Below are 57,671 nucleotides of genomic sequence, written 5' to 3'. Positions count from 1 at the left end.
TATCGTCCTGCACCAGCAAGGAATAGCATAATGGCACCAAAGCCCATTTGCGAAGGATAATCCCAACCGAAGAAATTACCATTAATATGTAGCATAGTCGCCACTGCTAACGGTCCGATTAAAAGGAGAGATCCAATACGCGTAAATAGACCAAGAATGATTAAAATACCACCAATCATTTCAGAATATGCTGCCAATGTACCAAGTAACTCATAGCCACCTGTAACACCTAAAGGCTCAAGCATGGCTCCTACTTTATAAAGCCCTTCTGAACCACCTAAGTATTTTAAATACCCGTGGTAAAACATAGATGCTCCTAAAGCAATACGATAGAACAATAAGCCAAAGTTAATATAATTAGGTTTACTTTTAATAAAAAAATTCAACATAATATACACCTCTTACATCAATCGACAAAGAAAATATATCGATTTTTATCAATACGATTATTATATATACGAAGTTCTATTATGTCAAACAAAGACTCATCTATAATTCTATAGAATTATATCATGGAAAGAAATAAAAAATCAATTTTCTTACGAATACTATACTATAACGAAGAATTTTTCCCATAATAGTTATTTCCATACGCTATGCAATTACAAGCCCGTTTAACGGCAAAAAAATAGATAGTGTTACTGAGCAGTAACACTATCTATAATTATATGAGCTATTGTTGTGCTAAATGATTACATCATGCCGCCCATACCACCCATTGGAGGCATGGCAGGCATTGCAGCAGCATTTTCATCAACTTTATCGGCCACAATTGTTTCAGTAGTCAATACAAGTGCAGCAATAGATGCAGCATTTTGTAGGGCAGAACGAGTTACTTTAGCCGGATCTACGATACCAGCTTTCACCATATCTACATATTCTTCCGTTAATGCATTGAAACCTACACCAGCGTCTGTATTTTTTACTTTTTCTACAACAACAGAACCTTCAAGACCTGCATTATAAGCGATTTGACGAACTGGTTCTTCTACAGCACGTTTTACAAGGTTAATGCCTGTTTGTACGTCCCCAGTAGCTTCTAATGTATCAAGAGCAGGAATGATATCGATGAAAGTAGTACCACCACCAGCTACGATACCTTCTTCTACAGCAGCACGAGTCGCATTTAATGCATCTTCAATGCGAAGTTTTTTATCTTTCATTTCTACTTCTGTAGCAGCACCAACTTCGATAACTGCAACACCACCAGATAATTTAGCTAAACGTTCTTGTAATTTTTCACGGTCAAATTCAGATGTAGTTTCTTCTACTTGAGCGCGAATTTGATTTACACGTTGCGCAATAATATCTTTGTTGCCAGCCCCATCAATGATAGTAGTTTCGTCTTTTGTAATACGAACTTGACGAGCTGTGCCAAGGTCTTCTAACTCTACAGAGTCAAGTTTACGCCCCATATCTTCAGTAATAACAGTACCGCCAGTTAAAATAGCAATATCTTCGAGCATTGCTTTACGGCGATCACCAAAGCCAGGTGCTTTAACAGCTACAGCTTTGAATGTGCCACGCAAACGATTTACTACTAATGTAGCCAATGCTTCCCCTTCTACATCTTCAGCAATGATGAGAAGTTCTTTACCTACTTTAACTACTTTTTCAAGAGTTGGAAGCATATCAGCGATAGCACTGATTTTACGGTCTGTAATCAAAATGTAAGGATTGTCCATTACTGCTTCCATACGATCAGGGTCAGTTACCATGTATGGAGAAATGTATCCGCGGTCAAATTGCATACCTTCTACTACATTCAACGCTGTTTGTAAGCCTTTGGATTCTTCAACAGTAATAACACCATCATTGCCTACTTTTTCCATAGCTTCTGCAATTAAGCCGCCGATTTCTTCATCAGCTGCAGATACGCTAGCAACTTGAGCAATTTCAGCTTTACCAGATACTTTAATAGCGCGTTTTTTAACTTCTTCTACTAATGTATTAACAGCTGTTTCAATGCCTTTTTTCAAAATCATCGGATTTGCACCAGCTGCTACATTGCGCATACCTTCTTGAATCATAGCTTGCGCTAATACAGTAGCAGTTGTAGTACCGTCACCAGCTACATCATTTGTTTTTGTAGCAACTTCTTTAACAAGTTGAGCCCCCATATTTTCAAATGGATCTGAAAGCTCAATATCACGAGCAATCGTTACACCATCGTTAGTAATTGTTGGAGCACCAAATTTTTTATCTAATACAACATTACGACCTTTAGGGCCTAATGTAACTTTTACAGCATTTGCCAATTGATCGACACCGCGACCAAGAGCACGGCGAGCTTCTTCATTAAACAAAATTTCTTTTGCCATAATAATACCTCTCTTATATTGAATCTTCTATGTGTTACTTATATGTATTGCATCCTTTTATATTTAGTTATTCCTATGAAATCGGCTATTAAGGTATGGCCGATACTTTTAATAACTATCTATGGATTTATAGATTAAAGAACTGCTAAAATATCCCGTTCACTAAGAATTAAATGAGTTACGCCATCTACTTCAACTTCAGTACCAGCATATTTTGCAAACATAACGCGATCACCAATATTAACTTCTGGTGCTACACGTTGACCATTTTCATATACTTTACCAGCACCAACAGCTACAACTTCGCCTTCTTGAGGCTTTTCTTTGGCTGTGTCTGGAAGAAAAATACCACTTTTAGTTTTTTCTTCTTTTTCAACTAAACGAATTACAACGCGATCAGCTAATGGTTTTAACATACGATGTCACTCCTTATTTATAGTTCATTATTTATTAGCACTCAACTCCTTTGAGTGCTAATCACATATATTATTATAACTCATGATTAAATAATTGCAAGTATTATTTTTGATTTTTTGACTAATTTGATTTTTATTAACTTTTTGCCTGTTGTTCTACAATTAATGTAGCTATTTTTCCAATCCTATCTCGCCGCTTCATCGCTAAGGAACGGATTCGATAAAATGCTTCCTCTTCACTGATTGTATAAGTTTCCATCAAAATGCCTACTGCTTTTTGAATCACTTTGCGTTCTTCTAGGCTCAATTCTAAATCTTTTAACTCTTGACGACGTTTAGAGTCATCCCGAAAACGACCAATAGCCATTTCTAAAGTAGGTACTAACTGTTCTTCTCGAACTGGTTTAATTAAATACCCATACACACCAGAGTCTTTCGCTTTTTCAATTAAATTTTGTTGACTAAAACTAGTGAGTAAAACTACGGGAGCTATATGATGGTAAGCAATTTGTCGAGCCGCTTCAATGCCATCTAACTCCGGCATTTTCACATCCATAAGGATTACATCGGGTACCAGTGCTTTGCAAAGGTTGATCGCTTCTACACCATTTTTACCTTCCCCTACAACTTCATGGCCTTCTGAAGTCAATATATCGGTTAAATCCATTCGTATTAACGATTCATCATCAACAATTAAAATCCGCATCATTTACTCCTTACACAAAGCTATTACACTTCTTTTTTTATAGAAATCGTAACAGCTGCGCCTATATCCGTATTATTACATCTTACGTGCCCCCCTAGTTCGTGGATCACTAAGTTATTAATGATTTGCATGCCCAATCGCTTACTTTTTATAATATCAAAATTTTCTGGGAAGCCTCGACCTGTATCACTAACAATGAGGTCAATATATTCATCACGATTTTGTACATCCAACCAAATCGTTCCATCCAATCCAGCCAATCCATGCTCTAAACAATTAGTAATAAGTTCATTAATAATTAAAGAAATATAACTAGCTTGATGGGATGAAACAATATATTCAATACCAGTGTACCGAAATTCTACGGCCTGATCGTTTTGAATTAAACTCTGTCTAAGTAGACGGCAAAGCTCATCATAAATAGACCGAACCGCAATATAATCTTCATCGTAATGAGATACTAAATCATGTACTAAAGCCATACTCTCAATGCGAGAAATGCCTTCTTGAAGTGCCGATTTTACCTCTGGCAAATCAGAACGCCGCGCTTCCATCCGCAAAAGCCCCGCCACAGTTTGCAAATTATTTTTTACACGATGGTGAATTTCCTTAATAATAGAGTTCTTCACTAACAGCTCCTGCTGTTGTTTACTTTCACGAGTCCAATCGTGAAGGATTAAAATACATCGCGTCTCGTTGCGCCCCATAGGGATGGGAATCATTTGTTGTCGCAGAACCATATCGTAATACACTTCTTCGGATTGATAAGGAGTTCGAGACTCTAATACATGCTGAATGGCTGATATTTTCAAAGAACTACCAAAAATAGAATTTCCTTCTAATCGGCGGTCTACACCAATCGTATTAGCTAAGTGAAAAGCACCTTCATTACCATATAAAATGGTCCCTGTTTGATCAAAAATAATAAGACCATCTAAATAGGACATAGGCTCATAGCCTTTTACTTGCTCTTCTGTAGCGGTCAACATGAGGCGCTGTACTGTATCCACCAAGATATAGTCTCGTTCTTCATCAAAAGTGTTCTGCTTCATAATGGAAGAAAAAGAAATGACACCGATAATTTTCCCCCCATTATCAACGATAGGAAAGGCATATTCATAGGTTTCCCCATGCAATACTTGAATCGCCTCACCTTCACGAGCGACCTTCGCAAAGGAAGAGCTATTTTTTTCTATCAAAGAAAGTCCTTCTCGATTATGTGTCATACATAATAGCTTATTTACGGGTGAAGATTCATTAGTCGTCACAGGAGTTAGAATTTCTATATCATAGCCTGTTATAGACGATCCAAAATTGAGAAATGTAGCAATATGTATTAACAAAGAAGCTTGCGAGCCATCTAATTCTGTATAGCTCAATATGTCCTCATATATACGATTAGTCATGTAGTACACCCCTCTCTTTATCACTCAGTCTATATCTCTATTATTCAGCTTCTACCCACGATACGGCCCCAATAGGTACATTTGGTTTCGCATTTAAATGTAAATCGCTAAATTTACCAGCTTGTGCCATATAGTAAGCACGACAACCAATCATAGCTGCATTATCAGTAGACAAAATGCCACTTGGTTTGTAATAAGTAAATCCTTCTTCTTTACACATCGTCTCTAGGGCTACTTGTAATCCTTTATTGGCAGAGACACCTCCTGCAACAGTGATCTTTGTTTCCCCTAAAGCTTTTGCAGCATGACGAGTTTTTTCTACTAATACGTCTACAATAGCTTTTTGAAAAGATGCTGCTACATCAGCTTTATTAATATCTTCCCCTTTTAGATTTTTACTATTTAAATAATTAAGTACTGACGACTTTAATCCACTAAAACTAAATTCGTAATTACCTTCTTCACTTAATGCTTTTGGAAATTCAATAGCCTCCGGATTGCCTTCTTTAGCGAGAGCATCAATATGAGGTCCACCTGGATAGGGGAATCCCATCACTCGTGCAATTTTATCAAAAGCTTCCCCCGCTGCATCATCCCTCGTTTGTCCTAAGATATGAAATTCTTCATATCCTTTTACATGAACAATCATAGTATGTCCACCGGAAACAACTAAACTCAAAAATGGTGGTTCCAGTTCAGGATTAGCTAAAAAATTGGCAAAAATATGGCCTTCCATATGGTGCACTGGTACGAGGGGAATGCCCGTAGCAAAAGATAAGCCTTTTGCTGCTGCCACACCTACTAATAAGGCACCTACTAAACCAGGCCCATACGTAACGCCAATATGATCAATATCATTTAACGTGATACCTGCATCTATTAACGCTTTATCAATAACAGGGATCACTTGTTCAATGTGATGACGGGAGGCCACTTCGGGAACTACGCCGCCAAATTTTTGATGAATCGGTACTTGGCTAGAAATAACATTACTTAGTACTAACCGCCCATCTTTCAGCACTGCCGCTGATGTTTCGTCACAACTACTTTCCAGTGCTAATGTATATACACTCATTGTTCTTCCTCTTTAATTAAAGACATAATATAAGCATCTTCTTTCGGTTCCGAATAATAGTCTTTTCGTATGCCTTTAACAGTAAATCCTAATTGTCTATATAATGCTAGGGCTGGATAATTAGATACTCTCACTTCTAAAAAAATTTCATTCATGCCCCTTTGAAAGCATAGCTCCATTAAATATTGGGTCAGCAATTTTCCATACCCTTTACGACGATATAAGGGATGGACTGCAATATTCGTAATTTGTCCTTCGTCATAAACGAGCCATGCACCGGCATAAGCTTCTACGCCTTCTTCTGTTTCAACTACCACATAGAGCTTGCGCTCCCTATCTTCTAGTTCCGATGTAATTGATTCTAAGCTCCAAGGCACAGAAAAGGAGGCTTCTTCAATTTGATAAATAGCTTCACTATCTTCAACAGTAGCCAATCTTATATTCATAGACTTCCTTTCTGCTTCTATTGTTTATAGTTTATATACTGTGTCAACAACAGTAACTGTAGGTTCTACTAAATTATCTAATTCATCTTTGTGTTTTTCTTCCCATAATACTTCTGCTTCACTGCGACGAATGTACTGAGGAACCATATCCATAGGACTTTCAATATTACCCGCTGCTATCTCACTGCGAGCTGCTACTAATAAAGAGCCCGCCTTTGGAATTTGATAAATTGGATTTGCCATATATAACAATGGATGAGCTTTAACTAAAGGAGCAATTCGTTTAATACCATCCCCCACGAAGATTATCTCTTTTCCCTGTGCTTCTAAGCGTTCTACCAAATGACTTGCTTCTATAACAAAAGGCGCCTCTATAGATACAAGAGTGCTTCTATCATAGGTATATAAAGCAGCGTATACATGTTTCTTTTGCGCATCAACAACGGTACAAATTTGATGTGTTGTATAAGGAATATTATGGGCTAATCCATCAAGCGTACTCACGCCATATAAAGGAATTTGCAACGCATAGGCCATGGCCTTTGCTGTCCCCATACCTATACGAAGTCCAGTAAAAGAACCAGGACCTTTTGTGACAACGATACCTTTTAAGTCTCGTTTATTTACTTGAGCCATCGTCAACAATGCATCTATATGAGGTACTAATTGTTCCGAATGCGTTAACCCTGCTTGCATAGTGATCTCCCCAAGCAAGTGTTCTTCTTTCATAACTGCAACACTAGAAACGAGAGAACTCGTTTCAATGGCTAACCACATAGATACCTCCTATTTCTTTTAATACATTTTCATCAAATATATCACTCTTCAATTGAATAGAACGACTCGTCTCGTTCATAGCAGTAATATAAATCCAAAGTGTTTCTTCTGGCAATTCATGAGTAAATTTATCAGCCCACTCGACAATACTCACTTCTTGTTCCGTATATTCATAAAAACCTATATTTTCCAATTCGTATACATCATCTAATCGGTATAAATCAAAATGATAGACATGTCCTATGGAAGCAGTGTAGGTATTCATCAATGCAAAGGTTGGACTCGTAATCTCTTCTGTAATACCTAGTCCTGCTGCAATACCTTGAGACATATGAGTCTTTCCTGTTCCTAAATCGCCCACTAAAGCAATACAAATTGGGGCCTCTCTATGCTCAACCCAAGCACCTAAACGGCGTCCAAATTCTTGGGTCTCTTCTACTGTATGTGTTTCTAAATTAATAACATGACTCATGGAAATGATTATACCCTTTCTTCTCTAATCGGTAGGCCTTTTGATCTGCTCCCATCATCGTCACTTCTGGAGGACCTGCTGTAACGAATCCAATTATAGTTACACCAGATAACTGCAACAAGTCTTTTTCTAAGGATTTAGGTGCTGTAAAAAGGAGTTTAAAATCTTCTCCTCCATGCAAAGCATAATGTAATGGTGACAGTCCTACTTGTTTTGCCAATCGACGCGTCTCTTCATGTAAAGGAATAGCTTCGCTATCGATATTGAGAGATACATTAGAAGCTTCTGCAATTTCATAAAGCTCACTACTTAGACCATCGCTAATATCATTCATACTGTGAACCCCTAGCTGTCTAAGAGTCCAACCAAGTTCAATTTGTGGGATTGGTCTTCGATGAACAGTTACACTTATAGGGTAATCTTCATAACCACGCCGAAGAGCTTCTAAACCAGTAGCGGCTAATCCCAACGAATCTGTTACACCTATTATATCACCAGGCTGCGCACACGATCGCAAAATAGCTCTACCTCTCGGTACTTCACCGACAATTGTAACAGTCCACACCATAGGTCCCTCTGTACGAACGGTATCGCCACCAATTAAATTGATCTTATACTCTTTACACTGATCTTTTATCCCCCTATATATACTAGTCAATGTAGCAAGGGACATATCTTCATGAGCGGCTACAGATAGAACGACTTGCCTTGGTATACCACCCATGGCAGCTATATCACTAATATTGGCAGTCATCAAACGATAGCCTACATCATAGGGCTCCATATAGCGAAAGCTAAAATGAACACCTTCCACCATCGTATCAGTACTGATTAATTGATCGTAACCATCAGTACTTTTATAGACTGCACAATCGTCCCCTATACCTTTATATATAGTATGTCCATCATAAATCGTATCACTTTCGATATGGTGAATAAATTGGAATTCCCCTACATCTTTTAATTGCATAGTGTCACCTTTTCCTTTTAGCACTATATGTATTGTAACATATATAGGAATACGAAAACATCGACTTCCTCCAAAGAAGAAGCCGATGTATAAGATATATGTATTTTATTGTTTAATGTAACTTTCCATTCGCTTTAATGGCTCTTCTGTATCAAAAGAACCTACAAGGTTCACTTTTTTACCATTTTCTACGAATAGAACACCTTTAATCGTATCAAAAGATGTTAAGGTATTTACAATAGCAGCCATTTGTAATTTAACTGCTAAGTCACCACCACGGCCTTCTACGAAAGCCTTATTAACTTCTACTGATGCAATACCATCTTTTACTGTTACAGAAATCACATCTACATCTTTAGGGAATGTAGGATATTCTTGCGCTCTATCAGCTTTTAACATGGCTTGCAACGCAGCTTTTGGTGTTATAGAGTCACTCGTTTCTTTCGTAACTCGTTTTACCCCAGAGCCATCTTCTGCAGGAATATAGTAAACTAATTTGCTCATTTCATTAGTTGCTTTTCCCGTCTCTTTTTGAGTTGTTACTTGGGTAGATTCATGAGTCGATTTTGACTCTGTTCCCGGTAATTGATTAGAACTGCAACCTGCTGCAAAGACTAGGACGCCTACACAAGCAATCGTTGCAAGTTGATTACGAATGTTCATCCTTAGCCTCCAAAGTAGTTAGCAATACCATTAGCAATACGATTTGCAAAATCTTGCTCTGTTTGAGCATTTTTCAACGCTCGCTCTTCTTGTGGGTTAGAAATAAATCCTAATTCAACAAGAACAGCTGGCATTTTAGAATGTCTCAATACATATAAATTACCTTCTTGAATACCTCGATCTCCTTTAAATCCAGGAGTATCTGCAATTTCATTTTGAATTTTTTGTGCTAATCGAGCATCATTAGAAGTTTTGCTGTAGTAGTATGTAGCAATACCGCCTACGCTTGGATTTGTGAAAGAGTTAATGTGAACACTAATGAACGCATCAGAGTTATTAGCGTTTGCTACTCTTACACGAGCCCCTAATTCATCAGCACCGCTTGCATGTGGCCCGTACACGTCCACATCAGTAGTACGAGTCATAAACACCTTTGCACCACGTGCTTCTAAAGCGGTTTTTAAATAATTGGAAATAGGTAATGTTGCTTGCTTTTCTTGGTATCCAGTTGGACCAATCGCACCTGGGTCACTGCCGCCATGACCAGGGTCAATAGTAATGACTTTACCTTTTAAGCCACCAGATGTACTATAATTGCCAGATCCTGCATTTTTACTACTTGCTGGCAATGTAGCTGGAGATGGTTTCTTGCCATAGTTAACTTGTTTAGGAGCAACACCTTTCTTTTGCAAGTCTACAACAATACGATAAGGCTTTTTATTTACCGTATCTTTTTTCAAAGAAAATACTTTTAAATCCTCTGTTTCCAATGCAGATGGCGTTTTTATGGTTACTTTTACATCTTTGCCAGCTTGTACAAACTGTGCGGAGCTAGCAATGGAAGAATCCATAGAAATATTTCGTTTGCTAGTCTTTAACTTTGTGTTTTTCAAAGTTACCGTTGTAGTTTTTCCATCTTTACTAATAGATGCAGCAGCTTTTACAGGTGCAGAGAGATCCATAACCATCCGTACATAAGGGATAGGTGCATCGGTTCTCGTTACCCAGCGAGTATCCTGTAGATCAGCGGCCTTTGCTTGGCTTAACAACAATGGCAATGCCATGAAGAAAGCAAAGCACATCAAAAATAGTTTACGCAATACATTCACTCCAATCTAATGACATAGGTTCGTTCAAACTATCATTATATATGAACTACACAATTGTCCAATTAAGTATTATCCTATTAATCTAGTATAAACCAATAACAAATTATAAATCCATTATTTCATACAAAAATGAAGATAGGTATACGGATTAGACATATACATTATCTCTCTGTTGAAATTTGCCATTCATTACCATCTGTACTAATATGAATTCGGCCCATCGTATCAGTACGATATATACCAACATTATGGTCTCGCAAACGACGCAATGTTACGTCATGCGGGTGGCCATAGTCATTATAGAGGCCTGACGAGATCAATGCACTTTCTGGCTTTACAGACTTAATAAAATCTTCAGTACTACTCGTCCTTGATCCATGGTGACCTACTTTGAGTACGCGAGAGAAAAGCTTACTATTTTGCTCTTTTGTGAGTCGCTCTTCCGCTTCTCGTTCTGCATCACCGGTGAACAACATGGAAAATTTACCGAAAATAAATTTACCTACAATGGAGTTATTATTTAAATCAGGTTCTCCTTTTTCATCTGTAAGTACCTTATCCCAAGGAGCATATACAACCCAAACTGCCCCATGCCCAAAATCTATAACATCACCTTTTTTCAACACTTTTCGATTGATTTTATTTTTCTCAATCCACCGTTCATAGGTTTTATACATATTATTATCTACATTAATACCATTATCATAAATATGCTCAATAGGCATGGCCTTGGTAATAGCTAAGAAACCACCCATATGATCACCATGGGGATGGGTGATAATTAAGTGCTTTAATTTCTTAACCCCCATATTTTTTAATTGACTCACAATTGTATCACGATGTTCAATATCACCAGTATCAATCATACTATATTCATCGCCTACTTTAATAACCGTTGCATCACCTTGACCAATATCGAGCATATAGATATCTACTCTGCCTTCTGGTGTCGTTTGTTTTGTTTCAATAGAATAAGCCCCTCCAACTTGCGTCGTTGGAAGATTTGTAATGCCACAACCAACTAAGACTAGGAGTGGAATACATAAAGCTAGCAAAAATAGAATAATTCGCCGCATATCCTTCATAATTTACCCTTCTAATAATTCTTTGATAACAACACCTACATGAGCAGCTACTTCACTTGGGGTGTAGCCCCACTCTTTTTCTTCTCTTAATATGTCTGCACTTCTACTATGCAAATAAACACCTAACAAAGCACTGTCTTGTAGAGAGTATCCTTGTCCAATCAATGCGCCAATAATACCTGTTAAAGCATCGCCCATGCCACCAGCCCCCATACCAGCATTACCTAATGTATTGATATATACATAACCAGTTGGCATAGCTACCAATGTAGGAATACCTTTCAGTACAAGAATTACATCATGTGCCACACTAAATTGAATTGCTAAGTCTAAATAATGACGTGCCACAAAGGATGTAGATTTTCCTATAAGACGTCCAAATTCACCTACATGAGGAGTCATAATAGAATGCTCAAACTGTCTAGTGCCATCGTAGCGAATTGATCCATCTTCTAATGTATGAACTTCTCCAATAGTTCCTAAAGCAAATAAAGCATCTGCATCAATAACTTTAGGACCTCTAAACTGAGTTAATAGAGTATCAACTAAAATATTAACTTCAGTGGTCCGGCCTAACCCAGGTCCAATAGCAAGTACATCAAAGCAATTATAATCAATAGAATTATAACTTATATCATCGTTCGTAAAAGCATTGACCATGACTTCTGGTAAAATCTTGCTTTGTACGATAGTCTGTATCGACTGAGGTACGGCCAGAGATACTTTGCCAGCACCACTTCGAACAGCAGCATTGCCACTAATAATCGGTGCTCCTACCATAGAGGTAGAGCCTCCAACAACGAGTATACTTCCATTAATCCCTTTATGAGCTACGGCAGATCGATAATGAATGATAGGCTCTACCAATTCTTTATCTAATGTAATATATGTCGTTCTACCGATAGAATTGTCATGATCCGCGGTAAATAGTTCGTACCACGGTATACCAAGGGGCGCTACCACCACTGTGCCAGCCCGTTCTTTTCCAGGATAGAGTAGTAATCCTGTTTTAATGGCTCCAAAAGTAACGGTTCCATCATAGGATAATGTATAGTCTGATATGTATCCATTTGTTGCATCTGTACCAGCGGGTACATCAATAGCCCAGAGAGGAAAACCATATTGTGTCCGTTCTATATCAATTTTGTGCAATATTAGTCCCAACTCTTTACGCATAGTTCCTACAAAACCAGTGCCTACTAAAGCCTCCACCAGGACAGCAACTTGCGACCAATCAAAGAAAGAATCTAGGCTTTCCGTATCAATCCCTAAGGCCTTAATAATATCTAATTGCTCTCGAAATAAAGGAGTCCCATTTATTTCATGGCCAACGATAAGAATTTTAACGGGAATACCTTGTTCTTTTAGGTGCCTTGCAGCCACTAACCCATCTGCACCATTATTGCCAACCCCACAAAGAAAGAGGACAAACTTTTCCAATGGACCTTCGCATATAGCGGCTTGCTCAAATTGATAAATTGTTTCAGCTACACCCCGTCCTGCATTTTCCATGAGTAATGATAAGGGCATTTTAAAATAGCGAGGTACGTATTCATCTATATAGCGAGCTAATTCTCGAGTTAATGCATACATAGTATTACTCCTTTATAATAGCCGTACTCATAGCATATTCTTTACAATGACTAATAGAAATAATAACATCTCTTAAGTTCATGCTTCGTATTTTATCTGCAAATACACCGCTCAATGTAACGATAGGCACACCTAGTTCATCGTGACTAATCTCTAGATCTTGCCACGACCCCTCTCTTAATCCCGTTCCTAAGGCCTTTAATATGGCTTCTTTAGCGGCATAAATGCCAGCGTAAGAATGAAAGCGATTAATCCCTTTGTTCTCACAATATTGAATTTCTCGTTCCGTATATACTCGTTTAAGAAAACGCTCTGATTTTTGGATAGCCTTTTCAATGCGGCATATTTCAATAATATCTATACCTAATTTCATACCATGCCTCACATATATAACTTATCTTATTATTATACAAAATTATGTCCAAAATTGCATTGTTCCCTATCTATCATAAACCTACTTTTATACAAAAAGAAAAGGTGATAAGATTGAAATCTTATCACCTTTAGTTGGTGCCGGAGGTGGGACTTGAACCCACACGGTGTTACCCGCTTGATTTTGAGTCAAGTGCGTCTGCCATTCCGCCACTCCGGCATCTCGGAACATTCTTGATTATATAGGAATGCTCCATCTATGTCAACCTTAAAAACTAACTTTCTTTCAAAATATTTTCTAAGGTTTCCATATCTTCATCATTTTGTTGTTTCCATGTCAATGTTACGCCTGTAATATAACCTTTTCTAGCATATTCTACATCTGTAGGAAAGGCTTCTTTGCCATGATCCAAATTACCGGCTAACCAATAATAATCTTGCCCTCTGGAATTAACTCGAGCATCGATAATATTGCTATAGGTCTGTAACCCTTGGCGCACAATTTTAAAGTGCTCCCAGTCACACAAACCATCTTTTGGGAAATTGACATTGAGCAGTCCTGAAAATTGATGTTTTTCAAATATAGTATGAATCAAATCACCAATAAAAGGATGCATTTCATTCCCTCTTGTATCACTATATCGTTCTACCGATAACGCTAACCCCGGAATACCAAAGAAACAGCTTTCCATAGCAGCCGATACTGTACCGGAATACAATACATCAGAACCTAAATTAAATCCATGGTTAATACCGGATACAACCATATCGGGCATATCATCTACTAAGAGATAACTGAGAGCAAATTTCATACAATCTGCTGGTGTTCCCGTTAACGCATAGAGCCGTGGATTACTAGTATCTTCGCTGAAAGCATCTAATTTCAAAGGATTTTCAGTAGTCAACGCATGAGACTTGGCACTCTGTTCTGTAGCTGGCGCCACAACTGTAATACGATGAAACTGACTCAAATAATCCGCCAATCGACGCAATCCAGGAGCTAAAATACCATCATCATTACACATCAAAATATGCATATATTCTCCTATTTTTTAGATTTATTCATATTACCCATACGCGTTAATTTTACATCATTAAGCCCCACTGCCCGTGTATGCTGCGTATGAGACCACACTTTATTATGGCGTCTAAAGAAGCCCAATACATTGACAGGTACCCATGTATATACAAAAAGTGGATATAAAAAATAATAGAACCACACTTTAGGAGGCACTTTTATTTTAAGCAATACTATAAGAGGGAATAAATATTGACCTACACCAATGACAGTCCATACCGACATAGGTAGAATTTGATATAAAATATTCGTATAAATCGGTATAAACGCATTAATATAGGAAAATACTAAATAAATGGTAGTAAGCAATAAAAAATATGGCTGTGTCACTTGGAAAATACCGTCCAAGATCATAAGATTCCCTTCTTTAATGCCTATAGCGAATAATTTAGGAATATATCGACCAGCACAATCAAATTGACCTTGTGCCCAGCGTAATCGCTGTTTACAAGAAGCCATTAAAGTCGTTACTTTCTCATCATATACGATGGCATCATGGGCCCAACAAGTACGAATACCGTGGGTTAAGAGCTTCATGGAAAATTCTAAATCTTCTGTAAGACTAGTACAACTCCAACCATAAGTTTTAATAATGTCTGTACGAATACACATACCCGTACCACCTAACGCAGTAGACAAACCAATGCGATATTTTGCTAAATGCCACATATGGTTGACCATCCAAAAGGCAATCGAGAAAGTACCTGCTACCCAAGAGTCTGTAGGATTCTTTGAATTCAAATAACCTTGAATAACAACTTCTCCTTTTTCCAGATGGTCGTTCATTTCCAACATAAATTGAGGATGTACTAAATTGTCGGCATCAAATACAAGGTAGGCATCATAGTTTCGATCCATCTGTTCGATGCGGTTGAACATCCATCCCATAGCGTAGCCTTTTCCTACTTCTTCTTTATTAAATCGCACATGCACATTAGCACCTGCTGCTTCAGCAACAGCTGCTGTATTATCAGTGCAATTATCAGCCACTACAAATATATCGTATAACTCATTTGGATAGTCTAAGTCTTTTAAATTTTTTACGAGTTCTCCCACTACTAACTCTTCATTATGAGCGCAGATAACGATAGCAAAAGAGTTTTTTGGGATATAGTTTTTATGAACTCTAGAACGCCACATGCCGGCAACGGCGAGGATAAAATAATAAATCGTATAAATTACGATTATTACCTGCATCGGAATCAGTAGTAGATCCAGTAGGTAATCCATAAAGTATGCCTCCAAAACACTTATTTGCGAAATATATTCATAGCGGAATTAATCGCGCCAAATAATACATAAGCAATAAAAATAGCCAGTGCCCATGTATGATAATCATAAATAACGATAGCCAATGCTCCCAATACGGCTAAAGCGATAGCTAAATAATTCACATAAATAGCCCCTTTACCTTTGAAATCAGGATATTTAGCTTGACTTACCATAAGAACAGCAATCACAATCATTGCCAAAAAGACAACCAATTGCGGAGCCTGCACAGCACTCAACACATAAGTAGCCAACAAGCAACCAGCCGCTGGAATAGGAAGCCCTTCAAAATAGCCATGTACTTCTTCTGTTTTAATATTGAAGCGCGCCAATCTAAAAGCACCTAACACAGCAAACAGAATTAATGGTATATAACCTAACCAACCGAGGCCTTGTAAATCACTCATATATATCATATACGCAGGAGCTACACCAAAACCAACAACATCAGATAGAGAGTCTAATTCTCTCCCCATCGGTCCTGCCACACCCAATGCTCTTGCTACCCGTCCATCTAACGCATCAGCTACAAGAGATAAAAGAACACAAATAGCTGCTGCCCATGTATTCCCCATAGCCGACAAGGTAATACCAATAACACCAAATGCCAAATTTGCAGTAGTAAATAAATTTGGAAGTATGGATTTATTCATGACTTAGCCTCCCAATAATTGTATCTCCAGCAGTCACATGTTGGCCTTTTTCAATACATATTTCGACATCTTTATCCATGTAAATTTCCGTACATGAACCAAATTTAATCATACCATATAATTGACCTCTCTCCAATTGACTATCAAGATCTGTCCAAGAAACAATACGCCGCGCTAATAAACCAGCAATTTGTGTAACTAGCACTTCTGTTTTTTCATTTTCAATACATATGGTATGACGTTCATTTTCAAATCCTACTTCTTCTTTGAAAGCAGGCAAAAAGCGTCCCATTGTATATTGACGATATGTAATTTTACCATCAATAGGAGCTCTATTAGCATGCACATCGAAAACAGATAAAAAGATAGTTACTTTTTTACATTCCCGATGCAAATATAGATTTTCATAGACATTAGCAATTTCCATTACCTTTCCATCTGCTGGCGATAAGATAGCATCTGCATCAGTAGGAATCACTCGTTTTGGATTTCTAAAAAAGTTTGCAAAAAATAAAGCCAAAATAAAGAAAATAATTGCAATACTATAATATCCAAAATAAGCCATTCCCACTGCCAGTAGCAACATAGCTCCGATAAGGGGAAAACCTTCTTTAATAATTGGACCTGTAGGCACGTTCTTTCTCCTATTTCTTTCTAATGACTGTCCACATAAACTTAGGAATAGCAAGCATCCGCCCTATCCGTTGAGGTTCAAGATATAAGCGATATAACCATTCTAAGCGATTTCGTTGCATCCATTTTGGGGCTCTTGGAATATTTCCAGCCAATACATCAAAGGATCCTCCCACGCCCATAGCGACAACGCCGTCTAGAGAAGCTAAATGTTCTGAAATCCATTCTTCTTGTTTCGGCACACCCAATGCAACAAATACTAATTTAGCCTTAGATTCTTTAATTTCATTGATAATATTCAATTCTTCTTCTTTATCAAAGAATCCATCATGAACACCGGCAATGGGAACAGGCCCCACTAAGGCTTGTAAATTATCTACTGCTTGTTGCGCCACTCCAGGAGCCGCACCTAGACAATAAATAGGGAGCTTTTCTTTACCTGCCACGCGGAAGAGCTCTTTAGTAATATCTACTCCTGCCACTCGCTCAGGCACAGTTTCACCTTGTTTTTCTGCAGCCCACAAAATACCAGCTCCATCAGGAATGACTAAACTAGCAGAATTCAAAATCCCATGCAATATGGGATTTTGATTAGCTAACATAACCATTTCAGCATTTGCCGTAGCTACAATATGTAGGCCCGGTTCTTTTGTAAAGTTTATAATTCTATCAATTGCTTCTTGCATCGTTACACAATCGATAGGAATCGATAATACTGAAATACGTTTATTCAAAATATAACTCCATTATTAACCACTGTAATTTGGTGCTTCTACGGTAATACTTACATCATGCGGATGACTTTCTTTTAAACCTGCTGCCGTGATTTGAATAAATTGAGTATTTTCAATCATTTCTTGAATCGTATGGCATCCGCAATATCCCATACTTGCACGTAAACCACCAACCATCTGGAAAATCGTATCCGCTAAGACACCTTTATATGGTACGCGGCCTTCAATACCCTCAGGAACTAATTTTTTAGCTTCTGCTTGGAAGTAACGATCTTTACTCCCCAATTTCATAGCTCCTAGGCTCCCCATACCACGGTATACTTTATAAGATCGACCTTGATAAATAACAGTTTCACCTGGACTTTCATCAGTACCAGCTAAAATATTCCCCATCATAACTACGTTAGCACCAGCAGCAATCGCTTTGGCAATGTCACCAGAATATTTGATACCACCGTCTGCAATAATAGGAATACCATAACGTCTAGCAACTTGAGCGGATTCATATACGGCTGTAATTTGAGGAACCCCAATACCCGCAATAACGCGAGTTGTACAAATAGACCCAGGTCCGATACCTACTTTTACAGCATCAGCACCAGCTTCGATTAATGCTTCTGTACCTGCTGCCGTAGCTACATTACCAGCAATAACTGGAAGATTTGGATAAGCAGCTTTTAGATCTTTAATGGTCCGCAATACACCTGCCGAGTGCCCATGTGCAGTATCTACAATAATAACATCTGCCTTAGCAGCTACAAGAGCATCTAAGCGATCTTGCATATCACCAGACACACCGATAGCAGCACCTACTAATAGACGACCACTACCATCTTTGGCAGCATTAGGGTATTTAGTTGCTTTTTCAATATCTTTAATAGTGATAAGACCTTTTAAATTTCCATCATTATCAACTAAAGGCAGTTTTTCAATTCTATGTTGACTCAAAATAGCCTTAGCTGCTTCTAAGGATGTTCCTTCAGGAGCAGTTACTAAACCTTCTTTTGTCATGCATTCGCCAATCGATTTAGATAAATCAGTTTCAAAACGCATATCGCGATTTGTAATGATCCCTACTAGTTTACCATGTTCTGTAATAGGTACACCAGATATTTTATATTTAGCCATCAATTCTTCAGCATCAGACAACAAGTTTTGAGGACTTAAAAATATAGGATCTACAATAACGCCATGTTCAGAGCGTTTTACTTTATCAACTTCATGAGCTTGTTCCTCGATGGACATATTTTTATGAATGACCCCTAAGCCCCCTTCTCGAGCCATAGCAATAGCCATGCGAGATTCTGTAACGGTATCCATACCGGAACTAATCATAGGGATATTCAAAGTAATGTCTTTCGTAAGTTGTGTCGTTAAATCTACTTGGTGTGGTAATACATCAGACGCTGCTGGTACCAATAATACATCATCAAACGTCAAACCCCGGATACCAAATTTATCTTCTCTCATTGTTCTTTCCTTCCTCGTATAATAAAAATAAAACTACGACCCTCCTAGCCCAAAAGAGGGCTAGGCAGGACAATCGTAGCTCAAATTAGCGCTCAGACCGCAAAACGCCGCCTTCCATATAATCATCTTTTTTCATATCTACAAAAATGATTTTAACTGCCTCTGCAGGAACATTAACGATGTCCACAGTTGCTTTAGTAATAGCTTCGCCTAATTGTTTCTTTTGTTCTTTAGTACGACCTTCAACAAGTTCAACGTGAATAAGTGGCATAAGAGCACCTCCATAGATTTGAAATAAATGTTTTTTCTATTATACGAGAATCGACCATTATATACAAGTGAAAAGCTAGATAAAATCTAGCATTATCTGCACTTATATATTTATTAGCCTTACCACTTAATTATACAATATTCTTAAGAATTTTTCACCAAATCTTTTTTCCAGTTCTGGCTTCATATGTTTTTCTAGATTTTCAATGCCCCTCTCACCTATATATTGCAATACATCCTCTCTAGCGTTGACGAGAATTTCAATATCTTTAATAATATTAGCTACGCGTAAATCAGGTAAACCCGATTGGGCCAATCCAAAGAGTTGTCCAGAGCCTCTTAGTAAAAGCTCTTGCTCTGCTAGCTCAAATCCATCGTGAGTAGCCTCCATTAATTTCAATCGTTCTTGACTTATATCATTTTTCGAATCACTAATGAGGACACAATACGCTTGAGCGTCGCCACGACCAACGCGCCCTCGCAATTGGTGCAATTGAGATAACCCAAATCGCTCGGCCCCTTCTACGCACATAATCGTTGCATTCGGCACATTAACACCAACTTCAATAACAGTAGTAGATACTAATAAATGAATATCACCATTGTTAAAACGCTCCATAACCTCTTCTTTTTCTTGACTATTCATTCGCCCATGAACTAATCCTACTTCAAAGGTTTTGTAAAAATACTCTTTTAGTTCTATATAAACTTCTTCCGCCGCTTGCAAATCAAGTTTTTCTGATTCTTCCACTAAAGGGCATACCACATAAATTTGATGACCTGCCTCCATTTCCTTTTGAAAGAAAGCTCGCAATCGCTCTTTATAAGAGCTATCTACTACATATGTTTTAACAGGTTTTCTACCTGGTGGCATTTCTTTAATTAAAGACACTGCTAAATCACCATAAACAGATAAAGTCATCGTCCTTGGAATAGGTGTAGCAGTCATAATGAGAACATGAGGATACTTGCCTTTTCTTTGTAAAGCCGCTCTCTGTTCAACGCCAAAACGATGTTGTTCATCAATAACGACAAGTCCCAAATTATGAAAATCCACTTTATCTTGAATGAGAGAGTGTGTACCAATGATCATATGGATGTCACCACTAGCAAGTTCTTCATAGATACGTTCTTTTTCTTTCTTTGTCGTAGCGCCTGTGAGCAGTTCTATATGAATAGGCAAATGTTTACACATCTCTTTAATGCCTTCATAATGTTGAGACGCTAAAATCTCAGTAGGTGCCATAATGGCAGATTGATAGCCATTTTCTATGGCTTTCACCAAGCTCAATGCAGCTACCACAGTTTTACCTGCACCTACATCGCCTTGCAATAGTCGTTGCATAGGCCGTTCGTCTTGCATATCTCGAGATATTTCTTCTAATGCACGTCTTTGGTCTCCAGTTAGTGCAAATGGCAATGCTTCCTCTAAGGACTTCATCAACTTCCCGTCAGGTTCCATTTTAGGTCCTGCATGCACTTGTTCCTTATTGCGTAATAGAGCTAATCCTGCTTGCATAATAAACAGCTCTTCATAAGCCAATTGATAGCGCGCTTCCTCATAACGATTACTACTATCTGGGAAATGCATCGCTTTAAAAGCATCATATCGACTCATCCAACCGTCTTGATTAATAAGTTCTGGTGGCAATACTTCGGGAAGGACTCCATTAGTAGCAAACCAATTTCGTACTGAGGATCGTACTACAAACTGACTGACTCCATCCACTAAAGAGTAAATAGGTACAATGCCTGTATCTGGTAACGCATCAGGTCCTAGATTTTCAATTTGTGGCGTATTCATTTGCATCATGCCATATTGGATATCAGCCTTACCATAGGCATACAAGCGCTGCCCTTTTTTATAAAAATTCTTTTTATACCCTTGATTAAACAGAACAATTTTCATAGCCCCGCTATTGTCAGCAATGGTAATTTCTAAAATAGATAAACGCGGTCTAGGCCGCTTTTCTTGAACAGCTACAACAGTGCCCACAACGCCACCAGTCATTCCATTGTCTAATTCTTTTATGGTATATATATTTCGTCTATCTTCATAAGAACGAGGAAAATAAGTTAATAAATGGGATACCGATGTAATACCTAACTTATGTAATTGTTTTTCTCGTCCCGGACCTATGCCTTTTATAGATAGTAACTCTTCTTTCATAACGCCTCTTATTATAGATACTATATTCATTGTAATATATATAGTATATCAAAGATTGTACATCCTTTCAGAACGACTAAAAAAAGAAGCAATCCCTTCGTAGGTTGCTTCTTTTGTATATACTATGTCTTATACTACACAATAAAAACATAACCAGATTGTCCTTTAGCGACCTGTAAAATTTTATCTAGTCGCTTTCTATATGAGCGATATTGCTCTTGTGCTTCTTCAACAGTAATAATTTTGAATCGCAGAGCATGCCCAATAGGAATTTGACTTAGTCGAGGTAAATCAGGACTAATAACAGTACCGATTTTTGTATAGCCCCCCGTAGTCTGCCTATCCGCCATCAATACAATAGGTTGTCCATCAGCAGGGACTTGGATTGATCCAAATACAGCACCATCAGAAATGATATCTGCTGTCTCTACATGTTCAATCACAGGACCACTTAAACGAATTCCCATACGGTCGCATTGAGGTGTGATTTCATAATACTCTTGAGCAAAGGTTTGAATACCAGTATCAGTAAATGCTTCATGTTGAGGTCCTAATACGATGCGTATAGGATGGCGAAAATCATCTACAGTATATGGCTCAATAGCCGTATTGCTCAATCCATCTCCTTTTTCTAGGACGAAAGTCTCTCGTTCAGCTAAGTTTTCAAAATTACTATGAATATAGAACGTATCACCAGCCATTAGATGACGACCTTCATAGCCGCCAATGCGCGCCTTTGTATGCGTAGACACACTATCATTAATTATTGGTACATCAATGCCCCCACGGAAGGAGATATACATGCGCATCCCTTCCGTTACGTAAGCACCGCTAATTTCATCACCAGGCCGACACAAAAAAGGAATGTATAAAGGCACTGGCATACCATTGATGGTAGGATTCATATCTGCCCCTGTGAAAGCGACAATACAATGACTCTCTACTTCTAATGTGGGCGGTAGTAACGTGCATTCTAAAGCCCCTAAATACGTATCATTGCCTACTAATGCTTGACCTACAGCATAACTATCTTGATCCATAGCGCCAGCTACAGGCATACCAAATTCTTGGAACCCTATGCGTCCTTTATCTTGAATAGTAGTAAAAAAGCCAGGAGATTTCACATGAACAGCTACTTTATTGAAGTTCACAATGACGCACCTCCTCTTCTTTACAATGATGAACAATAGGTTCATACTGCTCTAAATGATTAAACATATGAAGAAACCCGTCTTCACTAATTGGTACATAACGAACATAGTCACCAGCCCGTACTAATGTAGGATCTTCTTTGTTTCCATCATACATAACTAAGGGAGTGCGTCCAATAATTTGCCATCCCCCAGGGGACTCACTTGGATAAATACCTGTCTGATTTCCTGCAATTCCTACAGAACCAGCTGCAATATGTGTTCTCGGCGATGATAGTCGAGGCGTCGCAATACGTTGATCCATACCACCTAAATAGGTAAAGCCTGGAATAAACCCTAACATATAGACTAAATAATCAGTACTACTATGAATAGCGATGACTTCTTCAATGCTCAAATTACTGTGAGATGCAACAAACTCTAAATCAGGACCATATTCGCCACCGTAAACAGTTGGTATTTCTACAATGCGAACTATGCCATTACTATTCATATCATCACCAATAATAGATCGTTCCTTAATAATATGGCACATATCTTCATAACTATGAAGTATCGGATCATACTGTATGAGCAACGCACAGTAGGTAGGTACTAATTCCACAATGCCCAGTACGGGATTAGTAGAAAAAGATTGCAAAATAGTCCGAATCTTTTTATTTGTTTCTACACTGATAGTATTACCGAATTGAGCGCTAATAGCAGAATCTCCTACGGGGTAAAAGATAGGATATGTCATAAGAAGCCACCTCCTTACCATAGTTTGCTAATGGCACTAAGAGATGTAACTCCCATATACGCTGTAGCAGCTACAACAATCCAGCCTAAATAATAGAGCGTAGCAGGATGTTTATAATCCCCTACAATTGATTGTTTTTTCGTAGCTACTAGCATAACCGCTAAAGTAATTGGTAAAATAAGCCCGTTCAAAGCACCTGCTAAAATAAGTAGTGTAGCAGGTTTTCCGAAAAATAAGAATAAAATAGTAGACACGAAAATAAATGCCATAGTAATCAATTTTTCGTGATCATTTACAAAAGGAATTAAAGTCTTCAAAAAAGATACAGATGTGTAAGCAGCACCAATAACAGAAGTTAAAGCAGCACAAAAGAATACAACACCAAATAATTTGTACCCCATCATTCCTGCCCCTTGTAAAAATGCAGAGCCTGCTGGGTCTTGTGGATCTAGCATAAAGCCTCGAGACACGACGCCTAAGACAGCTAAAAATAGTAAAACACGCATAACCGTCCCTACAGTCATGCCCATAATAGCAGAACGGCGGACATCTTTTAAATTCTCCATGCCTACTACACCAGCATCAATGAGTCGATGACCACCAGAGAACATAATATAGCCCCCTACAGTACCACCAATTAATGTAATAATAGCCAGAAAGTCTGCATATTCAGGTATAATCATGCGATGTACAGCCTCACCAACAGGCGGTTCAGACACGACCATAACATAGCCAATTAAGGCAATCATTAAAGCCCCTAATACTTGTGTGATTTTATCTAACATAGATCCTGTTTTTTTAGAGGTAAATACAAGAATCCCTAAAATACCGCTTAGACCTGCTCCCAAAGTATAGTCTAAGTCAGAAATAACATTCAGACCAATAGCAGCGCCTCCAATATTACCAATATTAAAAGCAAGACCACCTAAAGCTACTAAGAATGCAATAAAATAGCCTAACCCAGGTAATACACAATTCGCTATATCCTGACCACGCATAGTTGATACAGCAATAACAGACCAAACATTAAGTTGCGCAATATATGAAAAAATAACAGATATAAAAATAACAAAAGCAAAATCTGCCCCTAATGAACCTGTAAAGGCTGCCGTTTGTGTCATAAATCCTGGACCAATAGAGGATGTAGCCATCAGAAAGGCTGCTCCTATTAAAACAGATAGATTCCTAGATTTCATAATAACCTCCTATTGTCTCTGCAAAAAGTTACAGACTGTAATGCCCGATTGTTCTAAACCTTCTCGAAGTTGTCGTACAAATTGTACTGCTTCAGGGTTATCCCCATGAACACAAACCGAGTCTGCTACAATAGGAATGACTGCCCCTGATGCCGTCGTTACTTCTCCATATTCTATCATTTGTAAAATTCGTTCTAACGCTTCTTTGGGATCTTTAATAAATGCACCCGGTTCATTGCGAGGCACTAAAGTCCCCTCTTCGGTATAACCTCTGTCAGCAAACACTTCTTGAATGACAGGTAAGCCTTGGTCTAACGCAGTACGAGCTAAATAACTGCCACTTAAAGCCATAATAGAAACAGAGCGACCATATGATTCCATGGCATCAATAATAGCATCTGCTAAATGCGGGGTCACACAAGCAGTATTATAAAAGGCACCGTGTAATTTCATGTGTTGTACCGGTACCCCATGAGCCGCAGCGAACGCATGCATAGCTCCCAATTGGTATAGCATATAAGCACGTGCTTCTTTAGGAGTAATATCCATTTTCCGACGACCAAAACCCATTAAATCAGGATAACCTGGATGAGCACCTACTGCTACACCCAGCTCTTTACAGGTTTGTACCGTATCATCCATAATAAGAGGATCACCTGCATGCCAACCAGTAGCAATATTAGCACTCGATACGTATTGCAATACTTCTCTATCTAATCCTAATGTATAGACACCAAAGCTTTCTCCTATATCACTATTTAAATCAATATACATAGTCGTCTACCTCCAATCTCCAAAGACAAGGTTCTATCTACACTGTCCATTTCCTTATAAGTAAAATTATACTAGTTAGGTAAACTTTATACAATTAGTTGTGCTCATGTGTATTGTATACATAGAATAACAAGATATGCCTAATAAGAACATAAAGTTACATGCTAAAAAAGCTTGCTTAAAACATATGTTTATGATAATATACTTTTGTTATGTTATAGATTAAGCTTGGAGGTGGAAACTATGGCAAACCTTTGCGAAGTATGTGGCAAATCCACATCTAGCGGTATGAACGTGAGTCACTCTCACATTCGCACAAGAAAAACTTGGAAACCGAACATTCAAAGAGTACGGGCGGTTGTAGACGGTGCTACAAAAAAAGTAAACGTATGCACACGCTGCCTTCGTTCTAATAAAATTACACGCGCGTAAAATAAAAAGTACATGTACTCTTAAACAAAAAGACCTTACCAATGGTAAGGTCTTTTTGTTTGCCTACATTACAAAGTAATATTAGGAATATAATATTTTTTAAACAATTTGATAGCATATTGATCGGTAAGGCCTGCTACATAATCAACAATATCTACTGTCGAATAGACGCCATCCCGCTCTACATAGGTTTCAATATCTTCAGGATGTTCCATAAAATGATGGAATAAATTTTTAACCACATGAGCGGCCTTATTTCGATCTGGAATCAAAGCAGGCGCCAAATAGACGTGTTTAAACATAAATTGCCGCAATATATTCATAGTCATTTCAATATTAGTTGACATAGAAATAACTGGCTTATCCCAAGACTGTTCTACCATGTCTTTTACCATAGCTGTAATCATGCTAGATGGAGTATCACCAAAATAGGTACGTACTTCTTCTGGTAAATCTTCGGCTTTCAACATCCCGGCACGCTGCGCATCATCATAGTCATGACACAAATAAGCAATGCGGTCGGCAATGCGAATAATTTGACCTTCTAAAGTAGATGGTATCATTTCACCCGTATGACCTAAAATGCCATTGCGTACTTCTTTCGTTAAGTTTAATCCCTGTTTATTGCCATGTTTTTCTAATACTTCTACCATCCGTAAACTTTGCTCATTGTGGTTAAAGTGACCTACTAAATCTCGCAGTGCATATTCGCCTACGTGGCCGAATGGTGTATGACCTACATCATGGCCCATAGCAATAGCTTCTACTAAATCTTCATTGAGGCGCAATGCCCTTGCTACAGTCCGACCAATTTGACCTACTTCTAGGGTGTGAGTCATACGAGTCCGATAATGGTCACCTGGCGCTATATACACCTGTGTTTTATGTTTTAAGCGGCGAAAACACTTGCTGTGAATAATGCGATCTCGGTCACGTTGAAAAGCCGTCCGCAATGGATCGGGTTCTTCTTCTATATCTCGTTGAGCATGTCTACTCTTGGCTGCATACGGAGATAATAGAAGCTCTTCTTGTTCTTCAATACTTTCTCTAATATTCATAATACCTCGCAGTATCTCATCATCACATACGGAAAAAGGAAGACATAAGTCTTCCTTTTTTATTTACCTTCAGACATACGATTTTTATCAACTAATTGCATAACTAAAGATGCAGTTTCTTCAATTGATTTATTAGATACGTCTAATACTTGGCAGTGAAGTCGACGCATAACGGCTTTTGCATATTCTAATTCAGCATTGATACGCTCGATAGACGCATAATTAGCTTCATCTTCTAAGCCGATAGCACGCAATCTTTCACTGCGAATATTATTTAATTTATAAGGGTCAATAACAAGACCTACAATTTTATTAGAAGGAATATTAAATAACTCTTCTGGCAATGGTACTTCTGGTACGAGAGGCAAGTTAGCGGCTTTAATTTTTTTATACGCTAAGAACATAGATAACGGTGTTTTACTCGTGCGAGATACACCGATAATAACGACATCTGCTTTTTCAAAACCAGATGGATTTTTACCATCATCATATTTTACAGCAAATTCAATAGCTTCTACTTTCTTAAAATACTCTTGATCCAGTTTATGAACCATACCAGCTGTCATTCTAGGTTTTGTCGTCGCTACAGTACCTACTGCATCTAGTACAGGTCCCATAATATCAACGGCAGGAATACTATATTCTGCTGTTTTTTCATGTAAATACGTACGCAAAGCTGGTGAAATAATAGTATGGCAAATCACATGTTGACCTTGTTTTGCATCTTCTACAATTTCATCAATTTGCTCTTCACTTTCAATATAAGGAATGCGAACAATTTCAATTTGTTCCTTATCATACTGACTCGCTGTCGCTCTCGCTACAGACTCTACAGTTTCCCCTAAGGAGTCAGAAATTGCATAAATAATTTTTTCTGCCATCAGTTAAACCTCATGTATACTGCACTCTAAAAATATTTTTGTTACCGTTGTCTTAGACACGCGGCCTACAACAGTAACCCGTTTCTTCGAATCCTCTTCTTCGCGGACGATGACAGGCAAGCAATCAACTTCATAATCGATCATCTTTTGTGCTGCTTCCACCAACGAATCATCTGGCTCCACAGCAATCACTTTGCTAACAGGAGTCATAATCATAGAAATAGGCATGGTATGAGCATCAGTTTGCCCCATAGAGGCACGCAATAAATCTTTACGCGATACAACCCCTGCTAAATAAGATTCTTCACAAACCAATATCGTTCCTACATCTTCTGTAAATATAGTAACAATCGTATCATATAAGCTCGTATTAGGCGATACGACGACGGCTTGTGACAGCACATCTCTTACTTTATACGACCGCAATGTTTCTGCCGTTTGTGTCTCTTGGGATAACCCTACATAATAATAGCCTACATTAGGACGCGCATCTAGAACGCCAATCATGGTAAGCACGGCTAAATCAGATCGCAATGCAGAACGACTCACTTTTAAATATTCTGCAATTTCACTACCGGTAATAGGTCCCTTTTCACGCACAATAAGGGCAATATCTTCCTGACGTTTTGAAAGCTTCACACCCTAACCTCCTTTCACATATAGTATTATTATAACCTATGTGTGACTCAAGAAAAAGAGGAGACCTTAGGTCTCCTCCATATGAGCAACTACATTAAGGGAAAATTACCATATCAGTTCATCGTCATCGGCACGACCACGGCCAGTCACAGCATCGAGCATGATACGTTGTTCGATTTGAGCCACCATTTTTTTCGTGCTCTTAACAGCATCTGGATTAACAGAAATAGAATCGATACCACTTTTTACTAAAAATTCACAAAGCTCAGGATATACGCTTGGCGCTTGTCCACAAATAGATACAGTTTTGCCATCTTTGTGAGCTACTTCAATGAGATGACGAATAGCTCGACGAACAGCTAAGTTTCTTTCATCATAAATATGCTGTACCGTTTCATTATCTCGGTCACAACCAAGAACCAACATAGTTAAATCATTAGAACCAATGGAATAGCCATCAACGTATTGATTAAATTGGTCCGCTAAAATAATATTGGATGGAATTTCAGCCATCAACCAAACTTTAAAATCTTTGCTTCGCACCAGACCTTCTTGAGCCATCAAATTTGTCACTAATTCTGCTTCTTCTACAGTGCGGCAGAAAGGAATCATTACTTGGAGATTTTTAAATCCATATTCATTACGCACTTTTTTTATGGCTTCTAATTCTAATTTAAAAGCTGGTAAATATTTAGGATCATAATATCGAGATGCTCCACGCCATCCAAGAAGAGCACTAGATTCATGAGGTTCGTATTTGTCACCACCTGTCAAATCCCTATATTCACTAGATTTAAAATCACTTAAGCGTACAACAACTTGGCGAGGCGCCAAAGCTTGACATACTTTTCTCATTCCTTCTGCCAATGTATTAACAGCTACATCACTACGCCCGGTTTCAATTAAATGTAATGGATGTTCATGAATAAAGGTAGTCCAAATAAACTCTTCACGCATCAAACCAATTCCATCACAAGGGAGGACGCCATATTTTTCTGCTAAATCAGGATCGCCTAAATTCATATATACTTTCGTTCCTGTAACAGGAATATATTCACTAACTGCTGGTGTTGTCTCTTGTGAGGCTGCCGTTTTCACCACATCTTCTAATATGCCATCATATACGATGCCATTTGTAGCATCTACCGTAATCATTTGACCATCCTTGATAGATGTAGTAGCTTCAAAACTACGGCTCTTAGTGCCTACAATACAAGGAATGCCTAACTCGCGACTTACGATGGAAGCATGACAAGTCATACCTCCTGCATCAGTAACGATAGCTTTTGCTTTTTTCATAGCTGGCACCCAATCAGGAGCAGTCATAGCAGTAACAAGGATTTCTCCTTCTTTAAAGTCATCAATATCTTCTGGATTGATAATAACATGTGCTTTACCTGCTGCTTTACCAGGTGATGCAGGGAGACCTTTTACTATAATTTCACTATCTGCTGCACTTGTTGTAGCCATAGTTTGAATAACTGGTTTCTCTTTTCGAGACCATACTGTTTCAGGACGAGCTTGTAAAATCCAAATTTTATCATTTCGCTCGTCTACACCCCACTCCATATCCATGTAGCAACCATAATGTTCTTCAATGGCTTTCGCATAATTAGCAAGTTCCAATACTTGTGCATCAGAAATAACTTGCTCTTTCGCTTCCTCTGGAGGAACCATTTCTTCGATACAGTCCCCACCTTCTTGGCGAACGAGACGGATATGCTTGTCATTGATCATGCGATCAGTAATGACCATTTTTGTTTTATCTACTCGGAAATTATCTGGCGTTACTGTACCTTGCACGACATATTCACCGAGGCCCCAAGAACCTTCGATAAGAATATTATTATCATCGCCAGTCACTAAATCGACAGTGAACATGACACCAGCGGACTTAGAGAATACCATCATCTGTACAGCCGCGCTCAAGGCTACCGACATGTGATCAAAACCTTGTTTTACGCGGTAATAGGTCGCTCTGTCAGTAAAAGTTGATGCATAACATTCTTTTACCTTTTCAATGATCGTATCCGCTCCGCGCACATTTAAATACGTGTCTTGTTGCCCTGCAAAACTTGCATCTGGCAAATCTTCTGCAGTAGCACTAGATCGAACAGCTACAAAAGGATTTTCTTCGCCTACTTTTCTTCCTAATTCTTCATAGGCATTGCGGATTGATTCAGCCAATAATGGTGGCATATCTTCAGCACAAATCATTTTTCTGATTTTAGTACATACTTCTCGAAGCACTGCGGAGTTTTCTACATCATCTAAATTTTCTAGTTCAATGCGAATACGTTCTTCAAGCCCCGTTTCTCTCATAAATTGATGATATCCATATGCTGTTGTAGCAAAGCCATAAGGAACAGGCACATTAGTAGCAGATGTTAATTCACCTAAAGACGATGATTTACCACCTACCAAATCTACATCTTCTCGTCTTAATTCATCAAACCATAGTACATAAGCTGTTTCACGATTCATAAAGAACCTCCTAACTTCAATTAGTGCAACACAATATGTGTTTTACAAATAAATAGTATACCTTATTTAAAATTCTGTCAATTTATATTCAAAATATAGAATAATAAAATCCTACCTAGGCAAACCATTATGTTTGCCTAGGTAGGATTTTTATATTTTCTAATTATCTAATCTGTACATATATATCGACTACATTGTTTTATAAATATCGAGGAAGTTTTTCAAAACACGGCCTGTAAGCCCCCAAATCGTATACTCTTCATAGGGATAAAAATAGATAGAATAGTTTTGTCTAATTTTCCAATCAATATGATAGCCTTCTAGTAAGTGATAAGGAAAATCTTTTTTAGGTTTTGTACCTATATCCAAATGACCAACTACAGGCTCAATGGCTAACATCTCCCGCAAAGGAACTGTAAAAATCTCCTTCACTTCATCAGGATTAGGATGATACTCTGTGGTATGTAATCGCACCACTACAGCATGTAATTTTACACCAATAGCGGAAATTAAACAGTCGATAGGTCCTATGAGCTCAATTTGATCGATAGAAATACCTAATTCTTCGCTACATTCTCGAATAGCAGCATCAGCACCTGTAGGGTCATCAAGCTCATAATGGCCTCCAGGAAAACTAATCTCGCCAGGTTGACGACGTAAATTTAAGCTCCGCACAGTAAATAGTAGATGATCTTCTCCATTAATTTCTACTAGTGGCACTGCTACAGCAGCACAAATAGCATCAATATCGGTAATAACATCAGAGGTTCTTTGGGATAAAAAAGTTGAAAGTTCTTTGCTCATAATCATAACTCCACATACTGTAAGATAAGCCATTTGGTTGACTAAGCAATATTCTTGCCCACATACTGTGACTTATAAATAATTGTTAAAGTAGGCACAATAGATTCTATTGTGCCTACTGCAATGGTCTCATTTAATTGCTTTTAGTTGAATTTAATTTTTATAAACTTTCGTTTACCCACTTGTAAAACCATACCATCTTCAAGAACTAAGTTCTCTTCTGTATATTTTTCGCCATTCACTTTGAAAGCCCCCGCTTTAATGGAGCGACGCGCTTCTCCATTACTGCTTGTAAGGCCGTGATCTGTACAGAATTGTGGTACAAAAATAGCGTCGCTAGTTTGGGCCACTTCAACTTCAGGAATATCTGTCGGCATAGCTCGTTGTTGGAATACTCGTTTAAATTCTTCCTCTGCTTCCATAGCAGCCTCTTCACCGTGATACAAACGAACAATAGTACGAGCCAATAACATTTTGGCATCTCTTGGATGTAAACCACCAGATTCAAGTCGCTCAGCCATAGCTTCTTGGTCTTCAATAGACATGTCAGTAACGAGCATAAAGTATCGCATCATCAATTCATCAGGAATAGACATAGCTTTACCGTACATTTCTTTAGGCGCTTCATCGATACCAATGTAGTTACCTAAAGACTTACTCATTTTTTGAACCCCATCAAGACCTTCTAAAAGAGGCATTGTAACAACAACTTGTGGTTCTTGTTCATTTTGTTCTTGTAAATGGCGGCCCATCAACAAGTTAAAGGTTTGATCAGTACCGCCAAATTCTACATCTGCTTTAAGGGCTACCGAGTCATGACCTTGCATTAAAGGATATAAGAATTCATGCACACCAATAGGACGCCCTTCTTTAAAACGCTTATTGAAATCGTCCCGCTCCATCATACGGGCTACGGTGTAAGAACCAGCTAAACGCAATACGTCAGCAAAATTCATGTCTTCAAGCCATTCACTATTGTCGCGTACAATGGTTTTCTCTTTGTCTAATACTTTAAAGATTTGTGTTTTATAAGTCGCTGCATTTTCTAATACTTGTTCTTTTGTCAATGGTGGACGAGTTACGCTTTTACCTGATGGGTCACCGATACGAGCTGTAAAACCACCGATGACAATAACTACTTGATGACCAAATTCTTGGAACAAACGAAGTTTGCGCAATGGTACAGTATGTCCTAAATGAATATCTGGCGCCGTAGGGTCTAAACCGAGTTTTACGACGAGAGGTTTATTTTCTTTAAGGGATCGTTCAATTTTTTTTAGCAATTCTGCTTCATTAATTAATTCAGCAACGCCGTGTTTAATTTGACGCACTTGTTCTTGAGCTGTAATCATGGATATCCTCCTACTAAAATCTATTATCTAGTATACCATTATAAAAAGGCTTTCACAATTATATATAGTATTCGTTTTATGTGTGAATATGATATAATATTTACAACTGTGTAACAATATGTATTGCACAATATTTACATAAAACGAGGTGACTCTATGAGTAATAACTCTAATACGAGAACGCGTCGAAAGTCGACAACTAAATCGAGTTCTCCCAAAACATCCGCTAAACGTACTATGTGGATGATTGTGATGCTACTGCTCATTATTATTGCAGGCGGTGGTTGTGGTTTTATTAGTGCCACTATGTCTAATTTGCCAGACGTATCTAATGTACGCCCTGCTGCAGCATCACAAATTTATGATGTGCATGGCAATTTAATTACTAATGTTCATTCCGCAGAAAATAGATTACCTGTACCGTTGAAAGATGTGCCTAGAAATTTACAAGATGCGTTCATCGCTACAGAAGACTCTCGATTCTATAATCACAATGGTATCGATCCAATCGGTGTACTTCGTGCTATTTGGGTAAATATCGTCAATAGTGGCGTATCTGAAGGTGGTTCTACCATTACCCAACAGCTAGCGCGTAATGCATTTTTATCGCAAGATAGAACGATTAAACGTAAGCTTTCCGAAGCACTTTTGGCGATTCGCATCGAGCAACACTACACAAAAGATGAGATTCTCGAAATGTATATGAACCAGATTTACTTTGGGCAAGGCGCTTATGGTGTACAAGCAGCATCTCAAATTTATTTTGGCAAAGATGCACGAGATTTAACATTAGCTCAAAGTGCGATGCTCGCTGGTATTCCTCAAAGTCCTAACTACTACTCCCCTTTCAATAATTTAGAAGCGGGCAAACAACGCCAAGCTGTTGTATTAGGACAGATGGTAAAATACGGTTATATTACCCAAGAAGAAGCAGATGAAGCTAAAAATGCTGATTTAGGCCTCATTGAACGAAAAGAACAAGCACACGAAGGCAGTAATGCATCGTACTTCATTAACTATATTATTGCTCAAGTTTCTGAAAAATACGGCGATGATGCCATTTATAAAGATGGGTTAAAAATCTATACAACTCTCGATATGGATGCGCAAAACGCAGCTGTAGCAGCGATGCAAAACTTGCCTGACTACTACACTGATGACAATGGTTTACAACAACCACAAGGTGCTATTGTAGCTATCAACCCTCACAATGGCTATATTGTAGCTATGGTAGGTGGTCGTGGTAATGACTCATTTAACCGCGCTACACAAGCAGAACGTCAACCAGGTTCCGCCATGAAACCATTCGTATACTTAGCGGCTCTTCAATCTGGTAAAACACCTGGTTCTATCGTTGATGATAGCCCTATCGATTTCAATGGTTGGCAACCACAAAACTACTCTAGAGATTTCCAAGGACCTATGACATATCGTTACGCATTACAACAATCTCGTAACGTACCAGCTGTAAAAATTGCTGATGATGTAGGGATGCGAAAAATTCTTAACTTAGCAAGAGATATGGGTATTACGACTCTCACAGAAAGCGATAATAACTTATCTACTGCTCTCGGTGGCTTAACACATGGTGTATCCCCTCTTGAATTGGCTGCAGCGTATAGCGTTCTTGCCAATAACGGTATAAAAGTAAATCCTACGGCTATTGTAAAAATCGTAGATCGCAATGGTCAAGTATTAGAAGAACATTCCATTGATGAGAAACGCGTAGTCGAAGAAAAAGACGTTGCTGTCCTTACCAATATGTTAGAATCTGTTATGACTAATGGTACTGGTACAAATGCCTATATTGGCCGTCCAGTAGCTGGTAAAACAGGTACTACAGATGATTCCAAAGATGCTTGGTTTGTTGGTTATACACCAGATCTTGTAGCAGCTGTTTGGATTGGCGATGACGATGGCGCAGAAACATTGCACGGCATAACTGGTGGTACTACGCCAGCTATTATTTGGGGCCAATTTATGGCTAATGCATTAGCTAATACACCGGCTTCAGACTTCGTTGTACCAGCTAACGCACAATCGATTATCAACGAAGGTTATCGTAATCCAACACCGGAACCTCCACCAAAAGAGGAATCAAAAAAAGAAGAGACTAAAGAAAAAGAATCAGACAATAAAAAATCTGAAGAAACTGTAAAAGAAGATGATTCTAAAGAAGAAGCTCCGAAAGAAGAAGCTAAATCTTCTAAAAAAGAAGACAGTAAGAAAAAGAAAGAGTCTGATAATAGATAGCAAAAGAGGCATCCAAACAAATGGATGCCTCTTTTTTATGCTCTACTATAACAATTTATAGATTATAGAAGAAAAGTTATTTTAGGACTACATTAGTAGCACCCGCTCCACCTTCATCGTAGCCAGCCGTTTCAAAATGAGCTACATGCGGCAAAGTTCTTAAGTACTGGTGTACCCCTTCTCGAAGAGCTCCAGTACCTTTACCATGGATAATGCGAACTTGATTAATCCCGCCTAACAAGGCTTGATCAATAAATCGACTCACCGATACAGTTGCTTCATCTACAGTTTGACCTAGAATATTAATTTCTGTACGGACTTCTTTTTGACGTTGCACTTGTGATACAGCTTTCTTTCTTGCTTTCGGTTGTGGCGCAGCAGATTCTCTCTTCACCTTATTCGACTCTTCTCGAGTCGTACTTTGTAATTCAGACAATTTAACAGTAGCCGTCAATCCATTAATGTCGACACTTACTTTATTGCCCTTAATGGCTAATACAGAACCTAACGAACGGAGGGTTGTAATAAAGACAACGTCTCCTACCTTCACATTCTCCAAGGATAGGGATTGTCTCTCATCATCCATCGGTGCTTCTGGCACTTCTACATTAGATATGCCTTTACGAGCTGCTTGAATGACAGAGTTCCGTTTATCTTTATTTGTTTCGGAGAATTGAGATTTCAATTGCTTAATAATCGCTTCCCCTTCAACACGCAAGGATCGTTTTAGTGCTTCTGCTTGTTCTTGCGTCTTTGAAAGTATTTGTTTTTTCTTGTCATTAAACTGTTTCTTTTCTCGCTCTAATTGACCACGAAGACGACGAGTTTCATCCAGTTCTTTTTTCAAAGCTCGTTCTCGTTCAGACGCTTTCCGCAATTGTTCATTTAAGTCCGATAGAACAGCTTCCATTTCACTATTTCCAAATTGAGACTTATACTCTCTCGCTCTGTTTACAATATCTTTAGGCAATCCCAAGCGAGCGGCAATACTTAAAGCATGACTACTACCTGCGACACCGATGTGAAGGCGATAGGTGGGTTTCAATGTGCGTTCATCAAACTCGACGTGACCATTTTCTATACCATCCGTGTGATAAGCGTAATTCTTTAACTCATTATAATGGGTACTTACCATCATAAGAGCCCCTTTTTGGCGGAAAAACTCAAGGATAGATACAGCTAAGGCACTACCTTCTTCTGGATCAGTGCCAGAACCGAGTTCATCAAGCAATACTAAGTCATTAGGACCACAATGTTTAATAATAGAAATAACTTGCGTCATATGAGCAGAGAATGTACTCAAGCTAGCTTCAATACTTTGCTCATCACCAATATCGGCAAAAATATTTTGGAATATAGGCAATATAGATCCATTTTCTGCAGGGATAAATAGTCCACTTTGATTCATTAATGATAGTAGGCCCAATGTTTTTAGGGATACTGTTTTACCTCCTGTATTAGATCCTGTAATCAGTAATATACGGTAATCCGTACCTAATCGGATCTGTGTAGGAACAACAATATTAGCTGGAATCAAAGGATGACGAGCACTCATCAAATTGACTTCTCTCGTTTCGCTTAATACAGCTTGTACTGCTTTTTGGACTAATGCCAATTTTGCTTTACCATAAACAAATTCAATATGTGATACCTTTTCAGAGGCATCCATTAAATCATTGCTATGTTGTTTAACGAGCACTGACAATTCTTTGTAAATACGTAATACTTCTTGCTCTTCTCCAATCAACGCTTCTTGCAATTCATTATTTAAATTGACTAGACGCATAGGTTCAATATATAAGGTTTGGCCTGTAGCAGAACGATCGTGAATCAATCCATCAAAATATTGACGGTATTCTTGCTTCACTGGTATTACATAGCGATTATTACGCTGAGTTACAATCATTTCTTGGAAATATTTTTGATTCTCTTTATCGTGTAAAATCGTCTGAATATCATGTTTAATACGATCTCTCGTTTTACTAATGGTATTGCGTAAAGCCGCGAGTTTAGGCGATGCCGTATCTAATAATTCCCCTTTATCATCAAAAACGCGTCGAAATCTTTGCTCTAGTCGGTCCGTATTCGGCATATCCTGCAACCACAATGATAAAAGTGGATATTCCATATATTTAGTATTAAAAAATTTCATCATTCGCTTATATGCACCAATAGTGATATAAATATCCCACAAGGCTTCTCGGGTAAGAACGAAATCTTTTCTACTCTTCTGGCATGCTTCTCGAATATCGCGCGTACCTCCTAGGGGTTGTTCAATCTCTGTTTGCCATGACCGCACAGCTTCTGCTGTTTCATCTAAAGCTTCTTGAATACGCTTTCTATCGGTCATAGGCTCTAATTCTAAGGCTAATTCTTTAGAGATAGTAGAGCTACAGTGATTGGATAACTCTTCTTTTATTTTTATAAAGTCTAAGACTTCTTCGTTAAACAATAGACTACCTCTCTTTTTTACTCTGTCTAATTATAGTGTTTTAAGGCTTTTCTACTTTCATCGACCATTACTATATTCATTCATATGTTATCAATGAGTTATACAATGGCCCTTATAAAATACCTCTAAAATAATGGCCCCGTGTAATAGGCTGTTCATGTTGTTGTAGCTCTTTTAAAGACGCTGCTTTCTTGCCTTCTACAATAGCTACATAGTCAGATACAATGGCTTTCAATCTATGAAAGTCCATTTGACGTCCATCGATGCGCAAAATAGAAATCCCTTTATCTACGAGCCTTGGCACATAGGCACGCATATCCATTTCATGACTATTCATGATGTGCATACGGCAGTATGGATCCGTTTGTAATGGAAATACTTCGCCTTTTCTATCTTTTAAGAAATACTGCTCCTTCATACAAGGCATAGAACAATGTTCTTTTGTGCCAGATCCAACAAAGCTAGCAATGACACAATATTCAGAAATCATCATCTCTGTATAGCCATGGACCATTGCTTCTAAAGGTATCGACGTAAATTTCTTGAGCTTCGCCATTTGTTGCAATGTCAATTCCTGAGATGGATGGATGCTACTCATACCCATATTTTCCCAAAATTGTGCTGTTAAGGAATTAAAAATATTAAGACCTGTATCTGCTTCAATCGGTCCTGTATAGCCTAATTCATGAAGCCATAATAGAGCTTGAGGTATGTGAATAGAAATGCTACTTGGCTTTGCTTCTATCATCGCCTGCAATGTAGCCATATAGGCATCCACTTCATCATCTTTAATGACCCTCGGTGTTGCAAAAGAAATGATAACACCTGCGTCTTTACAAAGTGCAACAACTTCTTCATACATACTGTGATCATAAGGAATTCGACGCAATCGATCGCCTCCGAAAATTACCTTCTTTGCTCCCCCCTGAATAGCCGCGTTCACGCCTTCTAATTCATCAACACGAACAGATATGATGGGAAGTTCATCACAGAGAAGCACGTCCTTAGCAACAAATGCATAAGATGATTCTCCTTTTACATTGAGGGCACGCCAATGCGCTAGGTGATTCGAAATAAGCTCTCGTTCTAACGCCTCTATGGCATCTCTACGTAATGCATTTAATACACTAGCTGGCCACATATAGGCCCCTGCTGGTATATCTACATAGGATAAGGTAAATAATGTATTTCCTAAACGTCCCAGTTGTTCTTGTACTTTCTCTATAGTCGTCGGTGTTGTTCGAGCTAAAGTAGGTTCGTAATCATTATATACAGTTACAGATAAACCGTCTTCTAACAAAGCTGTTAGTTCTGTCACAACTTTACCGTCTTTCTCTCCTAGCCCTAAGAACATAGACACACTATGTTTCCGTTGAAATTCTTGCAACCCTCTTTGCTTGCTATCCTTTGGTGTAGACGCTAAATATAAAGGGCCCTCAGCAAAGCTTTCTTCTGGTTTTCCTTTATATAGCAAGGAGTTTACTGCAGTCCAATCTGCATCCACAGTGTAGTACGTGACATTTCCATTTTTCTGCAAAATCTTAACGAGCGATCCTAACTCAATAGATTCTGTTAATTCTAAATAGACTTCATCCTTTTTCGCATATGCTTTACCAATAGGTTTACCTTGATGATTAGGAGCTACAATCGTCATCATATGGCGACCTACAGAATCATCTAAATAAGCACTAGAAAATCCTCGATTAAATCCAGCTGCTAAAGCCTGTTTTTTTGTATCATCAACGATAGCCGTATCTAATATACTCCTATATGTGCCAATAACTTGACGTACATAGGAAACCTTTTTCATGCGCCCTTCCACTTTGAAAGATGTCACTCCAGCACGAACTAACTCAATGATAGATTCACTATAATTCAAATCTTTAGGACTTAAAATATAAGCTTCATGTTTAGGTAAAACACTACGTCCCTTAGAATCTAATAACTCGTAAGGAAGGCGACACGGTTGTGCACATGATCCGCGATTACCGCTACGCCCACCTATGAAAGAACTCATCAAACATTGACCAGAATAACATACACAAAGTGCACCGTGCACAAAAACTTCAATTTCTGCTTTACAGTTAGCGCAAATATGCTCTATTTCTTTTAAACTTAATTCCCTAGCCAATACAACTCTCGTAAAGCCTAGACTTTCATAAAAACGAACGGCATCTAAGGTGGCTGCCGTCATTTGAGTACTACCATGAAGATGTAAATTCGGCGCCACTCGTCTAGCAATAGCAGCTACGGCTAAATCTTGCACGATGATAGCATCAACACCGATAGATTCGAGCTCTTTTAAATATGCCTCTAAGGCATCTAATTCGCTATCACCAATTAATATGTTGACCGTCACATACACAGATACGCCTAATATATGGGCCAATCGAATAGCTTCACGAAGTTCATCTATATTAAAATTTGCCGCATGAGCTCTAGCATTAAACCCTTTTCCACCCAAATAAATGGCATCGGCTCCCGATTCTAAGGCAGCCATAAAATTTTCCATCGTTCCCGCTGGAGCTAATAATTCCATAGTTATCCTCTATTACATTAATGTAAATCTATACCTTTATTATACTACAAGGAAACAGATAGACATAAAAGGGCTTACCTTTTGGTAAACCCTTTTATTAGGCTATTAACGCAATTTGCAATTTTGAGCATGCAATGCAGAAACGATGTTTTCAATGGCTCCATCAATTTCTTCATCATTCAATGTGCCTTCCATAGATCGGAATTGTAGATTATAAGCTAAACTGCGATAACCCGCTTCGATATGTTCCCCTTCATAAACGTCAAAAATAGAAACACCGTGCAAGTATTTTCCACCTTGTTCGTTAATGAGCTTCATAATATCACCACTCGATACCGTATTAGGCGCAACAATAGCTAAATCTCTGCTTGTGCCTGGGAATTTACTAAATGGCTTATATTTGAACGGTACAAAAGCAAGCCCTAGAATTACTTCTAGATCAATTTCAAACATATATACTTTACCAGAAAGGCCAAAGTTTTTAGCCACTTGTGGATGTAATTCACCAAAGTTAGCAATTGTTTTACCTTCTACTGTATAAGTAGCGCTTACGCCTGGATGGAAATAAGTTTCATGAGATGGTGCTATATCGTAATTAGACACTTTCAATGTAGCTAACAAGCCATCTACAATGCCTTTTACATCATAGAAATCTGTATCTCGTTGCACTTCATTCCAGCTTGCCGCTGTCGTTTTCCCCATCATAATGCCACAAGCCATTGGTCGTTCATGAGGTACCTCTGTTAATGGTAAAGACTTAGGCTCATATACATTAGCCGTTTCAAACAACCATAAATCTCTATTTTGCTGCGCTATATTGCGCAAAGCTGTTTCTATCACAGCAGGCACTAAGGTAGTTCTCATATAAGGGAACTCTTCAGAAATAGGATTTAAAATTGGTATAGCCGTATAACGACTATCACCTTCAGAAAGCATCATATTCGTTAACCCATCTTTATGCATAAAGCTAAATGTAATGATTTGACTAAGTCCTACACTCGCTAAATAATGAGTTACTTTTTTAGTTAATGCTTTTTTCGGTGTCATACCACCAGAAGAAAGAACTGCATTCGGAATAGTGGCTTCAATATGATCATAACCAAAGATACGCGCCACTTCCTCTGCAATATCAGGCATATCTGTAACATCATCGCGCCAAGTCGGAACAAGGGCTTCTATAGATTTACCAGACTCAGTTAATTCAAAACCTAACTGCGTCAAAATAGACACCATCTTGTCTTTTGCAATAGATGTGCCTAAGTAATCATTAACTTGCTCCACTGTGAACATTACAGTTCGTTGTTCTACTGGTGTAGGGTATACATCTATAACACCGACTTCTACTTTACAAGTTGGACAGATTTGTTGCAACAATTGTGCAGCCCGATCGATAGCGTAAGCCGTGTATTTGTGATTGATTCCCCGTTCAAAGCGACCAGACGCTTCAGAACGAAGACCTAATGCTTTCGATGTTCTACGGATAGATGGACCATTAAATACAGCTGCTTCTAATAATACATTAGTAGTCGTATCTGTCACTTCACTATGAAGACCGCCCATGACACCGGCTACCCCAATAGGTCCTTCTGCATCAGCAATAATGAGCATAGATTCATCCAATTTACGTTCATTATTATCTAATGTTATTAAAGTTTCCCCTGCTTTTGCACGGCGAGCAATAAGCTGATGACCTTTTACATGATCATAATCGTACGCATGCATCGGTTGACCTAATTCAAGCATCACGTAATTCGTTACGTCGACTACATTATTGATAGGGCGAATGCCGCTATTGCGCAAACGATTTTGCATCCATAATGGAGATGGCTCAATGGTTACATTAGTAATCAAACGAGATGTAAAGCGGCTACACAAATCTTCTGCTTCAATAGATACGCTAGCTCTACCATCGATGCTTTCACCTGTTTCATTAACCATAATCACTGGGAACAATGCAGATTTACCAGTCATAATGGCAAATTCACGAGATAAGCCTACCATAGAGAAACAGTCCGCCCGATTAGCAGTCAATTCAAATTCATACACTGTATCATCGAGCATGAGCACTTCTTTAATATCTAAGCCAATTGGCGTATTTTCAGGGAAAATATAAATGCCTTGTGCTTCTTCTGGGCGTACTAAATCAGAGGAAATGCCAAATTCTGCAACGGAGCAGAACATACCTTCAGAAGTGACACCACGCAATTTACCTTTTTTAATTTCTGTGCCGTCTGCCAATCTCGATTTATGATACGCTACAGGCACAATTTGGCCTACCGCTACATTTGTGGCGGCAGTAACAATTTGTTTTACCACTTCTTCGCCATCATCAATACATTGTACTTGGCACACTTGTAATTTATCAGCATCCGGGTGTTTTGTAATATCAATGATTTTTCCTGTATAAATCTTTTTCAACCCTGGATCCATAGAAATCACATCTTCTACAGGAATACCTGCTTGTGTTAATTGATCCGCTAATTCTTGTGGATTAGCAGTTAAGTCAAGAGGTACATATTCATTCATCCATTGTAAGCTTGCTTTCATGACTACCTCCTAAAACTGCTCCAAGAAACGTACATCATCTTCAAAAAATAGACGTAAATCACCAATACCATAGAGAAGCATAGCAATTCGTTCTACCCCCATACCAAAGGCGAAGCCTTTCACCTTAGCTGGGTCATAGCCATTCAGTTCAAGCACTTTCGGATGAACCATGCCGCATCCTAAAATTTCAAGCCATCCTGTATGAGAACACACTCGGCAGCCTTCGCCGCCACACATAACACAAGAAATATCTACTTCTGCAGATGGCTCTGTAAATGGGAAGAAACTTGTACGGAAACGAACTTTGGTGTCATCTCCGAACATATGACGTAAAAATGTTTCAATAGTCCCTTTTAAATCGGCAAATGTAATATGTTCATCAATGATGAGTCCTTCTACTTGATGAAATACAGGAGAATGAGTGGCATCGTAATCCCAACGATATACTTTACCAGGCGCAATCATACGGATTGGGCTATTTGGCTCATGACGCTGCATAGTACGAGCTTGCACAGGGGATGTATGGGTTCTAAGTAAGATATTTTCCGTAATATAAAAGGAGTCCTGCATATCTCGAGCAGGGTGATCTTTAGGCAAGTTAAGACACTCGAAATTATAATAATCTTGTTCCACTTCTGGACCTTCTTCAATGGTATAACCCATTTTCATAAAGAAGTCCTCAATCATTTCATTTACAGTGGTAAGAGGATGAATATGCCCTGTTTTTGGTGCTCTTCCAGGCAATGTAATATCGATTTTCTCTTCTTCTAATCGAGCCTGCAATGCAGCAGCCTCCATAGTAGCTTTTAATGAATCGAGAGAGGCTTCTAAGGCTTGGCGTACATCATTAACAAGAGCCCCCATTTTAGGGCGCTCTTCAGGAGATAATTTACCAAGCCCTTTTAATAAAGCCGTCACTTCCCCCTTTTTACCTAAATATTTTACGCGTACATCTTCCAACGCTTGTATATTAGTAGCCGATTGAATAGCAGATAAGGCTATTTCCTTTAGGCGTTGCAATTCTTGTTCCATACAGCGATCCTCCTAATTTACAAAATTCAAATTTCATTATATCAAATTTGGGTCATCCTCTTCAACGAATCGCCACGGCAAATCAGGCAACGGTTTCGCTTCTAATACGAAAAATGTACCTCTCGCTAAATGAACAAGCTCTCCTAATTCATTATAAATACGAGCAGTAGCTACCATTGTTGATTTCCCATTATGTTCAACCTTAGCAACACCTCGTAATTGAGTGCCTCCTTTGACGACTTTCAAATAATTGCCATTAATATCAATGGTGCTTACAGATTTGCCTAAAGTAAAGCAAGCTGTTCCCATGAGACTATCAGCAAAGCCAATGCATACAGCACCATGAAGATCGCCACGAAAATTACAATACTCTTGCTCATTAGTTTGTAATATCATTTCTGCATGACCTGGGTCTACAAAAGTCACTTCCGAATCTTTTACCCAAGCAAAAGGATTTAATGTTCGTAATTCATTAAAATATTCTAATAATGTAGTTGCCATAATAGCCCTCACTAATGCAAATAATGCGTTACATCATACATAGTCATTGTATCATGCAACGCATCATATGCGAATATATAATTCTATGTTCTTTTATTCATAATGTAATGCATCAATTGGGTTGAGTTTCGCCGCTTTTCGAGCTGGATAAATACCAAAGAGAAGGCCGATACCCATGGAGAATGCAAAGGACATAATTACCGTCGGTATCGATACGAGTGTGCTCATACCGGATACACTGCCAATCAAATAGGACGCCCCAATGCCAAGAGCAATCCCTATAAGCCCCCCCATGAGACTGATAACGACAGCTTCGATGAGGAATTGCGTAACAATGACATTGTAAGTAGCCCCTAAAGCCTTTCGAATACCAATTTCTCGTGTTCTCTCTGTTACAGAAACGAGCATGATATTCATAATACCAATACCCCCTACAACGAGAGAAATAGCTGCAACAGCACCTAAGAACAATGTCAAGGTTCCCGTCGTTTGTTCCATTGTTTCCATAATTGATTTCATATTTTGAATATTAAAATCATCTAGTTCTGGATCTTTAATGCTATGGCGAACGCGCAATAAGTTTTCTATATCTGATTGCAATCGATCAATACCGCTTTCATCTTCCGAAACGACATAGACCATGCGCAAGTAATCTACCCCTTCTACCCGTTCCATAGCCGTTGTATAAGGGATGAAAATTGCGTCGTCTTGGTCATTCCCCATCGCGCCATTACCTTTACTATTGAGGACCCCAATGACACGGAAAGGAATATTTTTGACGCGAATTTCTTTACCTACTGGATCTTCTCCAGCAAAGAGGTTTTTAACTACCGTCTGTCCTACTACAGCGACGCGCTCTCTGTTTTTAATGTTCTTTTCAGAAATAAAGCGCCCTTCTGCCATAGTCCAGTTATTTACATCTTGGAAGTTATAATTTACACCACTTACGCTAGTAGTCCAGTTTTTACTTTGGTAAATAGTTACGTAAGAGCCCGCTGTATACGGACTGGCTGCTTTAACCCCATCTAACTTTGCAATAGCTTCATAGTCAGCTACTTTCAATGATTTATGAGATCCTGCAGTAGGTCTTACACCGGGAGTCCGAGGAGCACCAGGCATAACCATTAATAGATTAGAACCTAAGCTAGAAATGGAATCTTGTATATCCTTCTTTACGCCATTACCAATGGATACGAGGGCAATAACAGCAGCAACCCCAATGATAATGCCAAGCATAGTCAAAATGGAACGAAGTTTATTAGCAACGAGCGATGCCCAAGCCATCAAGAAACTCTCTTTATACATGTTCCACCTCCTGCACAGGCGTCATATTTAGATTAGCTTTGTCTTCTACAATATAACCATCTCTAAGAACGACGTTGCGGCTCGCATAAGTTGCAATTTCTGGTTCATGAGTAACGAGGATAATCGTACGCCCTTGGTCATAGAGGCTACGGAAAATATTCATTACATCGATAGTCGACTTAGAATCTAGATTCCCTGTTGGTTCATCGGCCATGATGATGGCTGGATCATTGGCTAACGCGCGAGCAATGGCTACACGTTGTCGTTGACCACCAGACAATTCAGCTGGCAAATGGTCCATCCGCTCTCCTAATCCAACGGATGAAAGCAAAGCTGCAGCCCGCTCGTTTCGAGTCTTTTTATCAACGCCAGCATAAATCATCGGGAGCGCCACGTTTTCTAAAGCCGTTAACTTAGTGAGCAAGTTAAAACTTTGGAATACAAAGCCAATTTCCTTATTTCTTACATAAGCCAATTCATCATCCGTAAGTGTAGCTACTTCGTTGCCATTTAATTTATAGGAACCAGTCGTTGGCCGGTCCAAACAACCTAAAATGTTCATAAAGGTAGATTTACCAGAACCAGAAGGCCCCATGATGGATACGAAGTCCCCTTTATGCACCTGTAAATCGATACCATGTAATACAGGAACAGACAATTTCCCATTTACATAGGTTCTCGTAATTCCTTGTATATCAATAACAGAATGATTCATATGTCACCTACCCTTAAAATGGGCTACGAGTATTGTTTTTAGGACCATTAATATCGCCACTAACGATAATTTCGTCACCTTCAGACAACCCGTTCAAAATCTGTACATTACTGTCGCCTGTTACACCTGTAGAAACAGCAGTACGCACTGGTTGTCCATCTTTCATGACATATACATACTCGCCTTGCTTATCTGTTCGTACCGCTGTTAATGGTACGACTAATGTATTTTTAATATCTTCCCCAAAAATAGTAGCACGCGCCGTCATTGTGGGTAAGAAATTATTAGAAATATCAGATGGGATTGCTACTTTTACAGTATAATACACTACACTAGAGCTAGTAGTCCCCATATTACCTTTAGAACCTTTGGAAATTTCAGACACATAGCCTGTGAAAGTTTCTCCTGGTTTAGAGTCAACAGTAAATTCTACGCGAGAACCAGTTTTAACATTGCCAATATCTGTTTCATCTACGGTGAGATAAATTTCAAGATTCGATAAGTCTGCAATGGTAGCAATGATCATTTGCGTAGAAATACCAGTACTAATCGTTTGGCCTGCTTTAAGAGGTTCCCCAATAACCGTACCAGTCATAGGTGCTGTAATAGTAGCGTCGCTTAAATCTGCAGATACACGTTGATACGTAGATAAGGCACGCTCATAAGACGTAACAGCATCGTCATACGTTTGTTGAGCTACTGCATTTTGATCGATTAAAGCTTTATAACGATTCATATCTAATTGCGCTTTATCTAAAGCAGCTTTCGCATCATCTACTTGCGCCTGTAATTGACGAGTATCAATATAAGCTATAACTTGTCCTGCTGTAACTTGTTCATTCTCTTTCACTAATACTTCTTCTAATTTACCGGCTACATTGGTAGAAACATCGACATAGTTAACAGGATTAATCGTACCTGTAGAGCTTATACTCGTTTTAACATCGCCTCGTTCTACTTTACCAGTGGTATATTTTTGTTGTGTTTGTGCACTATTATCAGTGTTCATGTAATAATACGTGCCGCCCCCTAGTAAGCAAATAGCGACAGCAACACCAACAATTCGTTTGCGGTGCTTTTGAAACAACTCTTTCATATATACTCCTTATGCATTCATTCTTAGAGTAGTGTGAGTACTACCCGTACATATTGTATCTTAAAATTAAAATTTATACAATCTAAACGCAATACCCATAGATCTTGAACTCTATGGGCATGTTTTATCACTATATAGTATCTATGACATCAACAAATCTAATAACATAGAGCACTATAAGTAATCATTTATCTACTTAAGATAGAGATGAGCTGATACGCCTCTTCTTCTAATGGAAATCTATACCGCGCTGTGTCTTCATAGGGAATACCACGAATTGCACCGTCAATATAACCAGTAATTTGATTCTTCTCTCCAGATTCGATAAGTTGCAATGCAACCTGACTCATACGGGCCGCTAACAAACCATCAAAAGCAGATGGAGATCCACCTCTTTGCAAATATCCTAATACCGTCAAGCTAGGGTCGAAATACGTATGTTCTTTGATATATGCTTTCACTGCAGCTCCCCCTAATTGGCCTTCTGCAACGAGAATAACACTATATTCTTTCCCCATTTGATGAGATTCATTAATATGTTTGCATAGCCCCTCTAAATCTACGGGATATTCAGGAATCATAACGATTTCTGCACCACAAGCTAGTCCTGCTTGTACTGCTAAGTGGCCCGAATGACGTCCCATTACTTCCACTACAGCAATCCGTTCATGAGAATTTGACGTATCTCGAATGCGTCCTACCGCATCAACAATTGTATTTAACGCTGTATCAAAGCCAATTGTATATTGCGTACCATTCATATCATTATCAATCGTGGCAGGTATAGTCATCGTCGACTGCCCCAAAGCGGCTAATGCTTCTGCACCAGCCATAGAACCATCACCACCGATAACAATAAGATGATCGATACCTTCTTCTTGTAATATACGGTACGCCTTTTCTTGAACCCTATGCTCTTTAAATTCGGGAAAGCGCGCCGTTCTTAATATGGTACCACCCGTTGTAATAATACCGCCTACATCACGTGGTGATAACTGACGTATTTCGCTATTGATAATACCTAAAAAACCGCGCTCAATACCATATACTTGATAGCCTTTACGAAGGGCTAGTCTTGTGACGGCTCTGATGGCTGCGTTCATACCGGGAGCGTCTCCGCCGCTTGTGAGAAGAGCTATTTTTTCCATATCGATGTTCACCTTCTTGCTTCTTTGTATAGTTTGTATCCGGTAATACAACTATAGATGACTGCTTATAATGAGATGTATTTGATTTGGATGCATTAGTCCTTAAATTTGCTTTTTTCTTATATGTATCTCTTTTTACATAGATTGGTTGAAAGTTTTCTTTAGGTTGTCTTCGTGCTTTAAACTGTACATTCGACGTTTCTAATTCCTTTTCGATGGCTTCCATAAAGTCATAGGTACGTCCATTCGTAGTATCCAAGACGTAGTCGCACTGTTTATATACAGGTTTCCAAGCTTGAATCATAGCATGTACAAAAGCATGGACATTAGTATAGTCCATAGTCGGTCGCTTGCCGACTCGTCGATTGACACGGCTCACAATGCGGTATTGTGCAGCTCTTATACCAATAATATAGGAAAAGCGCTTTAAGCTCTTTAATGTACGATGTTCAATAGGGAAGTTTCCACCTACGGAAATAACTGCTTCATGATATAAGCATACCTTTTTTAAAACATCTAGTTCAGCTCGTCTAAAGGCCTTTTCTCCTATCTTTTTGTAAATCTCTGCAATAGACAACCCAAAACGACTTTCTAAGACTCGATCAGTATCTACGAACTGCCACCCTTTTAATTCTGCTAAATTGCGACCAAAATGGCTTTTCCCGCTACCCATAGAACCAATGAGAACTATATTTCGTTTTGTAATCATTTCTTATGGCCCCTTTTTATACGTTATTGTTTATTGTACTATAAATAAAAAAGAAAGGCTATATGTGCACCATGCGTTACACATATAGCCTTAAATACCTTTTGTAATAGGAGTAATATGACATCGGAAAGAAATACTCGTTCCAGTCACTACAATTGATTCAATATAAATCTGACAAGGTATCATTTCATGGAGTTCATTATACCAAGTAAAAAAACTTTCACTACTCCCTATAAGAGTTAGAGTAAGATCATCCGTAGTTCCACTACTATTGGACAGAACTAAAGGTGAATTACGAATGCTCCCATAAACTTGATCCGACCAATTAGCTTCATCATATATATACTCTAATAATTTAGCTTCTGGTGAATGGAGATACTCCGATTGAACTGCATAATTGATATTCTTCGTTTCTTCTTTTACTTTCATCTCCTCATATAATGCTTCATAGTGAGTCATACAGCCTATAGCAATAATGACAAAAAGAACACATACACCACTAAGACTAAGAGCCCATAGAATCGGTATTGGCAGACTTCTTCTTATATCCATCCAAATGGAATAACTGATGTTGACTATCTCTTTCCACTTCTTGTTTTCCATTGTAATTCCACCCTTGTAAATGAGCCCGCACATAGTTTATATATTCTTGATATGCTTCTTCTGTAGAAGCGACTCCATCTACAGAAAATCCATCATCAGTAAATGTAATTTGTTTCAAGCCTATACTTTGACTATTCACCATAGCGCCATCAAGTAAAGTAATGGTCACTAGTTGTGTATTCATAGCTATCCTCTGTTGTAAAAGCTTTCGCCCTTTCTCTTGCAACGCATTATATTGTACTTCTACCGTTCTATAGTCGCTATTTTGAGTAAGAATCTCATAGGCTGTATATCCCTCTTTATAGGACTCATAAGCAGAAACACTTTGACTGATCATATACACACAAATAATGACGCATATAGAGGTGGCTATATAGAAATAAAACTTCTTCCCTAATAATGTAATGCGCCACCGCAAATAGGTAGGCATGAAATTTATTTGTTCGTCTTTACCAACCGTGCCCAATCCAATGTAACCCCCGTGCCGTCATCCCAAGCGCCATATCCCATTCTAATTCGCCTAAGATACATTGATTTTTCGTATCTCCTATAAACTCAATTGGCATATAGGTAGTCTTCCCATAAACACCTTCGATAGAATCCAAATCAATGCGCAGTTCTTCTGTTAAACCGTCTGTATTATAAAATGTAACACCTTCTACTTCTTCTACACCAAATAGACGTAATTCTTCTTCCATCCCTATCATCGCCTTTGCAATATCTCCACCATGGCAACTAACCAAACATTCTTTAATACAAACATCTTTCCACCACGCCCAGATATGCATCATAGTACCTTCTACAATACCGGTTATAGTTCCAGTTCTCTTTTCATAACTATAGGTTACAGGAATCGGCCAAAAATCGATAACACTAATAAGCATAGTATTCGCTAAAATGCCTTTTTGCATCTCCTGTAAACCTCGTTTTTCAATGGCTACTAAAAATAAATAGTAATTATGCCGAGGATATTCGCGTTTACATACTTCCACTTCAAATTCATCGGACTCAAAGGTAAAAATATCTTCTAAATTCCACTTAATAAATTCTTTAACACTAAACTGACTCGGTTCAAAATGTGTTAAGGTAGTCTCCGTCTTTATATCCGCCACTATACTATAAAAGCCGTCCTCTATGGGATATCGTTCAAGAAATCTCGTTATATCTTCATGAAGAGCTCCCTTTCGATCTAATGTTACCGCTTCTGTAACAGTCATCTTCTGATTTTCTATGTGTCCTGAAACAGCCGTAATTCGCTGTTTTGTAATGCAAAGCCCAGTATGTGTTCTTGTTCTAATCCCCATAATATCTCCTTAATACGGTTTTATATCTACTACACGCCATTTCTGGTCCTCTCCTTTTTCCATATACATATGAATCCTAGCTGTAACGCCTTGGCGAATGCCATAACTCATAAGGTGCTTAGGATTCGATAGCTTCGGATCTTCCTTTATATATACAGTAGTCAAATCATCTTGTTCTACCATCATTGTGCTTCCCTCTTTCCACACACCTCCCGCTTTTATATATGCTACAAACCAGCGAGCTCCCCGTTCCGCATCATAATGAGCTTTCAATAAATTCATTTCATCTAATGTATTACTAGCTGACAAAGTCGTTATTTTCAATATAGCAAGGGCCATAACGAGCAAAACCATCATGCCAAATAAAGTACTGTATGTAATGAACCCATCAATGCAATTCTTTTTCTTTATACCAATCATAATGCGTCGATACAGCGGTACTAACTTCATAATTAGTAATACCTCCGTAACCTTGTATAAATTCTGTATCCTTCTTATACTTATTATTCACTGTCCAAGACAGGTGTAATACCTTATTCGTATCTAATAAGAAGGGATTTACACTATCTACTTTCCGTTTATCTTCCGTTCCTATAATGCGGCTTCCACTAAGAGGCTGCAAACTGCCGTCTGTCAATCGCCTATATAAAGCACGCCGCGTTAATTGAAAGGTAGTCCTCTTATTATCACTAATTTTTACAGTTTTATTATGATCAGCCACCGATATAGCACTCCGATTCCACTGAATATGGCTTACAATAGCCCGTCTCGTATATCTGCCATCTTCAATCATAGATACACTATCATCGAGTCGTTCAATCCAAAGGACACCACTCATAATAACCGATATGAGTCCTAGTAAAATAAAAGCCCCTATAATGACACTAATAATAAGAGAAGGCAAAATAAACCCTGCTTCACGTTTCCCATGTGAACTCATTGGAGTCCACCTTTTATAATTCAGAATGAACCGATTCCATAGGGGGCCCCAAAAATGTCGATAACTCATAAATTACTTTCCCATCTTTTTTAGCTTGTACTGTATATCGATAAATAGGTATACTATGAATCATTTCAACCGTTCCTATACGATGAAACATGACATGTAAATGTGTTCCTCCTTTTCTAGATGTATTGATTCCTTCTTGTGGCATTTGCCCCGAATCATAGTCTGCTTTTCCCTCTTCTATAAAGGCTACTACTTCTTGCGTAATAGCATCTTGTTCATAAGCCCTTTCAACCATGGTAGTAGACATAGACAAAACCTGTAATATAACTGGCAATAGTAATAGTAAAATAGAACTAGCAATGAGAGCATCCCCGTAGAGAAAGCCATTTTTATAGTTTCGATGTTTCACTGAATCGTTAAATCGCCTCCCACCGGATGCGACCCGTTTGAACAGAAATCCAGATGCGATTTTTAAGACCTGTTCGCGTATCTTGTAATACAAATTCTGTACTGTCATAAGGTAATCCATAGGCTGAAAAATATACTCTTCTTATAAAATGTCTACTTTCAATATGATCAGGAAACGTGACTTCTTCTTTACTCATAGAAGGTCCATCTTTGATATAGTATCCATGTTTCTTTAAAATAAACTCACTATTTCGCATTCGTTCATCACTATGACCGAGCATAGACCAAAGCTGCACTTTCTTTATGGAATATAGAACTTCTTCTGTATAGCGATTCAATTCGTGCCTCGATGGTTCCTGAACAATCATAGACGCCCCTAATAGGACGATGCATAAGACTATGGATATACCAATAATCCATTCAACTAATACAAAACCACATTCATACTGCCTATTACAAATACGAGTTTCCAATAGAGAGCCTCCCATACATAATGCAGATGGAGTCCATTCCAAGCACCAAAACATAAAAAGGGACCAAATGGTAGATATGATATAGTTCCTTTTTTTAATAGTTTCAATAAGAAGAGATAGAGTGTGCCTACAATAAATGCCACATATATCATAACTACCGTTTGTATGGGCGTTAACCAAAGCGATATCGCACAAAGCCATTTGATATCGCCCCAGCCAAAACCATTGTTGCTTACATATCGTAAACCTACACATAGGACAAATACAGAGAGTAGTACCATGCAGGTGTCGAAAACTGCATAGGCTTTACTAGTACTATATAAAACCCCTCCTATACTAAGTCCGATGGCTCCTTCATCGGGTAATATACAATAATGCATATCGATGGTAGCACCTGCGATGAGAATGAGCGAAAAGAAGCTAATTAAAATAACTTCAAAGTTTGTATATCCCCTTATCACAAGGGGTATCCCTATAGATATAAGCCACACAAAGATTAGCAAACAACATTTGATCCCTTTCATGCTCTATAATCCTTAATTTGCTCCATCTGGAGATGTAACAACTACAGATTTACCTGTATTCCCTGTAACTTGTTCATAAGAAATAACATAATCTTTGCCTTTAGAGCTCTTAACATGTTCTGTTAAATACCCCTCTTTATATAGTGTTTCTACCGTTGGAGGTGCATCTACACTTTTATCAATCATGTATAGTTGCGTTGCATTGCGAATAATCTGCATATCCGCAATCTCTTTCGCCTGTTTTGCTTTATCTGCAGCAGACATAAATTGCGGCATCGCAATAGCTGCTAAAATAGCGATGACAGCTACTACAACCATAAGTTCTACTAAGGTAAAGCCCTGCTCTTTTCCATTCGCTAAACGACGTCTCTTTAAAGCTCGATCTATTTTTTTGCAAAGATTGTATATCCTTTGTGTTCCAGATTCTACATAAGTATTCATAATGGTCTCCTTTTATTGACTACTAAGATTAGAAATAGATGTAAATAAGGGATACATCACAGATACGACAAGAATAGCTATACCAATGCCCATAATAGACAGTAAAAGAGGCTCCATCAATCGCTCTAAGCGAGTAATATATTGTTCCATCAATGAGCCATAATAATTACTACAATGACGAAGCATTTCCGCCAATTCACCACTTTCTTCGCCGACGCTGACCATCTGCCATATAAAGGGATTTCCAATATGAGCCGATTGTAAGCTTTGCGTAAAGGAATATCCTTTTTCAAGCAGCCCAACTACGTCATCACTACACCGACGGCCATACGCATTAGGCCACACTGATTTCGTAATTTTAATCGTTTGAATAATGGATATCCCCGATTCTAGTAAAAGCGCCCATATAGCTAATACATTAGTATAATAAAAAGCCGTTACAGATGTTTTGTTTTGAGCCAAATTCCATAAACCTCTATGTAACTTCATATATATACTTTGTTGCTTATAAGCAACCAATAGAAGGCATATGCCTACAATATGTATGCCACCATATAGTAATGGATGCTCTCCTAAGGATTGTCCTAATGCAAATAATCCCCGTGTCATCATTGGCAATTCTACATTCATGGTGGCAAATACACGGCTAAAAGAGGGAATGATAAATAAAATGGTAACTAGAAAAAATAGATTCATCATTACTAGCAAAAATGATGGGTACGCAATAGCGCTAATGATTTTCTGATGCCATCGTCTTTCCTTGTCATAATATGTTGAAATATACTGCAATGTGTCGCCTAAAGTACCAGCTGATTCTCCTGATTCTAACAAAGCTAAACCTATAGTAGGAAATCCTAATTGTTGTAATGCTTGGGATAGGTTTCTCCCTCGTTGTATACCTTCATAGATAGACCGATAAGGTAAAGAAGATTGTTGTTCACACAACAAAAGAAGTGCTCTCCGCAATGGTATTCCGGATTTTAGCAGTAAACCTAACTGTTGGCATATATCAACGACAGCTTTGTGGTTCCACTTGTAGGACTTTGCCTTCATCTGTTGAATATGACAAATCGTATAAGATTCCAGTTTTAATTTAACTTTTACCTCTTCTTCAGATTGAGCCCACAAAATGCCATCTATACGTTCATTATCTTTGTTTAATACAGTATATTCGTAAGCATTCATTCATAGCTCCTTACAACTTACACTAATTGTTGATCTAATAAGTCACATAGTTTTGTTTCACCCCTATAGCGCTCTTTTATAGTTTGCACAGACATTTCTAAGGTCTTCATCGGCTGCTGTTTTTCTTGAAGCGATATAATCTGCGTTTCCTTTTTACTTCTAATCAAATTCGCCACTGCATGTGTGTTCACTAAAATATCTCGAATCGTAATAAAATGGTCATTCCATCGCAATAAACGTTGACATATAACGGCCCGCAATACTTGTGATATTTGACTGCGCACTTCTTCTTGTTGTTCTCCTGGGAAAATAGATATCATCCTCTGTATAGCCATAACAGCACGCTGTGTATGCATAGTAGCAAGCACAAGATGACCAGTTTCAGCAGCATGCAACGCGGCTTGCAACGTTTCTTGATCTCTCAATTCCCCTACCATAATGACATCTGGATCTTCTCGCAAAGCATCTCGAATACCATGAGCCATAGATTTTATGTCGAGCCCCAGTTGGCGTTGATGGATTAAGGACTGCTGTGATATAAAGGTGTACTCAACAGGATCTTCTAATGTGATAATATGTTTATTCATAGTCCTATTAATATATTCTAAGCAACAAGCTAAAGCAAAGGATTTACCGCTTCCGGTAGGACCTGTAATGAGAACCAAACCATCATTATAATGACAAATGTCTTTCATCAACTGCCCTTCACTAGAATTGTCAAGACTTAAATCTTTATGGCATAGGAGTCGCAATGTACCACATATGGTTTGATTGGCCCTGTATAAATGCGTACGGACACGTATATCATGAGATGTAAAAGCTTCATCTACAGAGTACCAATCGTGATGCACTACATGGCATCGCTGCAAAATCTCATCAATCACCGGATGTTCGCAATAATATCCGAGCGGTAAAAGACCTTTTTTACCTCGTATATATATGTCTTTTCCCATTTCTAGATGTATATCAGTAGCCTCTAATTCATATGCCTTAGCAATGATCCTATCTACCGTTACAGGTATTGATAACAATTCCTGCACGTTTCACCTCCTCTATCGTCGTATGACCTTCATCAATGGCTAATCGAGCTGATTCTTCCAACCAAATCTGTACGTATTGCTCAACACGGTCCCAGTCAACAGCATTAGGAGGTATCTCTACATATTCAAACAGACCTTTTCGCCCTTTAAAAGTACCGCTCTCTTTATCTAAACAACGAACTAATCGTTGCGATAACGCCCCAATCAATGTGGCTCGTAAAAGATAAGGTTCGACTCCCATATCGATGAGCCGGCCTATAACACCTAACGCTGTATTGGTATGTACCGTCGTTAATACTCGATGTCCTGTTAAAGCTGCTTTTACAGCAAGTTGTGCCGTTTCGTTGTCCCGTATTTCCCCAATCATAATAGAGTCTGGATCTTGTCGCAAAACGGCGCGTAATCCTTTAGAAAAAGTAAAACCAATTTTCTCATTAATTCCAATTTGGATAGCGCCTTCAATAGGAGATTCTACAGGATCTTCTAAACAAATCAACTTTGTTTCATTTAAATTAAGGAGTCGCAACATAGAATATAAAGTCGATGTTTTGCCACTTCCTGTAGGACCACAGACAACAATAAGTCCATAGGGCCTTTGCAAAAGACAAGAGAGACTCTCTGCTAATGATTTGGACATACCTAACTCTTCCAAACTTTTATGGCGTCCTACATTCCCCATGAGTCGACATACAATGGTTTCCCCATAAAGACTGGGCAAGCTTGATACGCGCATCGTCCCACATTGTGACTTATCCATCCAATCCCACCGTCCATCTTGGGGCAATCGTTTCTCACTAATATCCATGCCACTAAAGACTTTGATACGGTTAATTAGTAATTCAGCTTCCTCACTAGGGATTGTCATATGCGTCTGCAATAAACCATCTTTTCGTATGCGCACAATGACGCCATCTTGTGTAGGATCAAAGTGAATATCACTACTTTGAACAGATAAAGCGTGGGCAATAATTTCGTCTAATGTTATATCTACATACATTGTCACCTCCTAAAACCTTGCGGTGTGTTAATAGCTCACCTTCGTTTATTGCGTTATGTATTTCTACATCCTTTTCATATCCCCTTTTTTTGATTTAAAAATCCACGATACGTGTATTTCAAAATAAAAAAGTGAAATACCATTTCAATAATGATACGCCACATGCATAAAAAATGGTTCTATAATAAATGTTGGGGTGTCACCATCAAGGTGGCACAACCAACATTATTTTTTTGCAAAAAAAATAAGCAT

General features: G+C 38.5%; 57 protein-coding genes and 1 tRNA gene (1 of these 58 running past the window's edge). 2 read left to right on the top strand and 56 right to left on the bottom strand.

The annotated features are described in order from the left end of the window. The 28 genes from NFR29_RS02890 to NFR29_RS02755 form a co-directional block, all read right to left on the bottom strand. Positions 1-389, bottom strand: partial view of a DoxX family protein gene (locus NFR29_RS02890; protein WP_251422959.1) — the 5' portion only. The gene continues 31 nt to the left of window position 1, outside the view; 389 of the gene's 420 nt are visible here — the first part of the coding sequence; the start codon lies at positions 387-389; its stop codon lies off the left edge, out of view. Positions 390-692: 303 nt separating this feature from the next. After that, positions 693-2,321: a chaperonin GroEL gene (gene groL, locus NFR29_RS02885; protein ID WP_251422957.1), complete on the bottom strand. Its 1,629-nt coding sequence runs from the start codon at positions 2,319-2,321 to the stop codon at positions 693-695. A 134-nt stretch (positions 2,322-2,455) separates the two neighbouring features. Next, positions 2,456-2,737 carry a co-chaperone GroES gene (gene groES / locus NFR29_RS02880; protein WP_251422956.1) on the bottom strand — a complete coding sequence of 94 codons (282 nt, stop codon included), beginning with the start codon at positions 2,735-2,737 and terminating at the stop codon, positions 2,456-2,458. Positions 2,738-2,873: 136 nt separating this feature from the next. Beyond that, positions 2,874-3,443 carry an ANTAR domain-containing response regulator gene (locus NFR29_RS02875; protein ID WP_251422950.1) on the bottom strand — a complete coding sequence of 190 codons (570 nt, stop codon included), beginning with the start codon at positions 3,441-3,443 and terminating at the stop codon, positions 2,874-2,876. Positions 3,444-3,466: 23 nt separating this feature from the next. Beyond that, positions 3,467-4,849, bottom strand: coding sequence for a sensor histidine kinase (locus tag NFR29_RS02870; protein WP_251422949.1), 1,383 nt, complete (start codon positions 4,847-4,849; stop codon positions 3,467-3,469). A 40-nt stretch (positions 4,850-4,889) separates the two neighbouring features. Continuing rightward, on the bottom strand, positions 4,890-5,924 hold the full coding sequence (tsaD, locus tag NFR29_RS02865; RefSeq protein ID WP_251422948.1) for a tRNA (adenosine(37)-N6)-threonylcarbamoyltransferase complex transferase subunit TsaD: 1,035 nt from the start codon (positions 5,922-5,924) through the stop codon (positions 4,890-4,892). Then, positions 5,921-6,370, bottom strand: coding sequence for a ribosomal protein S18-alanine N-acetyltransferase (rimI, locus tag NFR29_RS02860; protein ID WP_251422947.1), 450 nt, complete (start codon positions 6,368-6,370; stop codon positions 5,921-5,923). Before rimI ends, tsaD begins: the two co-directional genes overlap by 4 nt. A 24-nt stretch (positions 6,371-6,394) precedes the next feature. After that, positions 6,395-7,147 carry a tRNA (adenosine(37)-N6)-threonylcarbamoyltransferase complex dimerization subunit type 1 TsaB gene (gene tsaB, locus NFR29_RS02855; protein WP_251422946.1) on the bottom strand — a complete coding sequence of 251 codons (753 nt, stop codon included), beginning with the start codon at positions 7,145-7,147 and terminating at the stop codon, positions 6,395-6,397. Continuing rightward, entirely contained in the window at positions 7,131-7,619 is a 489-nt protein-coding gene (tsaE, locus tag NFR29_RS02850; RefSeq protein ID WP_251422945.1) for a tRNA (adenosine(37)-N6)-threonylcarbamoyltransferase complex ATPase subunit type 1 TsaE, read from the bottom strand. Before tsaE ends, tsaB begins: the two co-directional genes overlap by 17 nt. Next, the gene (gene thiL / locus NFR29_RS02845) at positions 7,603-8,589 is read right to left on the bottom strand and encodes a thiamine-phosphate kinase (protein WP_251422942.1); all 987 of its coding nucleotides are present in this window, start codon (positions 8,587-8,589) and stop codon (positions 7,603-7,605) included. The genes tsaE and thiL overlap by 17 nt, the downstream gene beginning before the upstream one ends. 105 nt (positions 8,590-8,694) lie before the next feature. After that, on the bottom strand, positions 8,695-9,252 hold the full coding sequence (locus NFR29_RS02840; RefSeq protein WP_251422939.1) for a GerMN domain-containing protein: 558 nt from the start codon (positions 9,250-9,252) through the stop codon (positions 8,695-8,697). A gap of 2 nt (positions 9,253-9,254) precedes the next feature. Then, on the bottom strand, positions 9,255-10,352 hold the full coding sequence (locus NFR29_RS02835; protein WP_251422936.1) for an N-acetylmuramoyl-L-alanine amidase family protein: 1,098 nt from the start codon (positions 10,350-10,352) through the stop codon (positions 9,255-9,257). A gap of 170 nt (positions 10,353-10,522) precedes the next feature. Then, complete coding sequence (locus tag NFR29_RS02830; protein ID WP_251422933.1) at positions 10,523-11,446, bottom strand: ComEC/Rec2 family competence protein; 924 nt, start codon at positions 11,444-11,446, stop codon at positions 10,523-10,525. 3 nt (positions 11,447-11,449) lie between these two features. Continuing rightward, complete coding sequence (locus NFR29_RS02825) at positions 11,450-13,039, bottom strand: NAD(P)H-hydrate dehydratase (RefSeq protein ID WP_251422930.1); 1,590 nt, start codon at positions 13,037-13,039, stop codon at positions 11,450-11,452. A gap of 4 nt (positions 13,040-13,043) precedes the next feature. Next, on the bottom strand, positions 13,044-13,412 hold the full coding sequence (acpS, locus tag NFR29_RS02820; RefSeq protein WP_251422927.1) for a holo-ACP synthase: 369 nt from the start codon (positions 13,410-13,412) through the stop codon (positions 13,044-13,046). A 135-nt stretch (positions 13,413-13,547) separates the two neighbouring features. After that, positions 13,548-13,631 (bottom strand) — tRNA-Leu (locus tag NFR29_RS02815). A gap of 55 nt (positions 13,632-13,686) precedes the next feature. Further along, positions 13,687-14,448, bottom strand: a complete 762-nt coding sequence (gene surE / locus NFR29_RS02810; RefSeq protein WP_251422924.1) for a 5'/3'-nucleotidase SurE — start codon at positions 14,446-14,448, stop codon at positions 13,687-13,689. An 8-nt stretch (positions 14,449-14,456) separates the two neighbouring features. Then, positions 14,457-15,719, bottom strand: coding sequence for a glycosyltransferase family 2 protein (locus NFR29_RS02805; RefSeq protein WP_251422921.1), 1,263 nt, complete (start codon positions 15,717-15,719; stop codon positions 14,457-14,459). 20 nt (positions 15,720-15,739) lie between these two features. Continuing rightward, entirely contained in the window at positions 15,740-16,411 is a 672-nt protein-coding gene (gene pssA, locus NFR29_RS02800) for a CDP-diacylglycerol--serine O-phosphatidyltransferase (RefSeq protein WP_251422918.1), read from the bottom strand. Further along, on the bottom strand, positions 16,404-17,045 hold the full coding sequence (locus NFR29_RS02795) for a phosphatidylserine decarboxylase family protein (protein WP_251422916.1): 642 nt from the start codon (positions 17,043-17,045) through the stop codon (positions 16,404-16,406). Before NFR29_RS02795 ends, pssA begins: the two co-directional genes overlap by 8 nt. 10 nt (positions 17,046-17,055) lie before the next feature. Then, a complete protein-coding gene (locus NFR29_RS02790) occupies positions 17,056-17,778 on the bottom strand; it encodes a WecB/TagA/CpsF family glycosyltransferase (protein ID WP_251422913.1) in 723 nt (240 codons plus the stop codon). A 15-nt stretch (positions 17,779-17,793) separates the two neighbouring features. Continuing rightward, positions 17,794-19,248 carry an IMP dehydrogenase gene (guaB, locus tag NFR29_RS02785; protein WP_251422911.1) on the bottom strand — a complete coding sequence of 485 codons (1,455 nt, stop codon included), beginning with the start codon at positions 19,246-19,248 and terminating at the stop codon, positions 17,794-17,796. Between the two features lie 85 nt (positions 19,249-19,333). Next, positions 19,334-19,519 (bottom strand): 4-oxalocrotonate tautomerase, encoded by a 186-nt coding sequence (locus tag NFR29_RS02780; RefSeq protein WP_251422908.1) that lies wholly within the window; start codon positions 19,517-19,519, stop codon positions 19,334-19,336. A gap of 126 nt (positions 19,520-19,645) precedes the next feature. Continuing rightward, positions 19,646-21,688 (bottom strand): ATP-dependent DNA helicase RecG, encoded by a 2,043-nt coding sequence (gene recG, locus NFR29_RS02775; RefSeq protein WP_251422905.1) that lies wholly within the window; start codon positions 21,686-21,688, stop codon positions 19,646-19,648. 134 nt (positions 21,689-21,822) lie between these two features. Beyond that, positions 21,823-22,839, bottom strand: a complete 1,017-nt coding sequence (locus tag NFR29_RS02770; RefSeq protein ID WP_251422902.1) for a 5-oxoprolinase subunit C family protein — start codon at positions 22,837-22,839, stop codon at positions 21,823-21,825. Further along, a complete protein-coding gene (gene pxpB, locus NFR29_RS02765; protein ID WP_251422900.1) occupies positions 22,826-23,578 on the bottom strand; it encodes a 5-oxoprolinase subunit PxpB in 753 nt (250 codons plus the stop codon). The genes NFR29_RS02770 and pxpB overlap by 14 nt, the downstream gene beginning before the upstream one ends. Positions 23,579-23,592: 14 nt before the next feature. Next, on the bottom strand, positions 23,593-24,774 hold the full coding sequence (locus tag NFR29_RS02760) for an NRAMP family divalent metal transporter (RefSeq protein ID WP_251422897.1): 1,182 nt from the start codon (positions 24,772-24,774) through the stop codon (positions 23,593-23,595). Positions 24,775-24,783: 9 nt separating this feature from the next. Then, positions 24,784-25,548: a LamB/YcsF family protein gene (locus NFR29_RS02755; protein WP_251422894.1), complete on the bottom strand. Its 765-nt coding sequence runs from the start codon at positions 25,546-25,548 to the stop codon at positions 24,784-24,786. 243 nt (positions 25,549-25,791) lie between these two features. On the opposite strand from NFR29_RS02755, the gene rpmB reads away from it, so the two are divergent. Further along, complete coding sequence (gene rpmB, locus NFR29_RS02750) at positions 25,792-25,980, top strand: 50S ribosomal protein L28 (protein WP_005386334.1); 189 nt, start codon at positions 25,792-25,794, stop codon at positions 25,978-25,980. Positions 25,981-26,048: 68 nt separating this feature from the next. Here rpmB and NFR29_RS02745 read toward each other — a convergent pair whose 3' ends face one another. The 6 genes from NFR29_RS02745 to tyrS form a co-directional block, all read right to left on the bottom strand. After that, the gene (locus NFR29_RS02745) at positions 26,049-27,038 is read right to left on the bottom strand and encodes a deoxyguanosinetriphosphate triphosphohydrolase (RefSeq protein ID WP_251422891.1); all 990 of its coding nucleotides are present in this window, start codon (positions 27,036-27,038) and stop codon (positions 26,049-26,051) included. A 59-nt stretch (positions 27,039-27,097) separates the two neighbouring features. Beyond that, positions 27,098-27,919, bottom strand: a complete 822-nt coding sequence (locus NFR29_RS02740) for a pyruvate, water dikinase regulatory protein (protein ID WP_251422888.1) — start codon at positions 27,917-27,919, stop codon at positions 27,098-27,100. Between the two features lie 3 nt (positions 27,920-27,922). Beyond that, positions 27,923-28,558, bottom strand: a complete 636-nt coding sequence (locus NFR29_RS02735) for a helix-turn-helix transcriptional regulator (protein ID WP_251422885.1) — start codon at positions 28,556-28,558, stop codon at positions 27,923-27,925. A 105-nt stretch (positions 28,559-28,663) separates the two neighbouring features. Further along, the gene (gene ppsA / locus NFR29_RS02730) at positions 28,664-31,042 is read right to left on the bottom strand and encodes a phosphoenolpyruvate synthase (RefSeq protein ID WP_251422882.1); all 2,379 of its coding nucleotides are present in this window, start codon (positions 31,040-31,042) and stop codon (positions 28,664-28,666) included. Between the two features lie 189 nt (positions 31,043-31,231). Continuing rightward, positions 31,232-31,846 (bottom strand): NUDIX hydrolase, encoded by a 615-nt coding sequence (locus tag NFR29_RS02725; protein WP_251422879.1) that lies wholly within the window; start codon positions 31,844-31,846, stop codon positions 31,232-31,234. Between the two features lie 143 nt (positions 31,847-31,989). After that, positions 31,990-33,198, bottom strand: coding sequence for a tyrosine--tRNA ligase (gene tyrS, locus NFR29_RS02720; RefSeq protein ID WP_251422876.1), 1,209 nt, complete (start codon positions 33,196-33,198; stop codon positions 31,990-31,992). Positions 33,199-33,354: 156 nt separating this feature from the next. On the opposite strand from tyrS, the gene NFR29_RS02715 reads away from it, so the two are divergent. Further along, entirely contained in the window at positions 33,355-35,451 is a 2,097-nt protein-coding gene (locus NFR29_RS02715; RefSeq protein ID WP_251422873.1) for a transglycosylase domain-containing protein, read from the top strand. Between the two features lie 76 nt (positions 35,452-35,527). On the opposite strand, the gene NFR29_RS02710 is transcribed toward NFR29_RS02715, so the two are convergent. The 22 genes from NFR29_RS02710 to NFR29_RS02605 all read right to left on the bottom strand — a co-directional run bounded on the left by NFR29_RS02710 (position 35,528) and on the right by NFR29_RS02605 (position 57,419). Then, positions 35,528-37,903 (bottom strand): endonuclease MutS2, encoded by a 2,376-nt coding sequence (locus NFR29_RS02710; protein WP_251422870.1) that lies wholly within the window; start codon positions 37,901-37,903, stop codon positions 35,528-35,530. A gap of 112 nt (positions 37,904-38,015) precedes the next feature. Continuing rightward, positions 38,016-40,442: a U32 family peptidase gene (locus tag NFR29_RS02705; protein ID WP_251422868.1), complete on the bottom strand. Its 2,427-nt coding sequence runs from the start codon at positions 40,440-40,442 to the stop codon at positions 38,016-38,018. A gap of 105 nt (positions 40,443-40,547) precedes the next feature. Next, on the bottom strand, positions 40,548-42,989 hold the full coding sequence (gene pheT / locus NFR29_RS02700) for a phenylalanine--tRNA ligase subunit beta (RefSeq protein WP_251422865.1): 2,442 nt from the start codon (positions 42,987-42,989) through the stop codon (positions 40,548-40,550). A 9-nt stretch (positions 42,990-42,998) separates the two neighbouring features. Next, positions 42,999-44,021 carry a phenylalanine--tRNA ligase subunit alpha gene (pheS, locus tag NFR29_RS02695; protein WP_251422861.1) on the bottom strand — a complete coding sequence of 341 codons (1,023 nt, stop codon included), beginning with the start codon at positions 44,019-44,021 and terminating at the stop codon, positions 42,999-43,001. A 36-nt stretch (positions 44,022-44,057) separates the two neighbouring features. Further along, a complete protein-coding gene (locus tag NFR29_RS02690) occupies positions 44,058-44,522 on the bottom strand; it encodes a PaaI family thioesterase (RefSeq protein WP_251422858.1) in 465 nt (154 codons plus the stop codon). Between the two features lie 93 nt (positions 44,523-44,615). Further along, the gene (locus tag NFR29_RS02685; protein WP_251422855.1) at positions 44,616-45,827 is read right to left on the bottom strand and encodes an ABC transporter permease; all 1,212 of its coding nucleotides are present in this window, start codon (positions 45,825-45,827) and stop codon (positions 44,616-44,618) included. Continuing rightward, on the bottom strand, positions 45,820-46,542 hold the full coding sequence (locus NFR29_RS02680) for an ABC transporter ATP-binding protein (protein ID WP_251422852.1): 723 nt from the start codon (positions 46,540-46,542) through the stop codon (positions 45,820-45,822). The genes NFR29_RS02685 and NFR29_RS02680 overlap by 8 nt, the downstream gene beginning before the upstream one ends. A 13-nt stretch (positions 46,543-46,555) precedes the next feature. Further along, complete coding sequence (locus NFR29_RS02675) at positions 46,556-47,638, bottom strand: efflux RND transporter periplasmic adaptor subunit (RefSeq protein WP_251422849.1); 1,083 nt, start codon at positions 47,636-47,638, stop codon at positions 46,556-46,558. Between the two features lie 188 nt (positions 47,639-47,826). Further along, positions 47,827-48,741, bottom strand: coding sequence for an ATP-dependent 6-phosphofructokinase (locus NFR29_RS02670; RefSeq protein WP_251422847.1), 915 nt, complete (start codon positions 48,739-48,741; stop codon positions 47,827-47,829). Beyond that, the gene (locus tag NFR29_RS02665) at positions 48,698-49,495 is read right to left on the bottom strand and encodes a shikimate kinase (RefSeq protein WP_251422844.1); all 798 of its coding nucleotides are present in this window, start codon (positions 49,493-49,495) and stop codon (positions 48,698-48,700) included. The genes NFR29_RS02670 and NFR29_RS02665 overlap by 44 nt, the downstream gene beginning before the upstream one ends. 90 nt (positions 49,496-49,585) lie before the next feature. Then, the gene (locus NFR29_RS02660; protein ID WP_251422841.1) at positions 49,586-49,954 is read right to left on the bottom strand and encodes a hypothetical protein; all 369 of its coding nucleotides are present in this window, start codon (positions 49,952-49,954) and stop codon (positions 49,586-49,588) included. Positions 49,955-50,000: 46 nt separating this feature from the next. After that, a complete protein-coding gene (locus NFR29_RS02655; RefSeq protein WP_251422838.1) occupies positions 50,001-50,435 on the bottom strand; it encodes a hypothetical protein in 435 nt (144 codons plus the stop codon). 112 nt (positions 50,436-50,547) lie between these two features. Then, positions 50,548-51,402: a hypothetical protein gene (locus NFR29_RS02650; protein ID WP_251422835.1), complete on the bottom strand. Its 855-nt coding sequence runs from the start codon at positions 51,400-51,402 to the stop codon at positions 50,548-50,550. Between the two features lie 9 nt (positions 51,403-51,411). After that, positions 51,412-51,852 (bottom strand): hypothetical protein, encoded by a 441-nt coding sequence (locus NFR29_RS02645; RefSeq protein ID WP_251422832.1) that lies wholly within the window; start codon positions 51,850-51,852, stop codon positions 51,412-51,414. Next, complete coding sequence (locus NFR29_RS02640; RefSeq protein ID WP_251422829.1) at positions 51,791-52,342, bottom strand: hypothetical protein; 552 nt, start codon at positions 52,340-52,342, stop codon at positions 51,791-51,793. Before NFR29_RS02640 ends, NFR29_RS02645 begins: the two co-directional genes overlap by 62 nt. Positions 52,343-52,355: 13 nt before the next feature. Continuing rightward, positions 52,356-52,760 carry a hypothetical protein gene (locus tag NFR29_RS02635; RefSeq protein WP_251422827.1) on the bottom strand — a complete coding sequence of 135 codons (405 nt, stop codon included), beginning with the start codon at positions 52,758-52,760 and terminating at the stop codon, positions 52,356-52,358. A gap of 7 nt (positions 52,761-52,767) precedes the next feature. Then, entirely contained in the window at positions 52,768-53,286 is a 519-nt protein-coding gene (locus NFR29_RS02630; RefSeq protein WP_251422825.1) for a hypothetical protein, read from the bottom strand. Beyond that, positions 53,184-53,756, bottom strand: coding sequence for a prepilin peptidase (locus NFR29_RS02625; RefSeq protein WP_277612497.1), 573 nt, complete (start codon positions 53,754-53,756; stop codon positions 53,184-53,186). Before NFR29_RS02625 ends, NFR29_RS02630 begins: the two co-directional genes overlap by 103 nt. Positions 53,757-53,768: 12 nt before the next feature. After that, on the bottom strand, positions 53,769-54,197 hold the full coding sequence (locus tag NFR29_RS02620; RefSeq protein WP_251422823.1) for a prepilin-type N-terminal cleavage/methylation domain-containing protein: 429 nt from the start codon (positions 54,195-54,197) through the stop codon (positions 53,769-53,771). A gap of 12 nt (positions 54,198-54,209) precedes the next feature. Beyond that, entirely contained in the window at positions 54,210-55,382 is a 1,173-nt protein-coding gene (locus tag NFR29_RS02615) for a type II secretion system F family protein (protein ID WP_251422820.1), read from the bottom strand. 17 nt (positions 55,383-55,399) lie between these two features. Further along, positions 55,400-56,422 carry a type IV pilus twitching motility protein PilT gene (locus tag NFR29_RS02610; RefSeq protein WP_251422816.1) on the bottom strand — a complete coding sequence of 341 codons (1,023 nt, stop codon included), beginning with the start codon at positions 56,420-56,422 and terminating at the stop codon, positions 55,400-55,402. Then, on the bottom strand, positions 56,385-57,419 hold the full coding sequence (locus NFR29_RS02605; protein ID WP_251422813.1) for a GspE/PulE family protein: 1,035 nt from the start codon (positions 57,417-57,419) through the stop codon (positions 56,385-56,387). The genes NFR29_RS02610 and NFR29_RS02605 overlap by 38 nt, the downstream gene beginning before the upstream one ends. Between the last annotated feature and the right edge of the window lie 252 nt (positions 57,420-57,671).

Origin of the sequence: Veillonella agrestimuris (assembly GCF_943193065.1) — a bacterium.
Lineage (GTDB): Bacteria > Bacillota > Negativicutes > Veillonellales > Veillonellaceae > Veillonella > Veillonella agrestimuris.
This window is presented reverse-complemented; position numbering and strand designations above follow the sequence as displayed.

Coding starts and splice junctions, on each gene's coding strand:
- NFR29_RS02640 (WP_251422829.1), bottom strand. CDS start 52,342: ATGAGTTCACATGGGAAACGTGAAGCAGGGTTTATTTTGCCTTCTCTT.
- acpS (WP_251422927.1), bottom strand. CDS start 13,412: ATGAAATTAGGTATAGATATTATTGAAATATGCCGCATTGAAAAGGCT.
- guaB (WP_251422911.1), bottom strand. CDS start 19,248: ATGAGAGAAGATAAATTTGGTATCCGGGGTTTGACGTTTGATGATGTA.
- ppsA (WP_251422882.1), bottom strand. CDS start 31,042: ATGAATCGTGAAACAGCTTATGTACTATGGTTTGATGAATTAAGACGA.
- pssA (WP_251422918.1), bottom strand. CDS start 16,411: ATGAATAAATCCATACTTCCAAATTTATTTACTACTGCAAATTTGGCA.
- NFR29_RS02870 (WP_251422949.1), bottom strand. CDS start 4,849: ATGACTAATCGTATATATGAGGACATATTGAGCTATACAGAATTAGAT.
- NFR29_RS02605 (WP_251422813.1), bottom strand. CDS start 57,419: ATGTATGTAGATATAACATTAGACGAAATTATTGCCCACGCTTTATCT.
- NFR29_RS02685 (WP_251422855.1), bottom strand. CDS start 45,827: ATGTATAAAGAGAGTTTCTTGATGGCTTGGGCATCGCTCGTTGCTAAT.
- rpmB (WP_005386334.1), top strand. CDS start 25,792: ATGGCAAACCTTTGCGAAGTATGTGGCAAATCCACATCTAGCGGTATG.
- NFR29_RS02725 (WP_251422879.1), bottom strand. CDS start 31,846: ATGAGCAAAGAACTTTCAACTTTTTTATCCCAAAGAACCTCTGATGTT.
- NFR29_RS02780 (WP_251422908.1), bottom strand. CDS start 19,519: ATGCCACTTATTCACGTTGAACTTGTTGAAGGTCGTACTAAAGAACAA.
- pheS (WP_251422861.1), bottom strand. CDS start 44,021: ATGGAACAAGAATTGCAACGCCTAAAGGAAATAGCCTTATCTGCTATT.
- surE (WP_251422924.1), bottom strand. CDS start 14,448: ATGCATATTTTGATGTGTAATGATGATGGTATTTTAGCTCCTGGATTG.
- recG (WP_251422905.1), bottom strand. CDS start 21,688: ATGAAAGAAGAGTTACTATCTATAAAAGGCATAGGTCCGGGACGAGAA.
- rimI (WP_251422947.1), bottom strand. CDS start 6,370: ATGAATATAAGATTGGCTACTGTTGAAGATAGTGAAGCTATTTATCAA.
- tsaE (WP_251422945.1), bottom strand. CDS start 7,619: ATGAGTCATGTTATTAATTTAGAAACACATACAGTAGAAGAGACCCAA.
- NFR29_RS02630 (WP_251422825.1), bottom strand. CDS start 53,286: ATGTTTTGGTGCTTGGAATGGACTCCATCTGCATTATGTATGGGAGGC.
- NFR29_RS02675 (WP_251422849.1), bottom strand. CDS start 47,638: ATGAAAGAGTTGTTTCAAAAGCACCGCAAACGAATTGTTGGTGTTGCT.
- NFR29_RS02680 (WP_251422852.1), bottom strand. CDS start 46,542: ATGAATCATTCTGTTATTGATATACAAGGAATTACGAGAACCTATGTA.
- NFR29_RS02620 (WP_251422823.1), bottom strand. CDS start 54,197: ATGAATACTTATGTAGAATCTGGAACACAAAGGATATACAATCTTTGC.
- groL (WP_251422957.1), bottom strand. CDS start 2,321: ATGGCAAAAGAAATTTTGTTTAATGAAGAAGCTCGCCGTGCTCTTGGT.
- NFR29_RS02690 (WP_251422858.1), bottom strand. CDS start 44,522: ATGGCAACTACATTATTAGAATATTTTAATGAATTACGAACATTAAAT.
- NFR29_RS02665 (WP_251422844.1), bottom strand. CDS start 49,495: ATGATTACAAAACGAAATATAGTTCTCATTGGTTCTATGGGTAGCGGG.
- NFR29_RS02615 (WP_251422820.1), bottom strand. CDS start 55,382: ATGAATGCTTACGAATATACTGTATTAAACAAAGATAATGAACGTATA.
- thiL (WP_251422942.1), bottom strand. CDS start 8,589: ATGCAATTAAAAGATGTAGGGGAATTCCAATTTATTCACCATATCGAA.
- NFR29_RS02645 (WP_251422832.1), bottom strand. CDS start 51,852: ATGAAGTTAGTACCGCTGTATCGACGCATTATGATTGGTATAAAGAAA.
- NFR29_RS02650 (WP_251422835.1), bottom strand. CDS start 51,402: ATGGGGATTAGAACAAGAACACATACTGGGCTTTGCATTACAAAACAG.
- NFR29_RS02715 (WP_251422873.1), top strand. CDS start 33,355: ATGAGTAATAACTCTAATACGAGAACGCGTCGAAAGTCGACAACTAAA.
- NFR29_RS02875 (WP_251422950.1), bottom strand. CDS start 3,443: ATGCGGATTTTAATTGTTGATGATGAATCGTTAATACGAATGGATTTA.
- NFR29_RS02840 (WP_251422939.1), bottom strand. CDS start 9,252: ATGAACATTCGTAATCAACTTGCAACGATTGCTTGTGTAGGCGTCCTA.
- NFR29_RS02805 (WP_251422921.1), bottom strand. CDS start 15,719: ATGGATTACCTACTGGATCTACTACTGATTCCGATGCAGGTAATAATC.
- tyrS (WP_251422876.1), bottom strand. CDS start 33,198: ATGATTACAGCTCAAGAACAAGTGCGTCAAATTAAACACGGCGTTGCT.
- NFR29_RS02705 (WP_251422868.1), bottom strand. CDS start 40,442: ATGGAATTATTAGCTCCAGCGGGAACGATGGAAAATTTTATGGCTGCC.
- NFR29_RS02760 (WP_251422897.1), bottom strand. CDS start 24,774: ATGAAATCTAGGAATCTATCTGTTTTAATAGGAGCAGCCTTTCTGATG.
- pxpB (WP_251422900.1), bottom strand. CDS start 23,578: ATGACATATCCTATCTTTTACCCCGTAGGAGATTCTGCTATTAGCGCT.
- groES (WP_251422956.1), bottom strand. CDS start 2,737: ATGTTAAAACCATTAGCTGATCGCGTTGTAATTCGTTTAGTTGAAAAA.
- NFR29_RS02740 (WP_251422888.1), bottom strand. CDS start 27,919: ATGGCAGAAAAAATTATTTATGCAATTTCTGACTCCTTAGGGGAAACT.
- NFR29_RS02755 (WP_251422894.1), bottom strand. CDS start 25,548: ATGTATATTGATTTAAATAGTGATATAGGAGAAAGCTTTGGTGTCTAT.
- pheT (WP_251422865.1), bottom strand. CDS start 42,989: ATGAAAGCAAGCTTACAATGGATGAATGAATATGTACCTCTTGACTTA.
- NFR29_RS02660 (WP_251422841.1), bottom strand. CDS start 49,954: ATGACTCACTATGAAGCATTATATGAGGAGATGAAAGTAAAAGAAGAA.
- NFR29_RS02825 (WP_251422930.1), bottom strand. CDS start 13,039: ATGTATGCATTAACTCGAGAATTAGCTCGCTATATAGATGAATACGTA.
- NFR29_RS02625 (WP_277612497.1), bottom strand. CDS start 53,756: ATGAAAGGGATCAAATGTTGTTTGCTAATCTTTGTGTGGCTTATATCT.
- NFR29_RS02830 (WP_251422933.1), bottom strand. CDS start 11,446: ATGAAGGATATGCGGCGAATTATTCTATTTTTGCTAGCTTTATGTATT.
- NFR29_RS02655 (WP_251422838.1), bottom strand. CDS start 50,435: ATGATCAGTCAAAGTGTTTCTGCTTATGAGTCCTATAAAGAGGGATAT.
- NFR29_RS02670 (WP_251422847.1), bottom strand. CDS start 48,741: ATGAACGCAGCCATCAGAGCCGTCACAAGACTAGCCCTTCGTAAAGGC.
- NFR29_RS02745 (WP_251422891.1), bottom strand. CDS start 27,038: ATGAATATTAGAGAAAGTATTGAAGAACAAGAAGAGCTTCTATTATCT.
- tsaD (WP_251422948.1), bottom strand. CDS start 5,924: ATGAGTGTATATACATTAGCACTGGAAAGTAGTTGTGACGAAACATCA.
- tsaB (WP_251422946.1), bottom strand. CDS start 7,147: ATGTGGTTAGCCATTGAAACGAGTTCTCTCGTTTCTAGTGTTGCAGTT.